The organism is Actinospineispora acaciae DSM 45401 (genome assembly GCF_000620785.1).
GTDB lineage: Bacteria > Actinomycetota > Actinomycetes > Mycobacteriales > Pseudonocardiaceae > Pseudonocardia > Pseudonocardia acaciae.
The window spans coordinates 1-57671 of the sequence record NZ_JIAI01000018.1 but is presented as its reverse complement, the minus strand read 5'-3'; the positions used below and the strand labels follow the sequence as shown (position 1 = coordinate 57671).

General features: G+C 72.6%; 43 protein-coding genes and 1 riboswitch (1 of these 44 running past the window's edge). Of the genes, 23 read left to right on the top strand and 20 right to left on the bottom strand.

Features of this window, described 5'->3' with window-relative positions:
* Positions 1-1135: the 5' portion of an MFS transporter gene (locus tag N912_RS58205; RefSeq protein WP_051581577.1), read on the bottom strand. 110 nt of this gene lie to the left of the window's left edge; 1135 of the gene's 1245 nt are visible here — the first part of the coding sequence; its start codon is at positions 1133-1135; the stop codon falls past the left edge of the window.
* Between the two features lie 292 nt (positions 1136-1427).
* Here N912_RS58205 and N912_RS58200 point away from each other — a divergent pair, with 292 nt between their 5' ends.
* Positions 1428-2675 (top strand): MFS transporter, encoded by a 1248-nt coding sequence (locus tag N912_RS58200; protein WP_037069538.1) that lies wholly within the window; start codon positions 1428-1430, stop codon positions 2673-2675.
* Between the two features lie 20 nt (positions 2676-2695).
* Here the strand turns inward: N912_RS58200 and N912_RS0142685 are convergent, their stop codons facing one another.
* Genes N912_RS0142685 through N912_RS0142670 form a run of 4 tightly spaced genes read right to left on the bottom strand, consistent with a single transcriptional unit; the run spans position 2696 to position 5904 of the window.
* A complete protein-coding gene (locus N912_RS0142685; RefSeq protein ID WP_028927256.1) occupies positions 2696-3190 on the bottom strand; it encodes a beta-class carbonic anhydrase in 495 nt (164 codons plus the stop codon).
* 41 nt (positions 3191-3231) lie between these two features.
* Positions 3232-4017, bottom strand: coding sequence for an ABC transporter ATP-binding protein (locus tag N912_RS0142680; protein ID WP_028927255.1), 786 nt, complete (start codon positions 4015-4017; stop codon positions 3232-3234).
* Positions 4004-5041: a taurine ABC transporter substrate-binding protein gene (locus tag N912_RS0142675; RefSeq protein WP_028927254.1), complete on the bottom strand. Its 1038-nt coding sequence runs from the start codon at positions 5039-5041 to the stop codon at positions 4004-4006. Before N912_RS0142675 ends, N912_RS0142680 begins: the two co-directional genes overlap by 14 nt.
* A gap of 5 nt (positions 5042-5046) precedes the next feature.
* Positions 5047-5904 (bottom strand): ABC transporter permease, encoded by an 858-nt coding sequence (locus tag N912_RS0142670; RefSeq protein WP_028927253.1) that lies wholly within the window; start codon positions 5902-5904, stop codon positions 5047-5049.
* A 261-nt stretch (positions 5905-6165) separates the two neighbouring features.
* Positions 6166-6260, top strand: a riboswitch (SAM riboswitch).
* Here N912_RS0142670 and N912_RS66855 point away from each other — a divergent pair.
* The 5 genes from N912_RS66855 to N912_RS58190 all read left to right on the top strand — a co-directional run bounded on the left by N912_RS66855 (position 6254) and on the right by N912_RS58190 (position 11522).
* Entirely contained in the window at positions 6254-6352 is a 99-nt protein-coding gene (locus N912_RS66855) for a putative leader peptide (RefSeq protein ID WP_342670901.1), read from the top strand. (Overlaps the previous riboswitch by 7 nt.)
* A 72-nt stretch (positions 6353-6424) precedes the next feature.
* Positions 6425-8056, top strand: coding sequence for an ABC transporter substrate-binding protein (locus N912_RS0142660; RefSeq protein ID WP_051581594.1), 1632 nt, complete (start codon positions 6425-6427; stop codon positions 8054-8056).
* Positions 8057-9001, top strand: a complete 945-nt coding sequence (locus N912_RS0142655; RefSeq protein ID WP_028927251.1) for an ABC transporter permease — start codon at positions 8057-8059, stop codon at positions 8999-9001. It abuts the gene before it with no gap.
* Positions 9002-9066: 65 nt separating this feature from the next.
* Positions 9067-9897 carry an ABC transporter permease gene (locus N912_RS58195; protein ID WP_245645863.1) on the top strand — a complete coding sequence of 277 codons (831 nt, stop codon included), beginning with the start codon at positions 9067-9069 and terminating at the stop codon, positions 9895-9897.
* Positions 9894-11522, top strand: a complete 1629-nt coding sequence (locus tag N912_RS58190; protein WP_037069614.1) for a dipeptide ABC transporter ATP-binding protein — start codon at positions 9894-9896, stop codon at positions 11520-11522. Before N912_RS58195 ends, N912_RS58190 begins: the two co-directional genes overlap by 4 nt.
* A gap of 24 nt (positions 11523-11546) precedes the next feature.
* Here the strand turns inward: N912_RS58190 and N912_RS0142640 are convergent, their stop codons facing one another.
* The 4 genes from N912_RS0142640 to N912_RS65375 form a co-directional block, all read right to left on the bottom strand.
* On the bottom strand, positions 11547-12749 hold the full coding sequence (locus N912_RS0142640) for an acyl-CoA dehydrogenase family protein (RefSeq protein WP_084211810.1): 1203 nt from the start codon (positions 12747-12749) through the stop codon (positions 11547-11549).
* A gap of 24 nt (positions 12750-12773) precedes the next feature.
* Positions 12774-13949, bottom strand: a complete 1176-nt coding sequence (locus tag N912_RS0142635) for an acyl-CoA dehydrogenase family protein (RefSeq protein WP_028927249.1) — start codon at positions 13947-13949, stop codon at positions 12774-12776.
* Between the two features lie 24 nt (positions 13950-13973).
* On the bottom strand, positions 13974-14798 hold the full coding sequence (locus tag N912_RS0142630; protein WP_028927248.1) for a nitroreductase family protein: 825 nt from the start codon (positions 14796-14798) through the stop codon (positions 13974-13976).
* A 190-nt stretch (positions 14799-14988) separates the two neighbouring features.
* A complete protein-coding gene (locus N912_RS65375) occupies positions 14989-16125 on the bottom strand; it encodes a helix-turn-helix domain-containing protein (protein ID WP_051581576.1) in 1137 nt (378 codons plus the stop codon).
* 54 nt (positions 16126-16179) lie between these two features.
* Here N912_RS65375 and N912_RS0142620 point away from each other — a divergent pair, with 54 nt between their 5' ends.
* Positions 16180-16725, top strand: a complete 546-nt coding sequence (locus N912_RS0142620; protein ID WP_028927247.1) for an OsmC family protein — start codon at positions 16180-16182, stop codon at positions 16723-16725.
* Between the two features lie 6 nt (positions 16726-16731).
* Here N912_RS0142620 and N912_RS58180 read toward each other — a convergent pair whose 3' ends face one another.
* Positions 16732-17925, bottom strand: coding sequence for an MFS transporter (locus N912_RS58180; RefSeq protein WP_051581575.1), 1194 nt, complete (start codon positions 17923-17925; stop codon positions 16732-16734).
* A 228-nt stretch (positions 17926-18153) separates the two neighbouring features.
* Between N912_RS58180 and N912_RS58175 the strand changes: the two genes are divergently transcribed.
* Genes N912_RS58175 through N912_RS64165 form a run of 8 tightly spaced genes read left to right on the top strand, consistent with a single transcriptional unit; the run spans position 18154 to position 29148 of the window.
* Positions 18154-22050: an amino acid adenylation domain-containing protein gene (locus tag N912_RS58175; RefSeq protein WP_245645858.1), complete on the top strand. Its 3897-nt coding sequence runs from the start codon at positions 18154-18156 to the stop codon at positions 22048-22050.
* A gap of 2 nt (positions 22051-22052) precedes the next feature.
* Positions 22053-22991: a pseudouridine-5'-phosphate glycosidase gene (locus N912_RS0142605; protein WP_028927246.1), complete on the top strand. Its 939-nt coding sequence runs from the start codon at positions 22053-22055 to the stop codon at positions 22989-22991.
* On the top strand, positions 22988-24841 hold the full coding sequence (locus N912_RS65370) for an HAD-IA family hydrolase (RefSeq protein ID WP_084211808.1): 1854 nt from the start codon (positions 22988-22990) through the stop codon (positions 24839-24841). The genes N912_RS0142605 and N912_RS65370 overlap by 4 nt, the downstream gene beginning before the upstream one ends.
* 13 nt (positions 24842-24854) lie before the next feature.
* The gene (upp, locus tag N912_RS58165) at positions 24855-25598 is read left to right on the top strand and encodes a uracil phosphoribosyltransferase (RefSeq protein WP_245645861.1); all 744 of its coding nucleotides are present in this window, start codon (positions 24855-24857) and stop codon (positions 25596-25598) included.
* Positions 25595-27220: an ABC transporter substrate-binding protein gene (locus N912_RS0142585; protein ID WP_028927245.1), complete on the top strand. Its 1626-nt coding sequence runs from the start codon at positions 25595-25597 to the stop codon at positions 27218-27220. The genes upp and N912_RS0142585 overlap by 4 nt, the downstream gene beginning before the upstream one ends.
* The gene (locus N912_RS0142580; RefSeq protein ID WP_028927244.1) at positions 27217-28167 is read left to right on the top strand and encodes an ABC transporter permease; all 951 of its coding nucleotides are present in this window, start codon (positions 27217-27219) and stop codon (positions 28165-28167) included. Before N912_RS0142585 ends, N912_RS0142580 begins: the two co-directional genes overlap by 4 nt.
* Positions 28164-28958, top strand: coding sequence for an ABC transporter permease (locus N912_RS58160; RefSeq protein ID WP_211261594.1), 795 nt, complete (start codon positions 28164-28166; stop codon positions 28956-28958). The genes N912_RS0142580 and N912_RS58160 overlap by 4 nt, the downstream gene beginning before the upstream one ends.
* A 52-nt stretch (positions 28959-29010) precedes the next feature.
* Positions 29011-29148, top strand: coding sequence for a hypothetical protein (locus tag N912_RS64165; protein WP_156994360.1), 138 nt, complete (start codon positions 29011-29013; stop codon positions 29146-29148).
* Between the two features lie 172 nt (positions 29149-29320).
* Here N912_RS64165 and N912_RS0142565 read toward each other — a convergent pair whose 3' ends face one another.
* The 4 genes from N912_RS0142565 to N912_RS0142550 all read right to left on the bottom strand — a co-directional run bounded on the left by N912_RS0142565 (position 29321) and on the right by N912_RS0142550 (position 32897).
* Positions 29321-29662, bottom strand: a complete 342-nt coding sequence (locus tag N912_RS0142565) for a hypothetical protein (protein ID WP_028927243.1) — start codon at positions 29660-29662, stop codon at positions 29321-29323.
* 44 nt (positions 29663-29706) lie between these two features.
* Positions 29707-29982, bottom strand: coding sequence for a hypothetical protein (locus N912_RS0142560; protein WP_028927242.1), 276 nt, complete (start codon positions 29980-29982; stop codon positions 29707-29709).
* Positions 29983-30450: 468 nt separating this feature from the next.
* Positions 30451-31746 carry an SLC13 family permease gene (locus N912_RS0142555; RefSeq protein WP_211261593.1) on the bottom strand — a complete coding sequence of 432 codons (1296 nt, stop codon included), beginning with the start codon at positions 31744-31746 and terminating at the stop codon, positions 30451-30453.
* Positions 31747-31784: 38 nt separating this feature from the next.
* Positions 31785-32897, bottom strand: a complete 1113-nt coding sequence (locus N912_RS0142550; protein WP_028927240.1) for a PrpF domain-containing protein — start codon at positions 32895-32897, stop codon at positions 31785-31787.
* A 124-nt stretch (positions 32898-33021) separates the two neighbouring features.
* On the opposite strand from N912_RS0142550, the gene N912_RS0142545 reads away from it, so the two are divergent.
* Positions 33022-33933 carry a LysR substrate-binding domain-containing protein gene (locus tag N912_RS0142545; protein WP_028927239.1) on the top strand — a complete coding sequence of 304 codons (912 nt, stop codon included), beginning with the start codon at positions 33022-33024 and terminating at the stop codon, positions 33931-33933.
* Between the two features lie 347 nt (positions 33934-34280).
* Here N912_RS0142545 and N912_RS0142540 read toward each other — a convergent pair whose 3' ends face one another.
* Positions 34281-35213, bottom strand: a complete 933-nt coding sequence (locus N912_RS0142540; RefSeq protein ID WP_028927238.1) for a GlxA family transcriptional regulator — start codon at positions 35211-35213, stop codon at positions 34281-34283.
* A gap of 72 nt (positions 35214-35285) precedes the next feature.
* On the opposite strand from N912_RS0142540, the gene N912_RS0142535 reads away from it, so the two are divergent.
* The 4 genes from N912_RS0142535 (at position 35286) to N912_RS0142520 (ending at position 39089) form a co-directional block, all read left to right on the top strand.
* Positions 35286-35963, top strand: coding sequence for an HD domain-containing protein (locus N912_RS0142535; protein WP_028927237.1), 678 nt, complete (start codon positions 35286-35288; stop codon positions 35961-35963).
* A gap of 26 nt (positions 35964-35989) precedes the next feature.
* Positions 35990-36415, top strand: coding sequence for a Rid family hydrolase (locus tag N912_RS0142530; protein WP_028927236.1), 426 nt, complete (start codon positions 35990-35992; stop codon positions 36413-36415).
* A 413-nt stretch (positions 36416-36828) separates the two neighbouring features.
* A complete protein-coding gene (locus tag N912_RS58155; protein ID WP_051581574.1) occupies positions 36829-38370 on the top strand; it encodes a beta-propeller fold lactonase family protein in 1542 nt (513 codons plus the stop codon).
* 29 nt (positions 38371-38399) lie between these two features.
* The gene (locus N912_RS0142520) at positions 38400-39089 is read left to right on the top strand and encodes a DUF1775 domain-containing protein (RefSeq protein ID WP_028927235.1); all 690 of its coding nucleotides are present in this window, start codon (positions 38400-38402) and stop codon (positions 39087-39089) included.
* 229 nt (positions 39090-39318) lie between these two features.
* Here the strand turns inward: N912_RS0142520 and N912_RS0142515 are convergent, their stop codons facing one another.
* On the bottom strand, positions 39319-39780 hold the full coding sequence (locus N912_RS0142515) for a MarR family winged helix-turn-helix transcriptional regulator (protein WP_064745540.1): 462 nt from the start codon (positions 39778-39780) through the stop codon (positions 39319-39321).
* A 159-nt stretch (positions 39781-39939) separates the two neighbouring features.
* Here N912_RS0142515 and N912_RS0142510 point away from each other — a divergent pair, with 159 nt between their 5' ends.
* Both N912_RS0142510 and N912_RS0142505 read left to right on the top strand, forming a co-directional pair.
* Complete coding sequence (locus tag N912_RS0142510; protein ID WP_028927233.1) at positions 39940-40593, top strand: FMN-dependent NADH-azoreductase; 654 nt, start codon at positions 39940-39942, stop codon at positions 40591-40593.
* Between the two features lie 31 nt (positions 40594-40624).
* Positions 40625-41413, top strand: a complete 789-nt coding sequence (locus tag N912_RS0142505; RefSeq protein WP_028927232.1) for an SDR family NAD(P)-dependent oxidoreductase — start codon at positions 40625-40627, stop codon at positions 41411-41413.
* Positions 41414-41528: 115 nt separating this feature from the next.
* On the opposite strand, the gene N912_RS0142500 is transcribed toward N912_RS0142505, so the two are convergent.
* Complete coding sequence (locus N912_RS0142500) at positions 41529-42311, bottom strand: SDR family NAD(P)-dependent oxidoreductase (protein WP_028927231.1); 783 nt, start codon at positions 42309-42311, stop codon at positions 41529-41531.
* A 104-nt stretch (positions 42312-42415) separates the two neighbouring features.
* Between N912_RS0142500 and N912_RS0142495 the strand changes: the two genes are divergently transcribed.
* A complete protein-coding gene (locus tag N912_RS0142495; RefSeq protein WP_051581573.1) occupies positions 42416-43030 on the top strand; it encodes a TetR/AcrR family transcriptional regulator in 615 nt (204 codons plus the stop codon).
* A gap of 39 nt (positions 43031-43069) precedes the next feature.
* Here N912_RS0142495 and N912_RS0142490 read toward each other — a convergent pair whose 3' ends face one another.
* The 3 genes from N912_RS0142490 to N912_RS58145 all read right to left on the bottom strand — a co-directional run.
* Positions 43070-44449 (bottom strand): hypothetical protein, encoded by a 1380-nt coding sequence (locus N912_RS0142490; RefSeq protein ID WP_028927229.1) that lies wholly within the window; start codon positions 44447-44449, stop codon positions 43070-43072.
* Between the two features lie 30 nt (positions 44450-44479).
* Positions 44480-51496 (bottom strand): type I polyketide synthase, encoded by a 7017-nt coding sequence (locus N912_RS58150; protein ID WP_084211806.1) that lies wholly within the window; start codon positions 51494-51496, stop codon positions 44480-44482.
* Positions 51489-57671: amino acid adenylation domain-containing protein (locus N912_RS58145; protein WP_051581571.1), on the bottom strand; the 6183-nt coding region annotated here is incomplete at its 5' end. The genes N912_RS58150 and N912_RS58145, both read right to left, overlap by 8 nt.

Sequence of the window (57671 nt, the reverse complement as noted above, 5' to 3'; positions counted from 1 at the left end):
CCCAGGACCGGGTCCGGTCGAGGATCCAGCCGACGATGAACGGCGCGGCGATCCCGGCGCAGTTGGACACGAAGTGCACGAAGCCGACCACGCCGCCGTACCGGACGGCCGGCACCAGGTCGGCGATGATGGCGAAGTACTGGGCGCCGGTGAGGTACATGAAGAACAGCACGCCGGACATCAGCAGCACCGCCGAGGCCAGGTTCGAGGCGGTCATGGACAGGCCCATCAGCAGGGCGGTGACCAGCAGGCTGACCACGATGATCGCCTTGCGGGCCTCCGGCGGCCGCCCGGTGCGGCGGGCCAGCCAGTCGGTGACCATCCCGCCGGCGACCAGGCCGAGGAACCCGACCACCCACGGCACCGCGCCGGCCCAGGCCAGCTCGGACAGGCTCACGTGCTGGGCCTGCAGCAGGTACACCGGGAACCAGGACAGGAACGTGTAGAGCACCCAGGCGTAGCCGAAGAACGCGAACCCGGTGCTCCAGACCAGCGGCTCGCGCAGGTAGCGGCGCACCGGCGGCGCGTCGTGCGCCCGGTCCGGGTCCGGGGCGCCGCCGGCCCGGTGCGGGACGATCTCGTCGCGCTCGGCCCGCGAGACCCACGGGTGCTGTTCCGGCGTGTCGCGCACCACGACGAACCAGCCGACCGCGAACAGCAGCCCGACCCCGCCCAGGATGAGGAAGGCGAGCCGCCAGTTGTTGTGGCTGGCCTCCAGGATCCCCACCACGATCGGGGAGGCGACCGCGGCGCCCAGCGGGGTCGAGGCGTTCGCCACGCCCAGCGCCCGGCCCAGCTCCCGCTGCGGGAACCAGTTCGACATGGTCTTCGCCGTCACCGTCGCCTGCGGTCCCTCGCCGAAGCCGAACAGGAACCGGACGACGAGGAAGCTGACGAACCCGGCACCGGCCGCGGTCAGCGCGGTGAAGGTGGACCACCAGGCCAGCGCGGTGCCCAGCACCAGCCGGGGTCCGAGCTTGTCCGAGAGGTGGCCGCCGATCCAGTTGAACGGCGCATAGCCGAAGAAGAAGACGCTCAGTATCACGCCGAACTCGGCGTTGGAGAACCCGAACTCGGCGATGATGAACGGCGCCGCGACGCTGATCGCGCTCCGGTCGGCGTAGTTGAGCCCCAGGCACGCCGAAGTCGGTGCCCAGCACCACCCAGCGGTAGCGGAAACGGCGGCGGCTGGGCGTCACGGCCATGGTGCCCCTTCCGGACCGACGACGGTGTTGGTCTGTGGACTGGCCAATTCAGTGAACGGCGCCACACCCGCCGCTGTCAAGTGGCCGGCCGCGCCGGGGTGTGTACACCATCGGCGTCTACAACGGCCGCGACCGCACCGCGTGCAGGGAGGACGGCATGACGGCACACATCGGAGTCGTTCCGCGTATCGGAAGGTTCGTGCGTCCGGACTCGTCCGCCCGGTGAGCGGCGCCCCCGACCCGCATCCCATCGAGATCACCCGAGCACAGCGCCGCGTGCTGACCGTCCTGGTCTCCGCGCAGATCCTCAGCGGCGCGGGGCTGGCCGCCGGGGTCACCGTCGGCGCGCTGTTGGCCCAGGACATGCTCGGCTCCACCGGCATGGCCGGGCTGCCCAGTGCCCTGTTCACCAGCGGCTCCGCGCTCGCCGCCGTCGCGGTGGGCCGCCTCTCGCACGCCCGGGGCCGTCGCCTCGGCCTCGCCACCGGATACCTCACCGGCGCGATCGGCAGCCTCGGTGTCATCGTCGCCTCGGCCCTGGACGCCCCGGTCCTGCTGTTCGTCGCCCTGTTCGTGTACGGCGCGGGCACCGCGGCCAACCTGCAGGCCCGCTACGCCGGGGCCGACCTGGCCACCGCCTCCCACCGCGGCCGCGCCGTGTCCACCGTGCTGGTGGCCACCACCGTCGGCGGTGTCGTCGGCCCCAACCTGGCGGCCCCCACCGGCGCGCTGGCCCACGCCGTGGGCCTTCCCCACCTGGCCGGACCGTTTCTGCTCAGCACCGTCGCCTACGCGCTGGCCGCGCTCGTGCTGGCCGTCCACCTGCGCCCGGACCCCCTGCTGTTGGCCCGCGAGCTGGGCACGACCGACCCGGTGGCCGCGCCGGCCTCGACACGGGCCGGCGGCTCCGGCAGGGGAGTCGCCGTCGGCGGGTTCGTCATGGCGCTGACGCAGCTCGTGATGGTGGCGATCATGACCATGGCACCGGTCCACCTGGTCCAGCACGGTCACGGCACGGCCGCCGCCGGGTTCGTGATCGCGGTCCACGTCGCCGCCATGTACCTGCCGTCACCGTTGACCGGCTGGCTGGTCGACCGCGTTGGCCGGCTGCCTGTCGCCGCCGCGTCCGGGGCGACGCTGCTCGGGGCGGGGGTGCTCGCCGCGGTCGCGCCCGGCGACTCCGTGGCGCTGCTGGCGGTGGCGATGGCGTTGCTCGGGCTGGGCTGGAACCTCGGGCTCATCGCGGGCACGGCCGTGATCGCCGACACCGTGCCGCTGGCCACCCGCGCAAAGACACAGGGCGCGGTGGATGTCTCCATCGCCATCTCCGGAGCCACCGGCGGAATGGGATCCGGGCTCATGGTCGCGGCCACCAGCTACCCGGCGCTCGCCCTGGCCGGCGGCGTCCTGGCGCTCGCGGTGATTCCGGCCGCCGCCCTCACCGGTCGGGTCGGGGGCGTGGCCCGGTGATCAGCTCATGGTCGTGCGAACTACGGCCTCCTGACCTCGTCGAGCTTCCCGGTGGCAACGTCGAAGACGAAGCCGCGGATGGATGTCTTCTTCGGGATGAACGGGCTGGCTTCGATGCGCGCGATGGACTGCCGGACATCGGCGTCCAGGTCGGAGAACGACTCGGCCGCCCAAGGGGGCTTGATACCGGTTTCCTGTTGGATCGCGGCCTTGAAGGCGTCGTCGGTGAATGTCAGCATGCCGCAGTCGGTGTGGTGGATGAGGATGATCTCCTCGGTGCCGAGCAGGCGCTGGCTGATCGCCAACGAGCGGATCTCGTCATCGGTGATCACACCGCCGGCGTTGCGGATGACATGGGCCTCCCCTTCCCGCAAGCCGAGGATGCCGTAGACGTTGAGCCGGGCGTCCATGCAGGCCACGACGGCGAGGTGCTTCGCCGGTGGGAGGGGCAGCGGCCCGATGAAGGACGCGGCATATGCGGCGTTGTGTTCGAGCAGTTCGTCGGTGACAGACACGATGATCTCCCTCAGATCGATCGATGCGGTGACTCTCGCGATCAGGTTGCCGTCCGAACCGCGCGGGCGACCTCGTTGCGCAGCTCGGCGAACCGGGCCGACTCGCGGACCTCGGCCGGGTCGACAGCGCCGCGCGGCAGGTCCACCGGCAGGTCCAGCGCGACCCGCCCGGGACGCGGGGTCAGTACGACCACGCGGGAGCCGAGGAACACCGCCTCGTCGGCGCTGTGGGTGACGAACACGGACGTGCGGGCGGAGTCGATGCTCACCCGCCGGACGTCCTCCTGCAGCCGCTCCCTGGTCAGCGCGTCGAGCGCGGCGAACGGCTCGTCCAGCAGGAACAGCGGGTTGTCGGCGGCGAGCACCCTGGCGATGGCCACCCGTTGCTGTTGGCCGCCGGAGATCTCCCAGATCCGCCGGCGGGCGGTGTCGTGCAGGCCGACCCGGTCCAGCAGCGCCTCCCGCCGGGCCGGGCGCTCCCGCTTGGGCACCCCGGCGTAGCGCAGCGCGAGGTCGATGTTCCCGCCGACGGTGCGCCAGGGGAACAGCCGGGGCTGCTGGAACACCACGCCGGCGGACCTGCCTGGCTCCGGCGGGTGCCCGGCGACGAGCACGGTTCCTTCGCCGGCCGGCTCGAAACCGGCGATCAGCCGGAGCAGGGTGGTCTTGCCGCAGCCCGAGGCGCCGGCCAGCACCAGGAACTCCCCGGCCGGGATGTCCAGGCTCAGCGGCCCGACGGCGGTGACGCTGCCGTAGCGGTGCGTCACCCCGGCCAGCGAGACCGCGGCCGCCGTCCGGACCGGGGCCGGCGCGCTACTGGAGCTCACCGGGCAGTCCGGTCAGGTACAGCGAGCCGCGCAGGAGCTCCGGCGTCGGCGCCTTGTCGATCTGCTTCTGGTCGAGCAGGAACCTGGCGGCGCTGCCCAGGTTGTTCGCCAGGTTGCCGGGGTTGCCGTCGGTGCCCAGCCACTCCGGGGAGGCGACCTGCGCGGGCGTGAGGTAGACGCCCTGTTCGAGCTGGGCGAGCGCGGCGTCCGGACCGATGTTGAGCTCCTGGCCGATGTGGGTGGCCGCCGCGCGGCGGTCGCGCGCGATGAGCTCCAGCGCCCGGGACTGCGCCTTGCGCCAGGCCGCCACCACCTCCGGGTGCCGGGCGATCAGCTGGTCCGAGACCACCGCGAGGTCCAGGGTGGGCTTGCCGTCGGTGGCGATCGTCCGGCTGGTGACCAGGGTGGTGCCGGAGCCGCGCAGCTGGTCCAGGGTGGGCAGCCAGGTGTAGGCGGCGTCGATGTCGCCGCGCTCCCAGGCCGCGATGATGGCCTGCGGCTGCAGGTCCACCAGCCTGACGTCGGACGCGGACAGCCTTGCCTTGGCCAGCGCGGCCAGCAGGCTGTAGTGCGCGGTGGAGGCGAACGGGGTGGCGACCCGCCGCCCGCGCAGCTGCTCGACCGAGCTCACGCCGGATGCCCGCCGCGCCACCAGCGCCTCGTTGTCGCCGGCCACGTCCAGCACGAACGCCACCTTGTACGGGATGGGCGAGGCGCCGGACAGGCCGCGCGCGACCGGGCTGGAGCCGATCGCCCCGATGTCCACCGCGTCGCCGAGGAAGGCCTGGTTGACGCTGGCCCCCGACTCGAACTTGGTCCACTTGATCGTGTAGCCGGGCAGCGCCTGCTCCAGCCAGCGCTGGTTCTTCACGATCAGGTCGCCGCTCGGGAACGCCTGGTAGGCCAGCCGCAGCGTCTTGTCGCGGTCGCCTCCACCGCCGCCGCCCGGCCCCGCGCACCCCGCCGCGAGCCCCACCACGACGACGGCGGCGAGCGCGCCCAGCACCCGGTTGAAACGTCTCATTACGATCAGAGCCTTCCTCGCCACGGGACGATCCGGCGTTCGGCCAGTTGCAGCAGCGCGTCGATGAGCAGGCCGGACACCCCGATCACCACGATTCCCACCAGCACCACCGGGGTGTTGTTGTAGTTGGCGGCGTCGCGGACCATGCCACCGATCCCCGGCAGCCCGTTCACCAGCTCCGCCGCGACCAGCGAGGAGTACGCGACGCCCACCGCCAGCCGGATGCCGGTGATCGTCTCCGGCAGCGCCGAGGGCACCACCACGTCCCTGACCACCTCGAACCGCCCGGCGCCCAGCGCCCGCGCCGCCTCGACCAGACCGCGCGGCGCCGCGATCACCGCCGTCGTGGTGGCCACCGCGACCGGCGGGAACGCCGCCACCGCCAGCAAAGTGATCTTGGGTGGCTCGTCGATGCCCAGCCAGATGATCAGCAGCGAGAAGTAGGCCAGCGGCGGCAGCGCGCGCAGGAACGTCACCCACGGCTCGAACACCGCCCGCAGCCACGGCGTCAGCCCCATGACCAGCCCGAGCGCGATCCCCAGCGCGATGCCGGCCCCGGCGCCGTAGAGGATCCGCCCGATGCTGATCAGGAAGTGCTCGTAGAGGAACGTGCCGGAGTAGCCGCGGGTGCCGTCGTGCGTGACCGAGGTCTGCACGAACGCGCGCCACACCGCCCCGGGGCCGGGCACCAGCGTCTCGTTCCACAGCCGCAGCGACACCACCAGCTGCCACAGCGCGACGAACGCCACCAGCGAGAGCAGCGGCAGCCCGAGCCGGGCCAGCCGCGACCCACGCCGTCGGGCGCGGGCACCGGGCGGCGGCGAGGCGCGGCCGGGCGCGGTTCGCGGGCCTGCGAACGTCATGAACACCCCTGTGGATGAAACCGTCGCGCGCGGGTGGGACTGTCGGGCGGTGGGTCAGCGGCTACAGACGCCGCCGCGCAGTCGACACAGATCAACAGCGATGCGCCGGATCAGGGCCGTGGCGGTCACGGTGCACTTTGTACAACACGCGATCCGTCTGGGCAACGCCTCCAGAGTCGGTGGTCGCGGATCACACCGCTTCGACCTGCACGAACGCCGGTTATTCTTGACTACACCAGTAATGTTTGTGCATATTTGGGCGAACCATCCAGAGCGGCCGAGAGACCTGGCTCGTCGACGTCGCAGCAACCCCCCGCGCGAGCGGGAGCGGGTGCTACCGCCGGGACCGATGGAGGTCGTTGTGCGCTCGTTCTACGGAGACGGCGGCTGCTGCTATCGGCGGCATGTCGACCTGCTGCGGGTGGCCAGCGCCGCCTGTACCCGCTGAGTCGCGCCTCCCCCGTCCGTAGCTCGGCACATCGGTCCGCGACCCCGTGTCGCGGGGAATCCCTCGGTGATCATGTCCATAGTGGACCATGGCCGGCCGCCGTCGCGCGGCCCGTTCCGGCTGGTCGGTGTCGCGCTCGTGGTCGCGCTGGCGCTGGCCGGATGCGGCTCCGGCGGCTCGACCGGCGCCGCCCCGACCGGCCCCGCGCGCCCGGGCGGCACGCTGCGTGTCGCGGTGTCCAGCGACCAGGGCTGCGTCGACCCGCAGCAGGTGGGCAGCAACGACAGCATCTACTCGGCGCGCCAGCTGGTCGACTCGCTGACCGACCAGGACCCGGGCACCGGGCGGATCACGCCGTGGCTGGCCACCGCCTGGGAACCGAACCAGGACGCCAGCGCGTACACCTTCACCCTGCGCGAGGGCGTGACGTTCGGCGACGGCACGCCGCTGACCGCCGAGGTGGTCAGACAGAACTTCGACCGGATACCCGAGCTGGGCGCGCGGGCCACCCTGGCCAAGGGCTACCTGGCCGGCTACCGGGGCACCACCGTGGAGGGTCCGACCCGGTTCACCGTGCGGTTCGCCGCGCCCAACGTGCAGTTCCTGCAGGGCACCAGCACGCACAGCCTGGGCATCCTGGCCCCGGCGACGGTGTCCCGCTCGGACGACGAGCGCTGCCAGCGGGTGGTCGGCACCGGCCCGTTCGTGCTCGGCGACTACGTCAAGAACCTGTCGATCACGCTGACCAGGCGCGCCGGCTACCGGTGGGGTTCGCCGCTGTGGGCGCACCAGGGCGAGGCCTACCTGGAGCGGCTGGAGTTCCGGATCGTTCCGGAGTCCGGGGTGCGCACCGGCAGCCTGGTCTCCGGCGAGGTGGACGCCATCGGCAGCATCGGCCAGCAGGACGAGCAGCCGTTGACGACAGCCGGGGTGCAACTGCTCGATCGGGCCAACCCGGGCATCCCGTTCGGGATCAGCTTCAACCTGGCCAGGCCGCTGGTCTCCGAGCCCGCGGTGCGCGCCGCGCTGTCGCTGTCCGTCGACCGGCCCGAGCTGGTGAGCGCGGTGTTCACCTCGAAGACGCGCCCGGCCACCGGCGTGCTGTCCTCGACCACGCCGGCCTACGCCGACGCGGGCGCCGCGCTGAGGTTCGACCCCGACCAGGCGGGCGCCACGCTGGACGCGGCCGGCTGGCGCCCCGGGCCGGACGGGATCCGGGTCAGGGACGGGCGGCGGCTGGGCTTCGCGCTGACGTTCTTCTCCAACGCGGCGACCAACAAGCCGGCGCTGGAGCTGATCCAGCAGCAGGCCCGGCGGGTCGGCATCGAGCTGCGGCTGGTCGAACGGCCCATCGCGGAGAACACCCAGGTGCAGCAGGGCGGTGACTTCGAGGCGATCTGGGGCAACATCACCAGGGCCGACCCGGACATCCTGCGCGGCTGGTACTGGACCGGCGGGGCGAACTACTACCGGTTCCCGCCCGGCGAGCTGGACGGCGTGCTCACCGCGCAGGCGGGGGCCGCCGACCCGGCCCGCCGGGCCGAGCTGGTGGCCGCCGCGCAACGGCGGCTGCTGCGCGAGCACAGCGTGGTCCCGGTGGTGGAGCTGAGCACGGTGCTGGGGGTGGCGCCGGGCGTGCGAGGGGTCAGGTTCGACGCCTCGTCCCGGATCACGCTGTCCGACGCGTCGAAGGCCGAGGACTAGATGGGCAGGTACCTGGCGCGGCGGCTGGGCCTTGCCGTCGGCGTGCTGTGGGCGGCGTTCACCGTGTCGTTCGTGGTGCTCTACCTGCTGCCGGGCGACCCGGTGGCGGCGATGGCCGGCGGCGGGCTGGACGGCGAGCCGCTGACCCCCGCCCAGTTGGACGCGTTGCGCGCCCGGTACGGACTGGACAAGCCGCTGCCGGTGCAGTACGCGACGCGGCTGTGGGCGGCGCTGCACGGCGACTTCGGGCTGTCCGTGCAGAGCGGGCAGGACGTCCGCGCGGAGATCGCGCACGCGCTGCCGCCGACGGTGTCGATCGCGCTGGCCGGGCTGGCCGTCGCGGTGGTCGTCGGCACCGCGCTGGCGCTGGCCGCGACCTACACGCGGGTGGGCTGGCTGCGGCAGGTGCTGATGTCGCTGCCCTCGCTGGCGGTGTCCCTGCCGGTGTTCTGGGTCGGGCTGATGCTGGTGCAGCTGTTCTCCTTTCAGCTGCGGCTGCTGCCCTCGGTCGGCGCCCGGGGGCCGGAGTCGGTGGTGCTGCCGGCGCTCACGCTCGGGCTGCCCACCGGCGCGCTGGTCGCCCAGGTGCTGGCCCAGAGCCTGGCGCAGGCGCTGGACGAGCCCTACATCGTCACCGCCCGCGCCAAGGGCGTCGGCCGGGTGGCCATCCACCTGGGGCACGCGCTGCGCAATGCCGCGCTGCCCGCGCTCACCGTGCTCGGCTACATCGCCGGGCACCTGCTCGCCGGGGCGGTGGTGGTGGAGACGGTGTTCACCCGGCCCGGGTTGGGGCGGCTGACGGTGCAGGCGGTGAGCGTGCGGGACATCCCGCTGGTGCAGGGCGTCGTGGTGTTCGCCGCGCTGGTGTTCGTGCTGGTCAACCTCGCGGTGGACCTGGTCTACCCGGTGCTGGACCCGCGCATCGCGACGGGGGCTCCGGCGTGACCGACCTGGTGACGCTCGTGCCGTCGCGCGACCCCGGCCGGGTCGCCCCGGTGTCCCCGCCGGCGGTGGGGTGGCGGCGGGTGGCCGGGTTCGTCGGCCGCCGGCCGGGGCTGGTGGTGTCGGTCGGCTACCTGGCGCTGGTGCTGTTCGCGGCGTTCGCCCCGGGCGTGCTGGCCGGCGGCGACCCGCTGGCCGGGGTGCCGGCGCTGCGGCTGCGCCCGCCGTCGGCCGCGCACCCGTTCGGCACCGACTACCTGGGCCGCGACCTGTTCACCCGGGTGGTGCACGGCGCGTCGCTGTCGCTGCGGGCCACGGTGATCGCGGTGGCGGTGGCGCTGGTGGTCGGCGGGGTGATCGGGCTGCTCGCCGGGTTCGTGGGCGGCTGGGTGGACGAGTGGCTGATGCGGTTCGTGGACACCCTGCTGGCCATCCCGGCCGTGCTGCTGTCGCTGGCGCTGATCGCCGCGCTGGGCTACGGCACCACCAAGGTGGCGATCGCGGTCGGGGTCGCGAGCGTGGCCAGCTTCGCGCGGGTGATGCGGGCGGAGACGATGCGCATCCGCCGCGCCACCTACGTCGAGGCGGCCCGCGCGGTCGGCACCCGCTGGTACGCCACGCTGGGCCGCCACGTGCTGCCCAACGCCGCCGGCCCGGTGCTGGTGCTGGCCGTGCTGGAGTTCGGGCTGGCGATCCTGCAGGTGTCCGCGCTGAGCTTCCTCGGCTACGGCGCGCCGCCGCCGGCGCCGGAGTGGGGCGCGCTGATCGCGGACGGCCGCAACTACCTGGCCACCTCCTGGTGGCTGTGCGCGCTGCCCGGGTTCGCGATAGCGGCCACCGTGCTGTCGGTGAACCGGGTCTCGCGGGCGTTGGACGGCGAGTGGACGAGGGGAACATGACCGAGAACGCGCTCCTTCAGGTCGAGGACCTGCACGTGTCGTACCGGGTCTCCGGCGGGGTGGTGGAGGCGGTGCGCGGGGCGTCGCTGCGGGTGGCGCCCGGCGAGGTGGTCGCGGTGGTCGGCGAGTCCGGCTCGGGCAAGAGCACCCTGGCGCACGCGCTGATCGGGCTGCTGGCGCCGAACGGGCGCCGCGACGCCGGGCGGGTGCTGCTGGGCGGTCGCGAGCTGACCGGGCTGCCCGAGCGGGCGCTGCGCGAGGTGCGCGGGCGCCGCGTCGGGCTGGTGCCGCAGGACCCGACCGTCTCGCTGAACCCGGTCAGGAAGATCGGCGCGCAGGTGGCCGAGGTGCTGCGCACGCACCGACTGGCCGATCGGCGGCGGGCCCGGCTGGACGCGGTGGAACTGCTGGCCAGGGCCGGGCTGCCGGATCCGGAGGTGCGCGCCGAGCAGTACCCGCACACGCTGTCCGGCGGCATGCGCCAGCGGGTGCTGATCGCCATCGCGATCGCCGCCGGCCCGGAGCTGTTGATCGCCGACGAGCCGACCAGCGCGCTGGACGTCACGGTGCAGCGCCAGATCCTGGACCACCTGGAGCTGCTCGGCCGCGAGTCCGGCATGGCGATGCTGTTGATCACCCACGACCTCGGGGTGGCCACCGACCGGGCGGACCGGCTGGTGGTGATGCGCCAGGGCAGGGTCGTCGAGGAAGGCGCGGTGGCCGACGTGCTGCGCCGCCCGGCCCAGGCCTACACCCGCACGCTGATCGACAGCGCGCCCGGCCTGGGCGCCGCCACCGCGTCCCCGCACCCGCCGCGGCACACCGCCCCGGTGGCCGGGGTGACCAACCTGGTCAGGGAGTTCCCGCTGCCCAGGGTGAACGGGCGGCGCGGGGTGCTGCGGGCGGTGGACCGGGTCAGCTTCGGCATCGGCCGGGGCGAGACGCTGGCGCTGGTCGGCGAGTCCGGGTCGGGCAAGTCCAGCACCGCGCGGCTGCTGCTGCGGCTGGACGAGCCGACCTCCGGGTCGATCCACTTCGACGGCGTCGACGTGACGGCGGTGCGCGGGCGGGCATGGCGCGAGCTGCGCCGGCGCGCGCAACTGGTCTACCAGAACCCGTACGCCTCGCTGGACCCGAGGTTCCGGGTGGACGAGGTGATCACCGAGCCGCTGCGGGCGTTCCGGGTGGGCTCCCCGGCCGAGCGCCGGCGCCGGGCGGCCGAGCTGGTGGAGCGGGTGGCGCTGCCGGCCTCGGTGCTGGCCCGCAAGCCGGCGGAGCTGTCCGGTGGGCAGCGCCAGCGGGTGGCGATCGCGCGGGCGCTGGCGCTGTCCCCGGACCTGGTGGTGTGCGACGAGCCGGTGTCCGCGCTGGACGTCTCGGTGCAGGCGCAGGTCCTGGAGCTGCTCGCCGAGCTGCAGCGCGACGCCGAGCTGAGCTACCTGTTCATCTCCCACGACCTGGCGGTGGTGCGGCGCATCGCGCACCGGGTCGGGGTGATGCGCGCCGGGCGGCTGCTGGAGCTGCGGCCCACCGAGGAGCTGTTCGCCGACCCGGCCGAGGACTACACCCGCGAGCTGCTGGCCGCGATCGCCGGCCACCGGCGGCTGGACCGGGCGGCCGGGTAGGGCATGGCACAGCTCATGGCACGGCTAGGGGAACAGGCCGAGCGCCGTGCGGCCGATGACGTCGAGCACCGCGTCGGAGTTGGGCGGGTGCAGGCTGCCGGTGCGCACGTCGCGGTAGAGCCGTTCCAGCTCGTGGCGCTTGCTCACCGAGGACGCGCCGACCACCTGCACCGCCACGTCCACCACCTGCTTGGCGGTGCTCACCGCGAACTCCTTGGCGGCGAACAGGCGCGGCGTCCACCACCGCCCGTAGTCCGCGCTGTCCTCCAGGTCCGCGACCGCCTTCTCCAGCAGCGACCACGCCGCGTCCAGCGCGATCTCGGCCTGCCCGATCTGGCGCTGCACGGCCGGCTTGTGCGCGTGGGTCCGGCCGGGCAGGGCCAGCGTCCCGCGCCGCACCGACGCCTGGATGGCCAGGTCCAGCGCGCGCCGGGCGATGCCGAAGTACACGTTGGACACCAGCGGCAGGTACCACTGGAAGATGCCGGCGACGAACGGCGGGTAGGGGCCGCCGAGCTCCTGCACGGCCACCACCCGCTCGGCCGGCACCGCCACCGACTCCAGGACCGTGTCGTCGCTCGCGGTCGCGCGCACCCCGAGGGCGTCCCACACCGGCACCGTGGACACGCCGGGGCTGTCCCGGTCCACGAACGCGTGCACGATCTTCGGGCGGTCCGGGTCGGAGTCGTCGCGCCCGTGCAGGCCCAGCTTGTCCCACACCGGGGACAGCGAGGTGAACGTCTTGCGCCCGGTGAAGGTGTACCCGCCCTCCGGCCGGGGCACCGCGGAGGTCAGCGAGTCGTCCAGGCCGAGGTCGTTGCCGGGCTCGCCGTGGCCGGCCGCGAGCACCGCGCCGGAGCCGACCGCGTCGAGCAGCCAGCGCAGCGTCGTCTCGCCGCGCCGGTAGAGCGCGGTGGTGGGGCCCGTCCAGTACAGGTGCATGTTCACCGCCAGCGCGGTGGCCGGCGCCCAGTACGCCAGCCGGCGCTGCTCCCTGGCCAGCGCGCCCAGCGGCAGCCCCCGGCCGCCGAACTCGGGCGGGATGGGCGCCACCAGGTAGCCGGCGGCGCGCAGCTCCTCGAAGTCCTCGGCGAAGAACGCGTTGTCCCGGTCGTAGCCGGCGGCGCGCTCATGGAACCGGGCCAGCTGCGCGTCGGTGAGCAGCACGCCCTTCTCGGCGGCCGGCGAGACCGGGGAGCTCGGGTTCACGATGGGTGCGGCGGTCACGGCGACCCCTTTCTCGGTGCGGGCTCAGGTCACCGGCGAGTTGAGGAAGCCGCCGGGGACGGTGCCGGTCACGGCGTAGCGGCCGACCAGCGCTGCCTTGTAGATGGCCGGGTTGTGCGAGGAGACGGTCCTGGCGTTGCGCCAGTGCCGGTCCAGGCCGAGCGCGGCCCGGGTGGCCGAGGCGCTGCCCGCGTCGAAGGCCAGCCAGGACGCCTCGCCGACCAGCCTGGTGTTGACCACCTGGGTGGCGGCCGACTCCACCAGCGCGCGGCGCAACACCTCCGGCCGGCCGGCGGCGTCCCGCAGCGTGGCGGCCAGCAGCAGCACGTTCGCCCTGGCGCTGAACGCGCGGCTGTGCACCTCGCCGACCACGCCGAGCACCTGCGGGTCCTCGCGCGGCTCCTGCGTCGGCGCCAGCGGGTAGCTGCGCGTGCGGCCCCTGACCACCTCGGCCAGGTCGTCGGCCAGCCGGCGGATGATGCCGGCCTGGGTCGCGGAGTGGACGAACTGGTAGAACGCCTCGGCGAAGTCGTTGACCTCGGGGTTGTCGTGCGGGAAGACGTAACCGGGGTCCACCGGCACCCTGTCGAACACCGCGGTGCCGCTGGCGGTCAGGCGCTGCCCGAAGCCGTCCCAGTCGTCGATGACCTCCAGCCCGGGCGAGCCTCGGCGCACCACGACCGCCTGGAACCGGCCCTCGTGGCGGACCAGGACGTTGAGCCAGTCCGCGAACAGGCTGCCGGTGGTGTAGTACTTGCGGCCCCGCAGGAACAGCCGGCCGTCCTCCTCGACCAGGGTGGTGCCCAGCGACACCAGGTCGGACGAGGTGCGCTCGGCGCCGGCCGGTCCGAAGAACTCCCCCCGCCCGGCCGAGGCGAGCAGCGCGTCCCGCTGGTCACCGGCCGGCCACTGCCGCAGCAGCTCGACCAGCCCGAGGTGGCCGCGCAGGATCTGGCTCAGGTTGGACTCCGCGGCGGCCAGCGAGACCAGCACCTCGGCCAGCTCGGGCAGCGAGGCGCCGTATCCGCCGTAACGGGCGGGCACCCGCAGCGCGCCGATCCCGGCCCGCAGCAGCTCGGCCAGCTCGTCGCGGGGCAGCACCCGGCCCCGGTCGCGCTCGGCGGCGTCCGCGCCGATCTTCTCGATGACCTCCGCGATGTCGCGCAGTGCCGCCGTCTTCCCGGCGCCGTCGGTGACCATGCGATCTCCTTACTCGAAGCCGGCCTAGCGCAGCGGAAAGCCCTGCGTGTGCAGCGACTGGCGCATGGTTCGCCGGCCCGCCAGCCCGTCCTTGGCGGACACCCGCCAGGCCAGCCGGTCCTTCACCCAGTCCGCCGGGAGCTCCTGCTCGGTGTAGTAGCGGTTGATCCGCTGGCTGTACTCCTCGATCAGCTCGTCGGTCACCGGCGTGTACCGCTCCCGGTGCAGCACCACCCGCTGGGACAGCCTGGGCTTGATCCCGGCCGGGTCGTTCGGGTCCGGGATGCCGACCGCGAGCCCGAACAGCGGGAACGCGCGCTGGGGCAGCGCCAGCTCGGCGCACACCGCGTCCACGTTGTTGCGCAGCGCGCCGACGAACGTGACGCCGTAGCCCAGCGACTCGGCGGCGATCGCCGCGTTCTGAGCGGCCAGCGTCGCGTCCACGACGCCGGAGATGGTGCTGTCGATGTAGTCCAGGGCGTCGGTCGGGTGGCCGTGCCGCTCGGCGACCGAGCTCGGCCGGGCCCAGTCGGCGACCCAGATCAGGAACAGCCCGGCGTCCCGGATCAGCTGCTGGTCGGCCGCGAGGGTGGCGATCCGGTCCCGGCGGGCCCGGTCGCGGATGCTCACCACGCTGGTCAGCTGCAGGTTCGCCGAGGTGGACGCGGACTGCGCGGCGGCGACCAGCACCGCCAGGGTGTCCTCGTCGACCTCCCCGGGCAGGAAGTGGCGGACCGTGCGGTGCGCCAGCAGCAGCTCGATCACGTCGTTGGTCGGGATCGAGCCGGTGTTGACGTCGGGCCCGTAGCGCCGCGTGAGGGCCTCGGCGGCGGAGGGTCGATCACCCATGGCAGTCCATTCCCGCTTTCTGGAGCCGAACGTGGGCGGATGCCGCGTCCTCGCGGCGTGGAGATCATCCGGACGCCCGGCTGTCGATCAGCGACGGGCGGAGCGGAGCACTTACGAAGTATCGGCGAGCCCAGCTCTAAACTCAAGCTCCAATTTGAAAGGATCTGACCGGTGAAACTGAAGCAGTGCTTCAGCCGTGTTCCTGCCAGAACACCAGAGCCTCGTCGTCGCCCAGGTTGCGGCAGCTGTGCACCCCGCCGGAGTGCACGGTGAGCGCGTCGCCCTGCCGCAGGATCGGCCGCGCCGACGGCAGGATCACCTGGACCAGCCCGCTGCCGACGAGCAGGGTCTGCGGGTACTCCCGCCGGAAGATCGGTGACGCCGCGCCGCGCGGCGGGATGCGGATGCCCGCGGTGCGCAGCCGCAGCGCGTCGCTGTCCACCAGGTGGTGGGCCTGCCCGGGGCGGCCGACGTCGTCGGCGCGGGACAGCTCGTACGGCGGCGGCAGCCCGCGCAGCAGGTGGTCGACGGACATGCCGAGCTTGGCGGCCAGGTCCACGACCGTCTCCAGGGACAGCGCGTGCTGGCCGCGTTCGGCCTGCGAGATGGCGCTCCCGGAGACGCCGACCATGGCGGCCAGGTGGGCCTGCGTCCAGCCGCGCTGGCGGCGCACGGCGCGCAGCCCTCGGCCCAGCATGGAGGCCGCGGTGGTCGCCTCGGCCACCAGCTCGCCCCCCGGCGTGACCCGGTACGGCAGCATCGCGCCGCGCACCTCGGCGCCCCTGCCGTCGGCGCGCTCGATGCGCAGCTGCCCCGACCTGGCTTCGAGGACGCACTGGGCCAGCGTCTGCAGCCCGGCGCCCTCCTCGGTCAGCGAGTCGAACCAGTGGATCACCGCGCCCCGGCGCAGGGTGAACCGGGCCAGCCTGGCGATGTCACGCTCGAACGAGGCGTCCGGGCTGGCCGCGCGCAGCGGCCGCAGGTCGATGGCCACGGCGACGCCCACCGTCAGGTCGGCCTCGGCGGTGAGCGCGTCGAACAGGTCCTCGGCCCCGCCCGGCCGGAACGGCACCGGGTCGAACCCCTCGGCCGGCGGCCCGTCGCCCGCGAGCGTGACCCGGAGCCGGCGGCGGAACGAGTCGGTCCTGCCCGCCGCGCCGAGCACGCCGGCGACCAGCTCGTCGGCGGCCGGCCCGTCCTCGGCCAGCCCCCAGAAGACGTTCTCGCCCCAGTACAGCCCGTGCAGCAGGTCGTCCAGCGGCGCGATGCCGAACCGCGCGTTCCCGCCCACCGCCGCGCCGTCGAGACGGTCGGCCTCCCGCGTCATCACAGCCCTCGAAGCTCAGGTTGACAGCAGCACGAGCACCGTACAGGCCGGGCCGTGAGCGACACCCCGCCGACGCTCCGGTCGGGGATCAACGGCATCTCCGCCGGCGACCGCGCCATGATCATCGATCAGCTCAGCGACGCGCGGCGGGTGCGGGCGTTCAGCGGCCCGTGGGACGTCACGGCGCGCTGGGTCACCGGGTTCAGGTCGACGGCGGCGGTGCGGGGCCACGAGATCCGCTTCGACCAGCCCGGCGACGTCGGCGCCGACGACTCCGACCCGACCCCGCACGAGTACCTGCTCGCCTCGATCGCCGGCTGCCTGATCGCCGGGGTGGTCATGCACGCGACCGTGCAGGGCGTGCGGCTCAGCTCGCTCACCGTGGAGGTCGCCGGGACCTTCGACAACGTGCTCAAGTGGGCCGGGCTGGACGAGTCCGGCAATCCCGGGTACCGCGGCGCCGAGGTGCGCGCCAGGATCTCCGGCGAGGCCGCGGACGACGTGCTCAGGGACATCTGGGACCGGGCGCTGGCCGGCTCGCCGGTGGCCCAGACGATCAACCGGCGGACGCCGGTGCTGGCGGTCGTGGACGTCGTCTGAGCGGTGCTACACATGGCGGGGCCGGCCGGCGAGCGCACCGGTGACGGTCTGCGCCGCGATCACCACCAGCAGCATCGCCAGCGGGGCGCGCCAGCCGCCGGTCAGGTCGTGGACGATGCCGAACGCGAGCGGCCCGGCGCCCGCGATCAGGTAGCCGACGCCCTGGGCCATGCCGGAGAGCCGCGCGGTGTCCTCCCCGGTGCGCGCCCGCAGCGCGATGACCGTCAGGGCCAGCGAGAACACGCTCATCCCCAACCCCAGCAGCAGCGCCCACAGCAACGGCGCCGCGCCCGGGGCCACCAGGAAGCCGCCGGCGCCGGCGAGCCCGCACGCGCCCAGGCCGACGATCCACCCGCTCGGCCCCGCCCGCCGCCGCGTCGCGAGCGGCGGAACCAGCAGGCTCACCGGCAGCGCGACGATCGTCAACAGCCCCATCAGCACCCCGGCGTCCTCGCGCCCCACACCCGCGTCCAGCAGCACCTGCGCCAGCCATCCGATCACCGCGAACGCCACGAACGCCTGCAGCCCGAAGAACGCCGTCACCGTCCACGCCAGCGGGCTGCGCCACAGCGACCGCCCCGAACCGGCGGCCGGCGGCGACCCAGGCGCGCGGCGCGGCCCCCCGACCAGCCAGACAGCCAACGCGACCGCCGCGAGCACCGCCCACGACCCCAGCGCCGGCCGCCAGCCGCCCAACACCACCGCCAACCGGGGCGACAGGGCGAACGCGACCGCCGCGCCGGCCTGCAACGCCGCCGTGTACAACCCGGTCAGCAACCCGACCCTGGCCGGGAACGACGTCCTGACCACCACCGGGATCAGCACCCCGGCCACCGCGATCCCACCGGCCGCCACCACCGTGGCGACCAGCATCAGCACCGGCCCGCCGACCACCCGCACCACCAGGCCGACGCCCACCAGCGCGAGCGCGACCCCGATCGTGACCCGCAACCCCAGCCGGCGCACCAGGGCGGGCGCCACCAACCCCGCGCCGGCAAAACACAGCACCGGGATCGTGGTCAACGACCCCGCCCACGCCGCCGAGGCACCCAACGCACCCCGCGCCTCGTCGAGCAGCGGCCCCACGCTCGCGATCGCCGGCCGCAGGTTCACCGCGACCAGCAGCACCGCCACCACGAGCAGCGCACCCCCGGCCGCCCTGGACACGTCCGCATCCGCGCGCTCCGCGCAGGGGCTCATCGCGGGCTCCTCTCGACCAGCCTTCGAATCAATGAAGTAGGACTTGAATCTACTCCCGGCAGCTACTGCACAAGATGAGCTTGAGTTTAGCCCGCCTACCATCCATACTTGACTCTCGCGGTCTTCAGCACCACCGCCCACACGTTTCGCACCGGCGCGAGATGTGACCTCGGACCCGTGTCCGCTCACCCCCGGGTCCGCCGCCCGCACCCTCGCCGGAGGTCCTCTGTGACGCCCGTCCCACGCCGGATCGGCATGCCCACGCACCGGATCGGTGACCTGCTCGCCGGGCAGGCCCGGGAACGACCAACGGCCACCGCGGTCGTGCACGACGGCGGCTCGGTCACGTTCGCCGAGCTCGACGCGCGCGCCTCGGCCGTCGCCGGGCTCCTGCGCGGCCTCGGGGTCGAGCCGCAGGAACCGGTCGGGCTGTTCGTCGAGCCCTCGGCCGAGCTGATGGCGGCCACCTGGGGAACCCTGCTCGCCGGCGCCGCCTACCTCCCGCTGGCCCCGGACTACCCGGACGAGCGGCTCCGCTACATGATCGAGAACTCCGGGACGCGGACCGTCCTGGCCCAGCCGGACCTGCACGCCAGGCTGGCCGAGCTGGCGCCCCGGACCACCCGCATCGTCGCCCCCACCCAGCCACCACCGGCCGGAGCCGAGCCCGGCCCCGCCGCCGAGCCCGCACCGCACCACCTGGCGTACGTCATCTACACCTCGGGCAGCACCGGAGCGCCGAAGGGCGTGCAGGTCGAACACCGAGGCGTCCTCAACCAGCTGCGCTGGCTGCACGCGGCACACGGCATCGGCCCCGACCGTCGCGTGCTGCAGAAGACCCCGCTGAGCTTCGACGCCGCGCAGTGGGAGGTGCTGGCCGCCGGCCTCGGCGCCACGGTGGTCATGGCCCCACCCGGCGCCCACCGCGACCCGCATCGGCTGCTGGACACGATCATCGGGCACCGGGTTACCACCCTGCAGTGCGTCCCGACGCTGCTGCGGGCGCTGCTGGACACCGGGCGGCTGGCCGAGTGCGGCTCGCTCACCCAGGTCTTCAGCGGCGGCGAGGTGCTCCCCCGCGACCTGGCGCGACGCGTGCTCGACCAGCTGCCCGGCGCCGAGCTGGTCAACCTCTACGGCCCGACCGAGTGCACGATCAACACCTCGGCCTTCACCGTCGACAGGCGCGCCGCCACCACCGGCCCGGACGCCGTCCCGATCGGCCGGCCGGTCCCGGGCGTGAGCTACCACATCCTCGACGAGCGCGGCCGCCCGGTCGCCGCCGGCGAGGTCGGCGAGCTGCACATCGGCGGGGTGCAGCTCGCCCGCGGCTACCTGGGCCGCCCGGACCTGACCGCGCAGCGGTTCGTCCCCGGCCCGACCGGCACGGGCCGGCTGTTCCGCACCGGCGACCTCGCGCACCACAACGCCGACGGCACCGTCCAGTTCGCCGGGCGCACCGACAACCAGGTCAAGCTGCGCGGCTACCGGGTGGAGCTGGACGAGATCCGGCTGCGGATCGAGGCGCACGAGTGGGTGCGGCACGCCGCGGTGGTGGTCACCGACGACCCGAGGACCGGCTTCGCGCAGCTGGTCGCCCACGTCGAGCTGAACCCGCGCGAGGCGGCGCTGATGGACCAGGGCAGCCACGGCGGGCACCACCTGTCGAAGGAGAGCAGGCTGCAGGTCAGGGCGCAGCTCGCCGGGCTGGGCAGCCGCGACCCGGCCGAGCTGGCGCCGCACCCGGCCGTCGAGCTGCCGCCGGCGCCCGGCGGTCTGCAGCGCAGGCAGGCGTTCACGCGCAAGACGTACCGCTTCTACGAGGGCGGCCCGGCGCGCGCGGAGCACATCCTGCGCGCGCTGGACCGGGCTCCCGCCTCGGCCGGGGCGCGCCATCCCGGCGAGCTGGATCTCGCCGAGCTGGGCGAGATCCTGCGCTACCTCGAACCGCACCACAGCGACCAGCGGCTGCTGCCCAAGTACGGCTACGCCTCGCCAGGCGCGCTGTACGCCACCCAGCTCTACCTCCGCCTCGACGGCATCGCGGGGCTCCCGTCCGGGGTGTACTACCACCACGCGGCGGCGCACCGGCTGGTCCGGCTGCGCGACACCGCCACCGGCCCTCGGGGCCGGCCGTCCGCCGAGCTGCACTTCGTGGGCCGCCGGCGCGCCATCGAACCGGTCTACAAGAACAACATCCGGGAGGTCCTGGAGATCGAGGCCGGCCACATGGTGGGGCTGCTGGAACAGGTCCTGCCCGGCCACGGCCTGGGCATCGAGCCCGCCGACCACCGGCCCGAGGCGATCACCGGGCTGGGCTGCGCCGAGGAGGACCACTTCCTCGGCACCTTCCGCCTGACCCCCGGCACCGGCGCCGGCACCTGCCGGCCGGACGACGACACCGAGATCTACGTGCAGGCCCATCCCGACCGGGTGGTCGACCTGCCGGGCGGGCTCTACCGGTACCGGGCCGGCGGGCTGCACCGGATCGGCGACGACACCGTGCTGCGCCGCCACGTGATCGCCATCAACCAGGAGGTGTACGACCGCGCCGCCTTCGGGATCACCGCGGTCAGCACCGGCGGGCCCGACCGGCTCGCCTACCTGAACCTGGGGCGGACGCTGCAGCGGCTGGCCATGAACGACCAGCGCCTCGGGTTCATGGCCGCCGGCTACAGCTCCCGCACCGGCCACGACCTGCCGGCGGCGCGGCGGATGCGGCGCCTGCTCGGTACCGCCGGCCCGTGCTACTTCGTCCTCGGCGGCCGGGTCAGCGCCGAGCAGTGGCACGCCGAGGACATGAAGGAGGACGCCGTGCACATGCGCGGCCCCTCCGAGATGATCCGCGACGACCTGGCCGCCGCGCTGCCCGACTACATGGTGCCCAACCGGGTGGTCGTGCTGGACCGGCTGCCGCAGAGCCCCAACGGCAAGGTCGACACCCGCGAGCTGCTCGCGCTGGAGGCCGCGAGCGCCGCCCGGGCGCGCCACGAGCCCGTCGCGCCCCGGACCACGACGGAGCGGCGGGTGGCGCGGCTGTGGGGGCGGGCGACGGCGCGGGAGACGGTGTCGGTCCGGGACGACTTCTTCGCCTCGGGCGGCAACTCGCTCATCGCCGTCGGGCTGGTCAACGCGCTGAACGCGGAGCTCGGGACGTCGCTGCCGGTCCAGGTGATCTTCGAGCACCCGACGGTCGAGCGGCTGGCCCGCCTGGTCGACCGGGGCCCGGCCGGCGGCGCCTCACGGCTGGTGCCGCTGGCCAATGCGGGCGCGGGCCGGCCGATCTTCTGCTGGCCCGGGCTCGGCGGCTATCCGATGAACCTGCGGACCCTGGCCGGGCGGCTGCGCCTGGAGCGGCCCTGCTACGGCGTGCAGGCGCGCGGCATCAACGCCGGCGAGACCCCGCACCCGGACATCGAGCGGATGGCCGCCTCGGACGTCGAGCTGATCCGCCGGCAGCAGCCCGCCGGCCCGTACACGCTGTGGGGCTACTCGTTCGGCGCGCGGCCCGCCTTCGAGGCGGCCCACCTGCTCGAACGCGCCGGCGAACGGGTGGACCACCTGTTCCTGATCGCCCCCGGCTCTCCCACCGTGCCGGGAACGTCGGCCGGCGGCTCCGAGCCGGACTTCGCGGACCCGCACTTCGCGACGATCCTGTTCTCGGTGTTCGCCGGGGTCGTCGCCGGTCCCCTGGTCGACGAGCTGCGCCGGGAGGTGCGCGACGAGGACGGCTTCGTCCGGTTCGTCACCGCCCGGTTCGGCGGGCTGGACGGCGGGCTGGTGCGCCGGGTGACGCGCGTGGTCCGCCAGACCTACCGGTTCCGCTACTCGTTCGAGGAGCTGTCCCGGCGGCGGATCGAGGCCCCGATCACCCTCTTCAAGGCCCGGGGCGACGACTACTCGTTCCTGGAGAACGCGCACGGCTACTCCGCGCGCCGGCCCGACGTCGTCGACCTGGACGGCGACCACTACGGAATCCTCCGCGACCCGGGCGTCGACCTGCTCGTCGACGCGATCGAACGCCGGGTCCGGGACGGCGCGCCGACCCGGAGGGACCCCGCGGTGCCGCACGTGAGCATCGGGCACCACCCCGTCGCGCCAGACGCCGAGCTACTGAAGGGGTGAGCATGGGAAACCGCCTACCGCTGCGGGTGTCCGAGGAGGTGGCCGACGCGCTGCGCGACGGCGCGCCGGTGGTCGCCCTGGAGTCGAACGTGATCACCCACGGCCTGCCCTACCCGGAGAACGCGGCCACCGCACGGAAGGTGGCCGACGCCGTGCGGGCCGGCGGCGCGGTGCCGGCCACCATCGCGATCGACCGCGCGCACCTCCTGGTCGGGCTGGACGAGGCGACCGTCGAACGGTTCGCCACCGTGCCCGGCATCGCCAAGGTGAGCAGCCGTGACCTGGCGGCCGCGCTGGCCACCGGAGGCCCCGGCGCGACCACCGTGGCGTCCTCGCTGGTCGCGGCCGAGCTGGCCGGGATCGCGTTCTTCTCCTCGGCCGGGGTCGGCGGGGTGCACCGGGGCGCACAGCGGACCATGGACATCTCGCCGGACCTGGTGCAGTTCACCCGGTCGAAGGTGGCCGTGGTGTCCGCCGGCGCCAAGAGCATCCTCGACCTGCGCCTGACGTGTGAGTTCCTGGAGACGCACTGCGTGCCGGTGATCTCCTACCGGTCGGACGACTTCCCGGCGTTCTACTGCGTGTCCAGCGGGGTGCGCGGCCCGAGGCGGCTGGACGACCCGGACACCGTGGCCCGCACGGTCGAGCTGCACTGGGCGCTGGGCAACCCGGGCGCGGTGCTGATCACCACGCCGATCCGGGCCGAGGACGCTCTCGACCCCGACGAGGTCGACCGGATCATCACCGAGGCGACCGCCCGCGCCGAACGCGACGGCGTCCGGGGCGACGCCGTCACCAGGTACCTGATGCGCGCCGTGGACACCGCGACCGGGGGCCGCGCCGCCGCCGCGAACGCCGCCGTGCTGGTCAGTACCGCCGAGGTCGCCGGGCAACTGGCGTCGGCGCACGCGGCCCTGGCCAACCGGGGAGGGCGGCGATGACGAACCTCGCGATCTTCGACCTGGACGGGACGCTGGTCGACACCCCCACCGGGATCGTCAGGTCCTTCGCCGCCACGCTCACCGAGCTGGGGCTGCCGGTCCCGCCGGACGAGTCGATCCGCGCGACCGTCGGGACGCCGCTGGCCTCGGCGTTCGCCCACCTGCTCGGCCTGGGTCCGGACGACCCGCTGGTGGCGCGGGCCGTCGCCGGCTACCACGTCGCGTTCCGCGAGCTGGTCCTGCCCAAGGCGGCGGACCTGGTGTTTCCCGGCGTCGTGGACGGGCTGGCCGCGCTGGAGCGGGACGGGTTCGCGCTCGCGGTGGCCACCAGCAAGTTCCGCGCCAACGCCGACGCGCTGCTGGGCGCCGCCGGGCTGCGCGACAGGTTCCACCTGGTGGTGGGCGCCGACGAGGTGCACAACCCCAAGCCGGCGCCGGACATCGGGCTGCTGGTGCTGCACCGGCTGCGCGCCCCGGCCTCCACCGCGGTCATGGTCGGCGACACCACCCACGACCTGCGCATGGCCGCGGCGGCGGGCGTCCGGTCGATCGCCGTCGGGTACGGCGTGCACCCGCGTGCGGAGCTGGAGTCGGCGGCCCCGACCTGGCTGGCGGACACGTTCGACGAGGTGGTCGAGCTGCTGCTGGCCGGGCGGCACACGCCGGCGCCGGACGGGGTGGTGGCCCGGCTGCTGGACGACCGGAGCTACCACATCGAGTTCAACGGGCACCTCACCAACCACGCCAAGCACGCGGTGGTCGCGCTGGCCGGGCTGGGCCGGCCGGCGCACCGGATCGAGGACTTCTACCGGGGCTACGCGCAGCTGACCCCGTACGGCTTCGGGCTGGAGCCGCCGAAGCCGGACCGCCACGAGATCACCGAGTCGAACTGGACGCGTTTCCTCGGCGGGCGCACCGCGTACGGCGCCTACTGCGAGTTCTTCGACCGGCGGATCCACGAGCTGGGGTTGGCCGAGGTGCTGCGCCGCTACGTCCCGACGCTGCTGGCGGGCTGGGTCGGCGCGTTCACCCACGCCACCATCCACCTCGGCTGGGGGCTGGACGCCGGCAGCCGCTGGATGACCGTCGAGGGCCTGGCCTACCTCGCGTTCTCCTACGACTCCTGCCACCCGGAGCGGGTCACCACCGACGACACCGCCGACGCGACCGCCGTCGACTCGCTGCTGCGCATCGCCGGCGAGTGGGACCAGCGGCGCGAGGAGCTGCGCGCCTGGGCGCTGCGGGTCACCGGCGACACCTCCGCCGGCGCGCTGGCCGGGGTCCATCCCGAGCTGCTGCGCTCCGGGCTGCAGTTCCGGATCGCCCGGATGCAGGCCGAGGGGCATCCGCTGATCTACCGGGCGCCGGCCTGGCTGGACCGCCACCCGGCCGAGAGCTGGCCCGAGCTGCACCACGCCGCGACCCTGCTCTACCTCGCCGCGCCCGGCGACTTCGTGCTGCTGCACCTGATCACCTCGCTCTACGCCATGGAGCGGATCGCCGACCACCTGCCGCTGGACGCCCAGCGCGAGGCGGTGCGCGACTACTGGGTCGGCATGCTGTGCATCGTCTTCTCCGGCGCCGACCTCCCCGCCCGCCGCAAGCTCGCCGCGCTGCACACCGCGTTCGACGGCGCCGTCGACGACCCCGGCGAGCACACCGACCGGGACTGGCGGCACATCGTCGCGCGCGCCGCCGAGGAGGACGAGGAGCACAACCCGAAGCTCGTCTACGTGCTGCGCCGGGTCTGGGAGCGCACCGGCCGGCGCTCGATCTTCCGCGCCGCCGCCGCGCAGTTCACCGCCACCCCGGAACTACCGCCCAGCTTCGAGCAACCCCCGAACGAGTAGATCGGTGACGACCATGCCGTCCGCAACGACAGCGCCCACCGACCAGACGGTGGACGCCAACCTGCACCTGCTCCCCCAGACCCGGGAGCTGCACGCCCTGCACACCATCGTGCGCGACCGCTCGGTGCGCCGGGAGGACTTCGTGCTGCACGCCGGCCGGATCATCCGGCTGCTCATCGAGGCCGCCCTGGGCCTGCTCCCTTACCGGGAGCGCGCGGTCAGCACCCCGGTCGGCCAGACGTACCACGGGCTCGCGCGCGCCGGCGAGCTGTGCGGGGTGTCCATCGCGCGGGCCGGCGAGAGCATGGAGCCCGAGCTGCGCGCGGTGAGCCCCGGCGTGCCGATCGGGAAGATCCTCATCCAGCGCGACAAGGTCACCAAGCTGCCCCGCGTCTACCACTCGCTGCTGCCGCCCGACATCGGCAGGCGCAGGGTCCTGCTGCTCGACCCGATGCTGGCCACCGGCGGCACCGCGCTCGCCGCGATCCGGCTGCTGCTCGAGCACGGCGTGGACGAGCGCGACATCGTGTTCGTCAACTTCCTGGCGGTGCCGAGCGGCATAGCGGCCGTCCGCGCCCGCCACCCCGAGCTGCCGATCGTCACCTCGGCCATCGACCAGCGGCTCAACGAGGACGCCTACATGGTCCCGGGCATCGGCGACTTCGGCGACCGCTACTTCGGCACCGAGGTCACCGCGGTCACTGAGGTCACTGAGGTCACTGAGGTCACCGACGTCACCTCGGCGGGTCGCTCGTGACGCGGGGCGGGCGGGCGCTGCTCGCGGCCTCGGTGGCCGCCGCGCTGCTGGTGGCGGCCGGTTGCGCGGGCGGCGGCCCCGGGAATGGCGGCGCGGGCACCGGGCAACCGCGCCAGGGCGGCACCTTCACCGTCGGCATCCCGCAGTTCACCATCTGCTACGACGCCTCGCAGACCCCGTTCGTGCCGTACGTACACAACGCCGTGGTCGACACCCTGCTCGAACAGGACCCGAAGACCAAGCAGATCCTGCCCTGGCTGGCCGAGCGCCACGAGATCGAGAACAACGGCGCCCGCTACGTCCTGCACCTGAAGAAGGGCGTGACGTTCTCCAACGGCGAGCCGTTCGACGCGGCGGCGGTGAAGGCCAGCTTCGAAGACGCCGTCGCGCTGGGCAAGCTCGGCAAGTCCCCGCAGGCCAGCGCCTACCTGACGGGTTATGCCGGCTCGGACGTCCTGGACCCGCACACCATCGCGATCAACTTCCGCACCCCCAAGGCCGGCTTCGAGCAGGCGCTCACCGAGCGGGCGCTGGGCATCATCGCGCCGGCCACGATCAAGACCCGCACCCCGGAGCAACGCTGCGCCGAGGGCGTGGTCGGCACCGGCCCGTACGTGATCGACAAGATCGTCCCTGACCAGGAGGTGACGCTGCGCGCCCGCGCGGACTACGCCTGGCAGTCGCCGAACCAGCGCCACCCCGGCCGGCCCTACGTCGACAAGCTGGTGTTCCGGCGGGTCCCGGAGAGCGCCGTGCGGGTGGGCAGCGTGCTCAGCGGCCAGCTCGACGCGATCACCAGCATCCCCGCGCTGGACCTCGACCAGCTCACATCCGCCGGCAACGAGATCCTCTGGACCTCCGCCGCCGGCTCGGTGTACAGCTTCTTCTTCAACTACACCAAGCCGGTCACCGCCGACCCCTCGGTGCGCGCGGCGTTCCTGCACGGCATCAACCGCCAGGAGCTGGTGGACACCGCGTACACCAGCTACGACCGGCCGGCCACCGGCGTGCTCTCGCCCGGCGTGCCGCAGTACCTCGACCAGTCGGCGAAGCTGCGCTACGACCCGGACGCCTCCCGGCGGATCCTGGACGTCGCCGGCTGGGTGCCCGGCCCTGACGGCATCCGGGTCAAGGACGACCGCCGGCTGTCCGTCCGGTTCAAGTACTCCGACGAGGAGGACAAGACCCCGGCGGAGCTGTTCCAGCAGCAGCTCAGGAAGATCGGCATCGAGTTCCTGGTCGAGCAGGTGACCCGCGCCCAGCTCACCGAGTGGGAGGCGCCGAACACGGGCTGGGACATCATCGCCGCGCCGCTCACCCGGCCGGACGCGGACATCCTGCTCTCCCGCTACCACCCGGAGTTCAGCTGGTGGCTGGGCGGCCAGAACCTGGACCCCTACCCGGAGGTCACCGCGCTGCTGGAGCAGGAGGCCGCACAGCTCGACCCGGCCCGGCGCGCCCAGCTCGCGGCCACCGCGCAGGAGCTGATCGTGGACAACGCCTACGCCGTCCCGGTCCGCCAGGTCACCACGATCTGGGCGCTGGCCAGGCGCGCGCACGGGCTGTGGCTGACCCTGCCGTACCCGCCCAGCTTCACCGACGTCTGGGTCGACGGCGGATGACCCGGTACGTGGCCCTGCGCGTGCGCAACGCGGCGATCGTGGTGTGGGCGTCGTTCACCGTGACGTTCCTGCTGCTGCGCCTGCTGCCCAGCGACCCGATCTCGCTGAAGCTCTCCCAGGTCAGCTCCGGCGGGGCCAGCGCCGCCCGGGACCCGGCGGTGGTCGCCGCGCTCAACGCCCGCTACGGGTTCGACAAACCGATCCCGGAGCAGTACGCCGTCACCGCATGGCGGTTCCTCACCGGCGACCTCGGGGTGTCCATCGACACCGGCGTCCCGGTCGCCGACAGCCTGGCCGAGGCGGTGCCGCAGACCGCCCTGTTGGCGGCCGCCGCGCTGGCGATCTCCGTGCTGGCCGGCGGCGCCATCGCGGTGCTCGCCACCTACACCGGCGCGCGCCCGCTGCGCTGGCTGCTGCTGGCGTTGCCGCCGGTGGGCATCTCGCTGCCGGTGTTCTGGGTCGGGCTGGTGCTGCTGCAGCTGTTCTCCTTCGACCTCGGCTGGTTCCCCGCCACCGGCAACGACGGCGCCGCCGCGCTAGCCCTGCCGGCCGTCACGCTCGCCGTGCCCTGCACCGCCGCGCTCGCCCAGGTCCTCACCAAGGGCCTCACCGACGCCCTCGGCCAGCCCTACATCCAGATCGCCAGGGCCAAGGGCCTGTCCCGCGCCCGGGTCCACCTCGGCTACGCCCTGCGCAACGGGGTCATCCCGACGCTCACCCTGGCCGGGATCATCGTCGGCAACCTGCTCGCCGGCGCGGTCATCACCGAGACGGTGTTCTCCCGCGTCGGGGTCGGCCGGCTGACCCAGGCGGCGGTCACCACCCAGGACTCCCCGGTGGTGCTGGCCGTGGTGGTGCTCTGCGCCGTCGCGTTCGCGGCCACCACGCTGCTCGTGGACCTGGTCTACCCGCTGGTCGACCCGCGCATCCGGCAGGCCCGGCCGTGATCCGCCGGCTCGGCCTGGTCGTCTCCGGGCTGGTCGTCTCGCTGGCCGTGCTGTGCGCGCTGGCCCCGGCCGCCCTCACCCCCTACAGCCCCATCGACGGCGTCCCGACCGACAAGTTCCAGTCCCCCGGGCCTCGGCACCCGTTCGGCACCGACGCGCTCGGCCGCGACCTGCTGGCCAGGGTCATCCACGGCACCGGCACCTCCCTGGGCGCCGTGCTCGTCGCCGTGCTGGTCGCGTTCCTGGCCGGCACCGCGCTCGGCCTGCTCGCCGGATTCGCCGGCGGCCCGGTGGACGAGGTGCTGATGCGCGTGGTGGACGTGCTGCTGTCCATCCCGTCGCTGCTGGTCTCGCTCATCGTGATCACCGCGCTCGGCTTCGGCATGGCCAACGTGGCGATCGCCGTGGGCGTCGGGTCCGTGGCCGCCTTCGCCAGGGTGATGCGCTCGCAGGTCATCAAGGTCCGCACCGCGACCTTCGTCGAGGCCGCCAGGGCATGCGGGGTGCGCCGGCCGGCGCTGCTGTGCCGGCACGTGCTGCCCAACTCGGTAGGCCCGGTGACCGTCCTGGCCACCCTCGAACTGGGCGTTGCCGTGCTGTCCATCTCCGCGCTGAGCTTCCTCGGCTTCGGCGCCACCCCGCCCAGCCCGGAGTGGGGCGCCCTGGTCGCCGACGGCCGACGGTTCATCGCCACCGCCTGGTGGCTGAGCACCCTGCCCGGCGCCGTCATCGTGGCCGTCGTCCTCGCCGCCAACCACCTCGGCCACGCACTCGACACCCGCACCCGATAGCCCCCGCATTGTCCGAACCAATCCTGTCGGGGTCTCCGGGCACGATGCCGACATGACGGCGAACATGGGCTGGCGCACGCACTTCTGGCAGGCCGGGCGGACCGACGCCGTGGCGCATGGGCTCGCTCAGGGGTTGCGCCGTGAATGGCTGGACTTTCCCACCGATGAGTCGACCGGCGAGCTGGCCTGAACCCGAAACACACAGACCCGCGGCGGCGCCGATTACCGGATCGAAGGCGACTTCTACCTCGCCTCCAGGCACAGTGAACCAGGATTGGTCAGGGGCGTGCCCCGGTGATCGCTCCCCCTTGATCACCGGGGCACGGGCGACGCAGGAGAGTATTAACGCCGCGTCATCGACCTCAGTGGCCGAAGATTTTGTTGTTGTTCCCGATGCTCGGGCACACGGCGGGCTTTTCGAGGGAACCGGCGATGGCACCGTTGATGTGCTTGGCCACGATGTTCCCGAGGAGCTGGAAGCCCTTGTTGATCTGCGTGGTCTCCTCGTGGCTCGAGCAGTCCGGCGAGTTCTTGTCCCGGTCCCCGTGGCCATGGCCGTGACCGTGGCGATGGTGACTGCCGTGATCCGAACCGTGGTCGGAGTGGGAGCCGTCCGAGTCGTAATCACCCGCGTACGCCACGCCGGTGATACCGACGGTGGCCGCGACGACGGTCGCGGCCGTGACGATGGCCTTCTTCAGCATGTTGACACTCTCTTTCGTTCGACACGCACCGGCGCGCTACGGCCTCAGCGACTGAAGACCTTGTTGTTGTTCAGGACGCTCGGGCACAGCCCTGGCTTTTCGATGGAACCGGCGATGCCGCCATTGAGGTGCTTGGCGATGATGTTCCCGATCACCTGGGTTCCCTTGTTGACCTGCTTGGTCTTCTCGTGGCTCGAACAGTCGGGGTTGTTCTCGCCGTGGGCGTAGGCCACGCCGGTGGTACTGACAGTGCTCACGACCGCCGCCGTGGCAACTACCCCGATAGCGGCGGCGGCCCTGGTGATGACCTTCTTCAGCATGCTGACATTCCCCTTCGGTCGACATACTCCGATACTCCGGCCAGCCCCCACTCATTTGCCGGAGTCCCCTCACCCGGACGCAACGGAATGGGTTGCGTTGACGTAACGGTGCGACACGCCGATTAGGCCACCCGAGTGAGCGCTATTCACCATTCGGTTCCGGCCGTGGTTTTACACTTCATTCCGTAACCGGACCCAATTAAGTAAGCACAACAACCACGACAACCACGCCCACACGGCTCAGGGGCACCCGTCGGATCCGATAGAGTGCTATCAAATCGCGTTCGGCCCCGCGCCGGCGCCGCCGATCGGGGCCGGATGGCAGGCGAGTCGGGGCGGCCGCCCTGGGCACGTCCAGGCGCACCGGCCCGGAACCGTTACCCCCAGTGATCAAAAACTACGCTCCGCGTCCGCCCCTGGGCACGGCCGCGGCCCCGGCAACACGAGCGGCTGGTGCTGCTCCCTCGGTCAGGTGCCCGGCAGGACCAGGATCACCCACGCCGCCACCGGACCCAGCGCGACGATCGCGCAGGTGTAGGCGATCACCTGGCGGTAGAAGCGAGCGCGGTCGACGCCTCGGGCGTTGGCGAGGACCAGCACGCCGTTGGTGGAGAACGGCGAGACATCGACGATGGTGGTGGAGATCGCCATCGCGGCGACGACACCGGCGGCCGGGAGCGAGCCGGTGAGCAGCAGCGGGATCGCCATCGGGATGACGGCGGTCAGGATGGCGGTGGACGAGGCGAACGCCGAGGTGATCGCCACGACCAGGCAGAGCACGAGCGCGACGACGATCGGAGCCCCGAGACCCACGGCCGCCTTCGAGACCATCTCGATGGTTCCGGTGTGCTCCAGGATGCCGACGTAGGTCACCATCCCGGTGACCAGCAGGATCGTCGGCCAGCTGATCCCGTCCAGCGCCCGGTGCAGGTTCGGTCGGTCCAGCAGCCCGAGGACCGCACCCGCCGCGAGGGCGAGGAACCCGATCTGCAGGTGAAAGGCCAGCGCCCCGATCACCAGCCCGCCGAGCGCGAGCAGGGTGACCCGCTGCTGCCAGCCCACCAGCGCCCGCCGCCGCACCAGCGTCGACACCCCACCGCCGGCGGGCGAGTCGACGTCGTCGGTCGGCTCCTCGGGTCCGGCCGCCTCGTCCGTGAAGCTGTCCTCACCCCGCCGCCTGAGCAGCGCGAACGTGACCAGGGCGAGGAGCAGGTTGAACCCGAGGCTGGCGAGGAAGACGGTCGCGGGCGGCACCGTGAGCGCGGTCTTGCCGACGATCCCGAGCACCAGCGCCCCGGACACGGCCATCGGGGAGAACGCCCCGGCGTGCGCCCCGCAGATCACCATCATGCCGATCATCAGCGGGCTGATGCGATGCCGGAACGCGAAGTTCATGCCCACCGGCGCGAGCAGCGCCACCGCCGCCGGGGTGAACGTCCCGAGCGCGGTGAGCACGGCCGCGACGGCGAACAGCACCCACGGAACCAGCGCCACCCGGCCCCGCACCAGCCGCACGCCGCCGTCGACGAGCAGGTCGATGGTCCCGTTCAGCTTCGCCACCGAGAACAGGTACGTGACGCCGACGACGGTGATGAACAGCGACACCGGGAACCCGTCGAAGACCGCCTCGTCGTCCAGCCCGAGGACCAGGGTGCCGACCACGAACGACCCGACGAACGCCAGGATGCCGATGTTGATCGGCAGCACCGTCGCGACGACGAACATCGCGCCCAACACGAGTATCGACAGCAGCTGCGCTGACATCATTGTCCTCATCACCTCGGCTCGGAGTGTTGTCCTGGCTAGCCTGCGAGTCGCGCGAACGCCTCGCCCGCGTGGACGGCGGCAGGCCGGCCGGGCAGGGTGAGCGTGGCGTCCGCGATGCGTCGAGCGGTGCGCAGCACGCCCACGGCGGGCCGGCCGTCGACGAGCCGGGTGCGGGTCTCGATGACGCCGGCCGGTGACAGCAGCCGCAGGCAACGCCCGGGCCCGTCGCCGACCAGGGCGTGCACCACGGTGCCCGGAGACCGGGCGGCCTCGGTGAGCGCGATGCTCCCGGTCATCGCCAACGCGGGGTGCGCCCGGCCCATCGAGAGCATCCGCACCGTCAGGTCGGCGCCCCGGCCGGCGGGCGGCGGCGCGACCAGGGCGAGCTTCGGCACGGCTCGCTGCGCGGACTCGGGCGCCTCGGCCAGCCCCATCCGCACCGCCGCCTCCCGGCGCAGCTCGTCGAGCCCGCGCAGCAGGTCCGGGCGGGCGTCCAGCTCGGCCGCCGTCTCCCCGCCGCTCAGCCCGACCTCGGCCGCCGGCACGATCACCACCGGCGCCGCCGCGTCGATCAACGTCGCGCTCACCCCGCCGGACAGGGCCTGCGCCGGTCGGCCGGTCGGGAACAGCGCCCCGGTGGTCCGGCCCGCCGGCTCGACGAACCACAGCCGCACGGCGCTGCCCGGGAACACGACCCCGGGAATGACGGCATCGCCGTTCTCCTGCAGCACGCCGCCCGGGGTGGGCACCTCCAGCAGGATCGACTGGCCGGTGTTGGTGTTGTGCACCCGCACCGCCGTGGTGCCCTCGGCCGCCGCGACCCAGCCCCGGCGCACCGACCACGGCCCGACCACGGCGGCGCAGTTGCCGCAGTTGCTGCCCCAGTCGACCCGCCGCTCATCCACCGCCACCTGCGCAAAGGTGTAGTCGACATCGGCGTCGGCGCGCGCCGAGCGGGACAGGATCACCGCCTTGCTCGTGGTCGAGCTCGCCCCGCCCACCCCGTCGAGCTGGCGCGGGTCCGGGCTGCCGTAGAGGCGCAGCAACACCTCGTCGGTGCCCCGGCCCGGGATGTCCAGATCGTCACGGTCGAACACCCAGCACTTGCTCGTGCCGCCGCGCATCCAGGTCGACGGGATCTCCCGCACCGGTCACCTCCCGGAGGGCTTCGTGCCCTCGTCGAACAAGACTGTGCGGCCTGGCGACCGTGCAGCACAATCACGACTTGGTGCAGACCCCTGAAGCACTGCTTCACGCTCGAGGAGGTTCGAGGTGCTCGACGTCCACCGCCTGACCCTGCTCGCCGCTGTGATCGACTCCGGGTCGATGACCGCCGCGGCGCAGCGGCTGCGCTACTCCCCCTCCGCGGTCTCCCAGCAGCTCCGCAAGCTCGAGGCCGAGGTCGGCCAGCCGCTGCTGCACCGAAGGGCCAGGGGCATCACGGCGACCGAGGCCGGCGTCGTGCTGGCCGCGCACGCCCGCCGGATCGACCGGGCGCTCGCCGCGGCCCAGGCCGACCTCGCCGAGCTCGCGGGCCTGCGCCGGGGCACGCTCGACATCGGCACCTTCCCCACCATCGCCAGCTCGCTGCTCCCCCTCGCCGTCAGCCGGTTCCGCGCCCAGCACCCCGACGTCGCGCTCACCGTCCGCAGCGCCCGGCTCGACCACCTGCGCGCCATGCTCGAGGACGGCACCGTCGGGATCTCCCTGCTCTGGGACTACGCCTGGAGCCGCATCGATCCCGCCGACTTCGCCCTCACCCTGCTCCTCGACGACCCCACCGCCCTGGTCGTCGGCGCCGGGCACTGGGCCGCCGGCCACCGCGAGATCACCATGGGCGAGCTGGCCGGCGAGGACTGGATCATCCGCGCCCACGACCACCCGGTCGCCAAGGTCCTGGAGCGCGCCTGCCGCGCCGCCGGCTTCACGCCCCGGATCGCCTTCCACGCCAACGACTACCAGGAGGCCCAGGCCATGGTCAGCATCGGCCTCGGCATCGCCCTCGCACCGCGAACCGCCGTGATCAACAAGCACCCCCGGGTGCGGGTCGTCTCCCTCGGCCGCACCGCACCGGCCCGCCGGATCCTGCTCGCCCACCGCCACGAACGCGTCAGGGCACCCGCCGAGCTCGCCATGCACGAGATCCTGGTGGGGACAACACGCGAGTACCGCCCCACCGAGTAGGCCGTGTTTGAGAAGTCCAGGTCGATGGGCTTCGTGATCCAGGTGGTTCCTAATGAGTCGTCGCGGGTCAGCTGTGCGGCAGACTCGCTGCCTGGTAGCCGCCAGCAGGTGAGCACTCGTGGTTCCTGGATGTTGAGCCCTGTTGCCAGATCGTGCCCCTGCTGGTCGGTCGGGGGGACGGATCGCTGATGGGATGTCGTGCCCGTCTGGCAAGGCGGAGGTGAGCCCGGGTACCGGGTTTGTACCCGGGCTTGCCGACAACGCCGCCAGGGCCGCCTGGGCGCGAAGACCGCGATCAGGGGCTTCTCAAACATGGCCTAGCGGCGCGGGCGCACGCCAGCACCGCGTCAGCGCGTGAAGGTGCGCCGGTAGGCGGTGGGGGTGGTGCCCAGCGCGCTCCGGAAGTGCAGCCGCAGGTTGGCGGCCGTGCCCAGCCCGCAGTCCCGCGCCACCCGATCCACCGGGTGGTCGGTGGTCTCCAGCAGTTCGCGTGCCCTGCCGAGGCGGGCGTCGCGCAGCCACCGCAACGGGGTGGTGCCCGTCTCCTCGGCGAACCGGCGCATGAAGGTGCGCTGTGCGACGCCCGCGTGCCGGGCGAGCAGGCGCAGCGTGACCGGCTGGTCGAGCCGGTGCAGCGCCCATTCCCGGGTGCCGGACAGCGACGCGTCACCGGCCACCGCGACCGGGGCCGGCACGTACTGGGCCTGCCCGCCGTCGCGGTGCGGGGCGGCCACCAGGCCGCGAGCGATCCGGTTGGCCACCACCGCCCCGAGGTCGCGGCGCACGATGTGCAGGCACAGGTCGATGCCGCAGCACACCCCGGCCGAGGTGAGCACGTCCCCCTCGTCGACGTAGAGCACGTCGCGGTCGACACTGACGGCCGGGAAGTCCCGCGCGAGGTGCTCGATGTGCTTCCAGTGGGTGGTGGCGTGCAGCCCGTCCAGCACGCCCGCCTCGGCGAGCGCGAAGGCGCCGGTACAGATCGACACCACCCGCCGGCCCCGGGCGCGGGCCTCGGCCAGCACGCCGAGCGTGGCTTCCGGCGGCCGCGCCAGCGGCTCGAACCCCGGGACGACCACCGTGTCGGCGGCCCGCACCTGCTCCAGGCCCGCGCCGGCCACCAGGGCGTAGCCCGCCGTGGTGGCCACCGTCGAGTCGAGCGCACACACGGTCATCTCGTAGGGGGTCTCCTGCCGGGCGTTGAAGATCTGCGTCGGGATCGCCAGGTCGAGCGGGGTGACCCCGTCCAGCGCCAGCACCGCGACTCGATGCACCACCATGGCAAGAATCTATCGAAATAGGGCGAACTTGCCACTCACCAGGTCAGGGCGGTGGCGGCCACCCTGGAGGGCATGACCGGACCTACCGCTACCGACCGGGCAGCCCTGCTGCCCGGCACGCCGCTGGCCGACGCCGTCGTGCGCCTGATCCGACCGGTGGAGAGCCCGTCCGTGTTCAACCACAGCATCCGCAGCTACCTGTTCGCCCGGATGGCGGCCGCTCGCCTCGCCCTGGTCGCCGGCCGCGACTACGACGACGATCTGCTGTTCGCCGCGTGCGCGATGCACGACCTCGGCGTGGCTCCCCGGTCTTCGGACGGGCCGCGCGGTCAGCGGTTCGAGGTCGAGGGCGCCGATCGGGCCGCCGAGTTCCTCATCGGGCGCGGCGTGCCCCCGGCCGACGCCGACCAGGTCTGGCTGGCCATCGCCCTGCACACCTCTCCGGGCATCGCGGAACGCCGGGGTGCGCTGTGCGTGCTCGTCCGGGAAGGCGTCGCCCTCGACTTCGGCGGCCCGCTCGGCACCGACCACGTCGACGCCGTCGACGACGAGCAGGCGGACGTCATCCACACCGCCTATCCACGGCTGGACATGGTCCGCTCGCTCGTCGACGCGATCGTCGCGCACGCCGCGAGGAACCCGGGGTGCGCACCCCGCTACGCGGTTCCCGGTGAGCTCCTCCGCGAACGCGAGGCCTTCGGCCGGACCCGGCTGGAGCACGCCTGCCGCACGTCCCGCTGGGGCAACTGACCCGTCAACAGAAAGGACCCCGCACGATGACCACCCACACCGTCGAGATCCCCGAGGATTCCGAGGTCTTCGGGCAGACCACCGGCGCGTTCGCGCGCTTCGGCTACTCCGCCGCGGTCCGCGCGCACGGCCTCCTGTTCATCGCCGGAACGATCGGCCGCCGCGCCGACGGAACCATCCCGGACACCGTCGAGGAGCAGACCGAGATCGCCGTCCGGCGCATCGAGGAGATACTCCGGCTGGAGAACCTCGACCTCACCGCCCTCGTCGACGTCACCAGCTACCACGTCGACATCCACCGGCACCTGCCGGGATTCGTCGAGGCCAAGCAGCGTCTCATCAAGGCCCCCTACCCGACCTGGTCGATCATCGGGGTGAGCGGCCTTGCCAGCCCGGGCCTGCTGGTCGAGATCCGCGCGACCGCCGCCTACCCCGACGACACATCCCGGTAGGTCCCGATTCCGTGGCTGCCTGCGCGGCCCCTGTTCGCGGTGGCGTCGCGACGCTCATCGCTCCCGCCCGCCGGCCGACCAGGGTGTCATTCGTTCGAAGACGCCGTCGCGCGGGACCAGCGCGTGCAGGGGTGCGCCGCCGAGATGCGTGAGGAGGGCGGCGTAGAGGCCGGGGTCGGGCGGTGCGATCGGGAGTAGTCGCAGCGATCCGGCGAGGACGACCGGGACGCCGGCCGACGATTTCTCCGGTCCGCAATAGTTTCGTCAGATCCGCGGCAGGGTCCATACAACTCGGAAGTTCGAAACAATGTCTTACGAGCCGCCACGCGCGCTGTTATGCCTGGACGATCCGGGGCACGATCGGAATCGAAAGCCTACGTAAGTCCGAATACCCGGAACGACCAGGAGAAAGAATGATTTCCACACGTCGTGTCGCGTGGCTGTCGATAGCCACGCTGGGGCTGGGGGCCGCCGGGCTGGCCGTTTTCTCCCTCGTCAAGGCCGGCCCCGAACCGGCCGCCGTGTCCGCTCGGCAGCCGGTTCCGGTCTCGGCCCAGGATCGCGTCTACACCGCCGACCAGACGTCCAACACGGTCACGGTGATCGACCCGTCCACCAACACCACGCTGGGCACCATCGCGCTGGGCAGCCAGCGGGTGAACAACACGCTGAGCCCGCAGTACCTCGGCGACGTCGGCGTGCACGGCCTGACGTACTCGCCGGTCGGCAAGCGGCTGGCCGTCACCAGCGTCACCAGCAACACCGTCCACATCGTGGACACCGAGACCAACAAGGTCCTCAACACCACCGATGTCGGCCGCGCCAGCCACGAGGGCAGCTTCACGGCCGACGGCAAGGAGTTCTGGATCGCCAACCGCGGCCGCAACACCATCTCGGTCGTCGACACCGAGCACGGCGGGGTCATCACCAACGTCGACGCCGGCGACAACCCGTCCAAGGTGCTGATGAGCCCGGACGGGACGCTGGCGTACGTCAACCACATCACCATGCCCGAGATCACCGTGATCGATGTGAGGTCCCGCCAGGTCAAGGACCACATCACCGGTCTGGCCTCCCCGTTCTCCTCCGACCTGGCGATCTCGCCGGACGGCACGCAGCTGTGGGCGCCGCACAAGCTCGCGGGCAAGACCACCGTCGTCGACCTGGTGCACAACAAGGTCCGGACCGTCCTGGACACCGGCCCGGACACCAACCACCCGAACTTCGCCTACACCCCCACCGGGGAGAGGTACGCCTACATCACCGAGGGCGGGCTGGACGACACGGCCGTCTACCGCCTCAACGGCGAGCAGCCCCCCACGCTCGTCACCAGGATCAAGAACAGTGGGCACGCCCCGCACGGCGCGTGGCCCAGCGGTGACGGCTCCCGCGTGTACGTCGGCCTGGAGAAGTCCGACCTGCTCGACGTGATCGACACCGCCACCAACAAGGTGACCAGCACCGTCAAGATCGGGCAGGAGCCGCAGGCGGTCGTCTACGCCACCCGGGCCGCGGCCCCCGGCAGCGCGGCCAACCTCGGCCGTCAGGGGCTGGGCCAGCAGGCCCGCGACGTCCCCACCACGCTGCCCGACGGCACCGACGGCGACACCCTCGACCCGGTCGCGGGCCGCAACCTGGAAGCCACCATCCGCCCGGTCGGCGGGCTGGACATGATCCAGATCCAGGCGCGCCGGCTCGCCGCGAACACCATGTACCAGGCGTACTCCGTGGACGACACCGGCAAGAGGTCCATGATCTTCACGTTCCCCACCGACTCGACGGGCAACACCCCGATGGCGCTGTCCTTCGGCGTCTTCGGCGGCACGCGCATCGCCATCGAGGCCAAGGGCGCGGTGACCCCCGTCCAGAAGGCCGCCTTCCTCGCCAACGCCGAAGCCGGCGGCCACGCCCACGCGGCGACGACCGGTGAGCTCACGTTCTGCGACTGCTGCTGATCCCCCGGCCCGAACGGAGAGGACATCCCATGTTCAGCCGCGCTCGACGGCACGCCGCCCGCCTGTTGACCATCGCCGTGATCGCCGCCGGAGGTGTCCTGCTCGCGCAGGGGTCCGCCTGGGCGCACGTCCGGGTGATCGGCAACGTCATTCCCGGACAACCCGCCACCCTCCAGTTCCGCGTCCCCAGCGAGCTGACCGACGCCACCACCGTGCGGCTCAACCTCGTCGTTCCCCCGGAGCTGCGGGTCACCGCGGTGCCGCCGGTGGACGGGTGGACCGAGCAGACCGTCGCCGGGGCCAACGGCCAGCCCACCCGCCTGACCTGGACCGCACGGTCCGGACACGAGATCCAACCCGCCGCGAGCGCCATCTTCCCGGTACAGGTCGGCCCCATCCCGGATGTGTACGCCGTGACCTTCGACGCCGAACAGGTCTACTCCAACGGCACCATCGCGACCTGGAACCAGAAGCAGACCGGCCCCAAGGAACCCGATTTCCCCTCGCCGGTGCTCGTCGTGAACCCGTCCGCCAAACCGGCCGCGGCCTCGGGCGCCGGGTCCACCGCGCCGTCGGTCACCGCCACGAGCGCGGACTCGGCCGGCGCCGGACAGGCCGGCCCGTCCGCCGGGCCACTGGCGGCCATCGGCGGCGGCGTGCTGGTCGTCGGCGGTCTGGTCACGACGGTCCTGCTCCGGCGGCGCCGCGGTGCGACGTAGCTCCCGGCCCCACGAAGCCGATGGCGCCGGAGACCGACACCAGCACGCTGCACGACCTGAACGCGGCCGCGTCGGCGTGCGACCGGCCGCACGTGCCGCACGACGGTGCCGTCGTCGCGTCCGGCACACCGGCGGAGGTCCTCACGCCCGACCTGCTGGCCGGCGTGTTCGGGATACGCGCGGCCGTCATCGAGCACCCGCTCACCGGTGACCCGCTGATCTCACATCGTCACGACGCCGGCTGCTCCGCGCGCAGGTTGTCCAGGATCTTGGTTGCGATCTCGGCGAACCGGTCGAGCTCCTCGGGGGTGAGGCGGTCGACGAACAGGCGCCGGACCTCCTGGGCGTGGCCGGGCGCGGCCTCCTCGAGCGCGGTGAGGCCTTTCGCCGTGAGCACCACGTCGATGCCTCGGGAGCCGCACCGTTCCCTGGCGATCAGTCCCCGGTTCGACATCCGGGTGAGCTGGTGGTGCAGGCGGCTCTTCTCCCAGTCGGCCGCCCGGCTGAGCTCGTAGGCGCGCGCCCGCCCATCGGGTGCCTCGGACAGCAGCGCGAGCACCGTGTAGTCGGCGTTGGACAGGGAGCTGCTGGCCTGCAGCTGCTGCTCGATGCGGGCGCGCAGGAGCTCCACCATCTGGATGGACGTCCGCCATGCGCGCAGCTCGTGCTCGGTCAACCCCTGCCGCTCCATGGAGCCATCGTAGCCACGAGTTGACGAATCAACTCTTAGGGCGCGGTGGCGTGACCGCCCGGTCGGAGACCCGCGCCACAGTCAGTTGATGCATCAACTCGATGCGGCATAGCTTCGAGGTGACACATCAACTCCCTGGTTGTGAAAGGTCGATCCACCGTGCAGCTTCTCCGAGTTGACTCCAGCCTGCGGACCACCGGGTCGGTCAGCCGCGCCCTCGCCGACACCGTCGAACAGGAATGGCGCCTGCGACACCCGGCCGGCACGGTGACCCGCCGCGACCTCGGGCGCGAACCGCTCCCCCTTCTCTGGCCGGCCGCCGTGGCGGCCTCGACGACCCCGGACCACGGGCGGACGCCGGAGCAGCACGAGGCCGCCGGCCTCACCGCCGACCTGGCGGACGAACTGGTCGCCGCGGACGCCCTGCTCGTGGCCGTGCCGATGTACAACTACGGCATCCCGCAGCAGATCAAGAACTGGATCGACCTGATCATCACCGATCCGAGGTTCGCCGCCGGCGCCCGGCCCCTGCTCGCCGACCGGCCGGCCGTTCTGGCCGTTGCTCGCGGTGGCGGCTACGCCCCGGGAACACCGCGCGAAGGCTGGGACCACGCGACCCCCTACCTGCACCGCATCCTCGCCGACCTGTGGCGGCTCGACCTGCGAACCGCCGAGGCCGAACTCACCCTCGCCGACGCGAACCCCGCCATGCACCACCTGCGTGACATCGCGCACACCAGCCTCACCGAGGCCCACCGGGCCGCCCGTCGTCACGGCGCGGAGCTCGCTCGCCGATCCCGCGTCAGCGTCTGACGGAAGACACCGAGAAGAAAGGGAACCCGCCATGACCTACCCGGACCTGGAAGACAAAGTTGTGCTGATCACGGGCGGTGCCGCCGGCATCGGCGCCGGGGCGGCGAGGGCGTTCCTGGGCGAAGGCGCCAGGGTCGCCATCGTGGACATCTCCGAAGAGGCGCTGGGCAAGGCCGAGGCCGAGCTGGCCGCCCCGGACGGACACTTGATCACCATCGTTGCCGATGTCAGCAACGAGGACGACGTGAAACGGTACGTCGACACGACGTTGGGCGCCTTTGGCACGATCGACGTCTTCTTCAACAACGCGGGCATCCCGGGCAGAGTCGCCCCGGTCGTCGACCTGGACACCGCGGTGTTCGACCGCGTGCTCGCCATCAACGTGCGCGGTGCGTTCCTCGGCCTCAAGCACGTCCTGCCGGTCATGTACGCGAAGCGGTCCGGGTCGGTCATCAACACCTCGTCGATCGCCGGCCTGGCGTCCGGCATCGGCCTGGGTGCCACCGCCTACGTCAGCTCGAAGTTCGCCATCACCGGCATGACCCGCCTGGTCGCCATGGAATCGGCCGCGCACCACGTACGGGTCAACTCCGTGCACCCGGGCATGACCAACACCGCGCTGTTCCACTCCACCGCGGTGATGATGACCGACGAGGGTGGCGACGTCGATGCCACGCGGCGGGCCATGGAGTCCAGCATCCCGCTCGGCCGCTTCGGCGAGACCGCCGATGTCGCGAACATGGTGCTGTTCCTCGCCTCGGACGCGTCGTCATTCGTCACCGGCTCGCAGTTCCGCGTCGACGGCGGCCAGCTCACCTGAGGCCCGGGAGGTCGGCGCGGCGCGGGCTCACTCACTCCGCCGAGGGTGGACCGGTTGGACCTCGCCGCCGGCGACGAGGTGGGGGTCGAGGTGCGAACTCGGCGCGCGCCTGCTGTCATGCCGTCTTGATCGACCCGCCGTCGATGATGTGGTCGGCTCCGGTGGTGCTCGCCGCGAGCGGTGACGCGAGGTAGGCGATCAGCGCGGCGACCTCGGTCGGCTCCACCAGACGTCCCGTGGTCATGCCCATCGTCGCGGGCAGCCCGGCCACCAGCTGCTCGCGCCCCAGCCCGAGTGAGGCGGCGAGTTGGGCGCCGTAGCCGTCGGGCGACTCCCACATGGCCGTGCGCACCGGCCCGGGCGACACCGTGTTGACGCGAACGCCCCGGGGTCCGAACTCCTCCGCGAGGGCCTTCCCGAACGCCGTAAGGGCCGCCTTCGCCGTCGTGTACGGAACCGGGCCGGCATGCGGGATCCGCGCACCGTTCGAGGAGACGTTGACGACCGCGCCGCCGCGCCGCAGCAGGCTGGGCAAGGCGGCCCGGGTCACCCGGACCGTCGCGAACAGATTCAGCCCGTAGACCTCGTCCCACTGCTCGTCGTCGAAGGACAGGAACCCGCCCGTCGCCGCGCCGTCGCCCCCGCCCACATTGTTGACGAGCACGTCCAACTCGCCCAGCTCCGCCAGCGCCGCCTCGACCAGCCGCGCCGGTCCGCCGGCCACCCCCAGGTCCACCGGGATCGCGATCGCCCCCAGGTCCTCGAGCTCCGGCGTCACCGTCCGCGCGGCCGCGACCACGCGCATGCCCTCGCCCCTCAGCGCCGCGACGGTGGCGAGCCCGATTCCCCTGCTGGCCCCGGTCACCACGGCGGTTCGCCCGCTCAGCCGCAGATCCATCCCACGCCTCCTCGATGCATCATCAACGATGCAGTAAGACTACGACTTGCAACAGAGATGTTGCAAGTCATGGCGCCACGGCTACCGTGGTGTAGTTTTTCTGGGTGTCAACGCAGCACGAACACCTCCCTATCGGCGGCAAGCCGCTCCGCCCCGACGCGGAGCGGACGGTGCACGCGATCCTGGAGGCCGCCGAACGCGTGCTCCTGGGCGATCCCTCGGCCACCATGGAACAGATCGCCGAGGCCGCCGGCGTCGCCCGTACCACCGTTCACCGGCGCTTCGCCACCCGCGAGGCGCTCGTCGACGCCCTGACCCTGTGGGCGACCGAGCAGTTCGCCGCCGCCGTCGACGGCGCGGTGTCCGACACCGCGCCACCCCTGGTCGTTCTCTACCGGGTCACCGCGGACGTGCTCCGCGTCAAGATCGGCTGGGGCTTCGCCATGACGCGGGCCGCCGGTTCCGCGCAGCCGCGGATCGCCCGGGTGCACGCCGACGTGCTGGAGCAGTGCGACCGGCTTCTCCGCCGCGCACAGGCCACCGGACTCCTGCGGCCCGACGTCGACGTCGAGTGGGCGCGACGCTGCTACTACGCGCTCATCCACGAGGTGGCCCAGGGCGGAACCCCCGAGGCGGACGTCGACGCCCTGACCACCTTGATCGTGGACACGCTGCTGCGGGGTTTCGGCGAGCCCGGGCGCGCCTCGGCCGGTCTCTGAGGGCCGGTGGTCGGCCCGGTCATCCCGGGCGGAACACGTTCAGATCGTGCGGCGTTCGGGACGGGCGAACCGGGTCGGGGTGGAGAAGTAGCCGAGCCGGTCCTGGACGTGGGCGAACCGTTGCTGGGTGATGTCGCCGGTCAGTGCGAGGACGTGGGCGTCCAGGGAGTCCTCGGAGGTGAGGTATCGGCGCAGCGTTCCCTCGCCGTGGGAGGGGCTGCTCAGCGTGAGGCCGCGCTTCTCGGCCAGCGCGGACATGGGGTCCTTGGCTCGGGCGCTGTCGCCCATGCGCTGCACCGCGGTGACCGCGTCCGGCGATCCGGTGAGCGACTTCGTCCCGGACCCGCCCAGGTTGTTGCGCGGTAGGTGCAGGTGCTGGTCGCGCCACTGGAACACGTGCGAGCGCAGCCTCAGGCTGTGCGTCACGAGCAGGTCCATCAGGTCTGGGGCGAGGTCGTTGACGGCCGGTTGGCAGCCGGCCACCTCCTGCGCGAGCTGCTCGTAGAGGTCGGTGAACAGCTGGTAGCGGAGGATCTCCGAGTGGCTTCCGCTGGTCTGGCCGAGGTTCTCCCGGATGGCGTGGTAGTCGGACGTGGCGAGGCTGTCGACCATCGGGGGCAGGGCGGAGAGCAGGCCTTCCATCAGCACGCAGGCGCAGTCGAGATGCTCCAGGGTGTCCAGGTAGTCGCCGCCGCGCAGGCCGCGGATCGCCATCTCGATGCGGTCGGTCACCTCCACGGCCAGCAGCTCCGGTATCTGGTGCAGACCGCGGAACTGCGTGAAGTAGGTGTCGCCGGACAGCACCCGCTCGTAGACCGCTTCCTTCATGCGGTCGCACAGGATCCATTCCCGGTACCCGGGCACGGCGACCGGGAGCCCGATCTCGCTCAGGTTGGACTCCCAGGTCTTCGACTCCTGGTTCGCGATCCGGGCCAGGTGGATGAGGTTGTACTCCGGGCAGTCCACCGACGTGTCCTTGATCAGATCGGACAGCGGCAGCTTGCGTGCCCTGGACAGCGCGAGGATGGTGCGGTCGAACTCCTTGAGGCGGCCGAGGTACTCGTCAAGGCCCGGCGAGTCCGCCAGCCGCAGCACGCCCACCCTGGCCCCGTCCCGAATACCGCCCAGCTGTTGCGGGATCAGGCTGAGCCGGGCGAGCACGCGGTGAAACCCGCGCGCCCAGAGGATCTTGACCGCCGCGGCGCGGTACTCGTCGGCCTCGAGGTCGCGGGTCGCCCTGCCCAGCAGGTCGGAGAGGTTGAGCACGGCGATCTCCACGGCTTGCAGGACCGTCCGCAGGGTGCTTTCCAGGCTGCCCCTCGGCAATGGCGCCGAGTCCCGGGCGGCGTCGAGCACGCCGAGGCCCTGCAGGTCGTAGTAGTTCTCCGCGATGACGCCTCGCTCGTTGTAGGTCGGCATGATCAGCCTTTCTCTGCGGGAGTAGCCGGCTCAGGTCGTCGCGACCGACAGGTCGGACAACCAGTCGCGCACGATCTCGACGGTGGTGTGGGCGTGTTCGACGCTCATGGCGAAATGGTCACCGGGCGCCTGGGTCTCGACGTGCTCCAACGGCCAGTGGGTGCGCCAGTCCCGCCCGGTGACGGGATCGTCCGGCGCGCCTCGGATCCCCTCGGTGGGCCGCACCACGAGCGTGGGCGCGGCCAGCGGGCTCGGCCGCCATTCCCGGAACATCCGCAGGTAGGTCATCATCGCGGTGATCCCGGTGTGGTCGGACTCGCCGGCGAACCCGGCCCGGCGGGTGAAGATCTCGTAGAACAGGGCCCTGTTGAGCGGGGCGGACACGGTGGCCGGGAGGAACGGGTCGAGCAGCACGACCGACAGCGGCGGCACGCCGCTGGCCTCCAGGTGGGTCGCGACCGCGTGCGCGAGCAGCCCGCCGGCGGAGTGGCCGAGCAGCACGAACGGTTCGCCCTCGGCACAGCCCAGCGCCGCCCTGGCGAGCAGGTCGGTGAGGGCCTCGATCGAGGGCGCGAGCGGCTCGTCGGGCTGGTACCCGGGCAGGAGCACCACCGACAGGTCGCTGAGCTCCCCGAAGGCGGTCGAGAGCCGGTCGTACTGCATCTGTCCCGGCAGCGCGACGAACGACGGGAAGCAGATCAGGTGGGGTGCCTGGTCCCCGCGCGCGAGCCGCAGGACCCGCGCGTCGCTGTCGGCGCGGTCCCTCAGGGCGGCGACGCCGGCCGCGACCAGCTCCATCTCCTCGATGTGCCCCCGCATGGCGAGCCGGGTGTAGATCTCGCCGAGGGTCTCGGTCCGTTCGGGCCGTTGTGGCCCGGCGCCGAGGTCCATCGCGGACAACAGGTGATGGGCGAGCGCCGTGGGGGTCTCGTTGTCGTAGACCAGGGTGGCCGCGAGCCGCAGACCGGTCGCGGTGGCCAGCCTGTTCCGCAGCTCGACCGAGGTCAGCGAGTCGAACCCGGCGTCCCGGAAGGCCCCCGCCGCGGGGACCTGCTCGCTGGAGGAGTGGCCGAGCACGACCGCCGCCTCGGCGCGCACCAGGTCGGTCAGCACCGCCGGCCGTTCGGTCGGGTCCAGCGCGGCCAGCTTCTCGGCCAGCTTCTCGGCCAGCGTGGACCTCGAGGCTTCCGGCGCGACGGAGCCCTCGGAGTCGGCCTCCGGTTTCGCCTCGGGCAGCTCGTCGAGCAACGGGCTGGGCCGGGCCCAGGTGAACGAAGGGACGAACCGAGGCCAGTCGATGTGCGCGACGGTCATCGTGGGTTCGTCGTGATCCAGCACCTGGCCCAACGCGGTGAGCGCCAGCTCCGGGGGCATGGCGAGAAGCCCACGTCGGGCCAGTCGCTCGCCGACCTCGCCATCGCCCATGCCACCGCCGGCCCACAGGCCCCAGGCCACCGAGGTGCCCACCTTGCCGTCGGCGCGGCGCCGTTGCACCAGGGCGTCCAGGTACGCGTTGGCAGCCGCATAGCCGCCCTGCCCGCCGCCGCCCCAGGTCGACGCGCCGGAGGAGAACACGACGAACGCGTCGAGGGGCCGGTCCAGCAGCTCGTCCAGGTGTGCCGCGCCGGCGGCCTTGGCGTTGATGACCTCGGCGAGGTCGCCCACCTCGGTGTCCGCGATGTCGGAGAACCGTCCGACGCCCGCGGTGTGCACCACCGCCGTGACCGGTGGTTGCGCCGACGCCAGCAGCTCCGCCACGGCGGCCCGGTCGGCGACGTCGCAGGCCGCCACCCGCACCGCCACGCCCAGGCCGGTGAGCTCCGCGCGCAGCCGCCGCGCGCCGGGGGCGTCGGGCCCTCGGCGGGAGGCCAGCAGCAGGTGCTCGGCGCCCCGGCCGGCCAGCCAGCGGGCGACGTGTGCCCCGAGCGCGCCGGTACCGCCGGTGACCAGCACGGTTCCCCGGGGGCGCCACGTCCGCGCCGGTTCCCGGTCCGCGCCGGGCGCCCGCACCAGGCGTCGGACGAACACGCCCTCGGCACGCACCGCGACCTGGTCCTCGCCCCGGTGGCCGGCGAGCACGCGACACAACCGGGACGTCGCCCGGTCGTCGAGGGCGGCCGGCAGGTCGACCATGCCGCCCCAGCGGCCGGGGTGTTCCAGCGCCGCCGCCCGGCCCATCCCCCACACCAGCGCCTGGTCGGGGTCGTTCAGCCGGTCCGAGCGGCTGGTCGACACCGCGCCCCGGGTCAGCGCCCACACCGGGGCCTCGATGCCGGCGTGTCCCAGCGCGCGCACCAGCTCCAGCGTGCCGGCCACGCCGGTCGGCACCACCGGATGCTCCGGGTGCGGCCGCCGGTCCAGCGCCAGCAACGACAGCACGCCCGCCGGCGCGCCCTCGGCGGCCACGGCGCGAAGCCGCTCGCCGAGGGCATCGGGGCCGTGAGCGGCGACGTCCACGGCGACCGGCACCACCTGTGCACCGTGATCCGCCATGGCCCGGCCGACCGTCCGCGCGGCGTCGTCGGCCGGCCCGGTCGTGGGCGTGACGAGCAGCCACCGGCCGGGAAGCGTCCCCTTCTCACCCGCCGCGAGCCCGGTGGCCGGTCGCCACACGACCCGGTAGCGCCAGGAGTCGACCTCGGCCCGCTCGCGCCGCGCCCGGCGCCAGCGCGACAACGCCGGCACCACCGAGCACCACGGCTGGTCCTGGTCGACTCCCAGCTCCAAGGCCAGTGCCGTGGCGTCGCCGAGCTCGACCACCTCCCAGAACCGGGCGTCGCCGGCGTCCGGGGCGACCGGGGCCTTGCCCGGCTCCTTGTCCGGCTCCTCGGCCGAGCCGGCCAGCCAGAAACGTTGACGCTGGAACGGGTACGTCGGCAGGGCCACCGGCGCGCCGGTGGCCGGCACCAGCGGCGTCCAGTCCACCTCGACGCCGCGCACGAACGCTTCGGCCAGCGACTGCACGAACCGCGACAGGCCTCCCTGATCCCGGCGCAAGGTCCCGCACACGACCCCGTCGACCTCGGCGTCGTCCAGGGCGTCCTGGACGCTGGAGGTCAGCACCGGGTGCGGGCTCGCCTCCACGAAGACCCGGAACCCCTGCTGGGCCAGCGCCCGGGTGGCGGGCTCGAAACCGACGGCCCGGCGCAGGTTGCGGTACCAGTACTCGGCGTCGACCGGGCCGCTCACCCAGTCACCGTCCGCGGTCGAGTACCAGGGCACGGCGGGGTTGCGGGGCCGGGTGCCCGCCCCCAGCTCGATCAGCTGGTCGCGAAGGATCTCCACCTCGGCGGTGTGCGAGGCGTAGTCCACCGGGACCGGCCGGGCGCGCACGCCATGGGCCTCGTACTCGGCCTCGAGCACCGCCAGCTCGTCCGGGTCGCCGGCGACGACCACCGATGCCGGTCCGTTCACGGCGGCCACCTCGACCCGGCCCTCGCAGGCCCGGATCCGTTCGCGCACCTGTGCCTCGGGCCGCGCCACCGACAGCATCCGCCCGCGCCCGGCCAACCTGGCCGCGATCGCCCGGGACCGCAGCGCGACCACCCGGGCGGCATCGTCGAGTGACAGCGCGCCCGCCACGCAGGCCGCCGCGATCTCCCCCTGCGAGTGCCCCAGCACCGCGTCCGGCCGCACCCCGAGGGACCGCCACAACGCGGCCAGCGACACCATCACCGCGAACGACGCCGGCTGGACCACGTCCACCCGCTGCCACGCCGCCGCGTCCTCCGTCCCGCCGATCACCTCGGACAACGACCAGCTCACGTGCGGTTGCAGCGCCCGTTCGCAGTCCCGCATGCGCGCGGCGAACACCGGCGCGGTGTCCCACAGTTCCCGTCCCATCCCGGGCCACTGCGCCCCCTGACCGGGAAACACCATCACCGTCTTTCCCGGCGTGCCGGCCCTCGGCGCCACGCCGGTGACCACACCGGGCACCGGGCGCCCCTCGGCCAACCCGCGCAACGCGTCCACCGCATGGTCGCGGTCGCGCGCCACCACCACCGCGCGGTGTTCCCAGACCGCCCGGCCGGTCAGCAACGACCGGGCCGCGTCGCCAAGGCCCACCGCCGGGTCCAGGTGCGCCGCCACCCGCTCCGCCTGCGCCGACAGCGCCGACGCCGTCCGCGCGGACACCACCACCGGCACCACCACCGGCACCGCGGCCGGGGCCTGTTCCGGTGTCTGTACCGGGTCGTCCGGGGCCTGTTCGAGGATCAGGTGGGCGTTGGTTCCGCTGACCCCGAACGCGGACACCCCAGCCCGGCGCGGACGACCGCTGTCCGGCCACTCGCGCCGCTGGACCAGCAGCTCCGCCGCGCCGGCCGACCAGTCGACCTTCGGTGACGGCCGGTCCACGTGCAGGGTCGGGGGCAGCACCCCGTGGCGCAGGGCCAGCACCATCTTGATCACGCCCGTGACACCGGCCGCCGCCTGGGTGTGGCCGATGTTCGACTTCACCGAGCCCAGAAGCACCGGCCGGACCCGGTCCTGGCCGTAGGTCGCCAGCAGCGCCTGGGCCTCGATCGGGTCGCCCAGGACGGTGCCGGTGCCGTGCGTCTCCACCGCGTCCACGTCCGCCGGCGAGAGCCCGGCGTCGGCCAGCGCCCGGCGGATCACCCGTTGCTGGGACAGGCCGTTGGGCGCCGCCAAACCGTTGGAGGCGCCGTCCTGGTTGATCGCCGACCCGCGCACCACGGCCAGCACCCGCCGGCCGTGACGCCGGGCGTCGGACAGCCGTTCCATCACCAGCATGCCCACGCCCTCGGAGAACCCGGTGCCGTCGGCGGCGGCGGCGAACGCCCTGCACCGCCCGTCCGGGGACAGCCCGCCGAGCTTGGTGAACTCCATGAGGATGCCCGGGCTCGCCATCACCGTGGCCCCTCCGGCCAGCACCAGCTCGCACTCGCCCGAGCGCAGCGCCTGGACCCCCAGGTGCACCGCCACCAGCGACGACGAGCACGCCGTGTCCACGGTGACCGCCGGCCCCTGCAGCCCCAGCACGTACGACACCCGACCGGACAACACGCTGGGCGACGTCCCGGTGAACGTGTACCCCTCGCCGTCGCTGGACGTCTCGTGCAGGCGCGGCCCGTAGTCCTGGGCCATCGCCCCGAGGAAGACCCCGGCCTGGCTGCCGTGCAGCGAGCTCGGGTCGATCCCGGCGCGTTCCAACGCCTCCCAGGCCACCTCCAGCGACAGCCGCTGCTGGGGGTCCATCGCCAGCGCCTCTCTCGGCGAGATCCCGAAGAACGCCGCGTCGAACTCACCGGCCTCGTACAGGAAGCCGCCACCGGGCGCGGTGGACAGGAACTCCTCGCTCCAGCCGCGGTCGGTGGGCGTCGCAGAGATCGCATCGACGCCGTCGCGGACGAGGTTCCACAGCAGCTCCGGCGAGTCGGCCCCGCCCGGGTACCGGCACGCCATTCCGGTGATGGCGATCGGCTCGTCCGCTCGCCCGCCGGCCGGCGCCGCGGCGGGCCTGGCGGCCGCGGCGCGGTCGTCGGTGAGCGAGCCCAGGTGGTCGGCGAGCTTGGCCGGGGTGGGGTGGTCGAACACCATGTTGCTGGTCACGGCCAGCCCGGTCGCGGTACCGAGCCTGGCGACCAGCTCCATCAGCGTCGCCGAGTCGAGACCGAGTTCTGTGAAGGGGCGGTCCACGGCGATCCGGCCCGGGTCGCGGTAGCCGAGGACCGCGGCGCATTCGTCACGGACCAGGTCATGAAGGTCACCGGAACGGCCGGAGGGCTCGGGGTGCAGCTCCACGAGGGAGGCATCCGCGCCGATCACGGACGCCCAGTCGACGTGGACCCCCCGCACGTGCAGCTCGGCCATCGAGGTCAGCAGGCGGGACATCCCCGCGTCGCCGCGTCGCAGGGTGCCGACGGCCGCCGGCGTGCCCCCCGCCGCCAGCGCGCTGTCCCGCACGCTCTCGACGAGCACCGGATGCGGACTAACCTCGACGAACGCGGTGAACCCGTCCTCGACCAACCGGTTGGTCGCGGCGTGGAAGTCGACGGTCCGTCGCAGGTTGCGGTACCAGTAGTCGCCGTCGAGCGCCGCGGTGTCCAGCGGCCCGCCGGTGACGGCGGAGTAGAACGGGATCCGGGAGCTTCTCGGCCGCACGGGCGCCAGCAGCGGTGCGAGCCGGTGCTCGATCCGCTCCACCAGCGGCGAGTGCGACGCGTAGTCGACGTCGATCCGGCCCAGCCGGGCCCGGCCCGACCAGTGCGCCGTCATCTCCGCCAGGGCGTCGTCGGGCCCGGACACCACGACCGAGGCCGGGCCGTTGACCGCCGCGATCCGCAGCCGGTTCGCCGAGCCGGCCAGCCACTCGCGTACGACGTCCGGCGCCAGGCCCACCAGCACCATGCCGCCCTCGCCGCTGAGCGCCTCGGCGACCAGGTTCCCCGCCAGCGCGACGACCCGCGCGCCGTCCTCCAGCGAGAGCCCGCCGGCGACGCACGCCGCGGCGACCTCCCCGTAGGAGTGCCCCACCACCGCGGCCGGCTCCACGCCGAGGGACCGCCACACCGCCGCCAGCGACACCATGACCGCCCACAGCACCGGCTGGACCACGTCGGCGCGCCCCGGGTCCGGCCCGTCCGGTTCGCCCCGCGCGACCTCGAGCAACGACCAGTCCACGTACGGCGCCAACGCCGCCTCACAGCTCGCCATCGACTCGGCGAACACCGCGGAGCCCGCCAGCAGCTCGGCCGCCATGCCGGTCCACTGCGAACCCTGGCCGGGGAACACGAACACCGTCCCGGCCGTGGGCGCCAGGTCCGCGGTCCCCCTGACCAGCCCCGGCGCGGGACGCCCTTGCGACAGCGCGCGCAGGGCGTCGGTCAACGGCTCGCGCGCGTCGCCCACCGCCACGGCGCGATGCGGCGAGGCGTCCCTGCTGGTCGCGAGCGTGAGCGCCACGTCTCGGAGCGGCACCTCGGGCCGCGCCTGGACCTGGTGGGCCAGCGAACGCGCCCGCGCCCGCAGCTCGTCCTCGGTCTCACCGGAAAGTACCCATGGAATGCGGGGCATGCGATCAGCCATCGGAAGCCTCCCGGAGTCTGGCGGCCAGGATCGGCCCGATCTCGGCGAGCGGACCCGGCTGCGTCATGTGGGCGTGACTGCAGTCGATGTGGTGCTTTTCGATGTCGCCGTCGACATAGGGTGTCCACGCGTCGAAGTCGACGAACGGCACCCAGCCGTCCGATTCCGACGTCATCGTCGAGGTGAACAGCAGGACGTCGCCGTGGAAGACGTCGGGCGTGGTGTGGCGCATCACCAGGTCGATGTTGTTGATTCCCACCTCGGTGATGGCCACGAAATGACGTTTCTCGATGCTCGCCAACGCGTGGCCCTGGGCGCGGAGCAGCTCCATGGCCCTGGCGAAGGTCAACGGCTCTCCCCCCAGGTCGGGGACGGCGCACCCCAGCACATCGAGGAAGCGCACGAGCAGGGACTCTTCGGACGTGGACATGTCTTCGGGCGGAGGTTGGTAACCCGGATAGGCGTCGAGCACCGCGAGGAACGCGACACGTTCGCCCCGGCGTTGGAGCTCGGTGGCGACCGCGTGGACGGCGACACCGCCGAAGGACCAACCGAGCAGGTGGTACGGCCCTGTCGGCTGGACCAGACGAATCTGGTCGACGTAGTCGGCCGCCATCCGCGGGATGGAGGTCGGCCGCGGCTCCGGCCGTCCCAGGCCGCGCGCCTGCACCCCGTAGATCGGGTAGTCGGGCCCGAGGTATCGCATCAGCCCGCTGTAGCACCAGCTGACCCCGGAGGCGGGGTGGATGCAGAACAGCGGTGCGCGGCGGCCCCTCGGCCGCAGCGGCAGCATCACATCGAACGCGTCCCTGGGGTCGTCCACGTCGAGTCGGGTGGCCAGGCCGGCCGGGGTGGGGTTCTCGAACAGGGTCCGTAGCCCCAGCTCGACGCCGAGGGTGGCGCGGATGCGGGCGATCAGGCGGGTGGCCAGCAGCGAGTGGCCGCCCAGGGCGAAGAAGTCGTCCTCCACACCCGCCCTGGCCAGGCCCAGCACCTCGGCGAACAGCTCGGCCAGCAGTTGCTCCTGGGGTGTTCGCGGCGCCCTCGGCGCCCCGGCCGGGCCGACCTCGGGGGCGGGCAGGGCGCGCCGGTCCAGCTTGCCGTTGGGCGTCAACGGCAGTTCGTCGAGGGCCACCACGGCCGAGGGCACCATGTACTCCGGCAGCCGCGCCCGCAGGTGCTCCCGCAGCACGCCCGGTTCCACCGTGGCCGTCACGTAGGCGACCAGGCGCTTGTCCCCCGGCCGGTCCTCGCGGGCGACGACCGCGGCCCGCGCCACCGCCGGGTGCCCGCGCAGGGCGGCCTCGACCTCGCCGGGCTCGATCCGGAACCCCCGGATCTTGACCTGTTCGTCGGCTCGGCCCAGGAACTCCAGCTCGCCCTCGGCGCTCCACCGCGCGAGGTCCCCGGTTCGGTACATCCGCTCGCCGGGGCCGCCGAACGGGCATGCCACGAACCGCTGCGCCGTCAACCCGGGTCGGCCCAGGTAGCCCCGGGCCAACCCCGCCCCGGCGACATACAGCTCACCGGGCACACCCACCGGAACCAACCGCAACGCAGAGTCCAGTACGAACACCCGGGTGTTGTGGATGGGCCGGCCGATGGGCGAGGACGGCGGCCAGTCCTCGACATCCGAGGGCAACGTGTACGCGGTGGCGACGTGGGTCTCGGTCGGCCCGTAGTGGTTGTGCAGCCGTCGAGCGGGGGTTCGGCGACAGAGCTCACGGAGCCGGTCGCCGAGTACCAGGGACTCGCCGGCCTGGGCGATCTCAGTCAACCGGGCGAGGTCGCGCCCGTGCTCGACCGCGGACTCGGCCAACGCCCCGACCACCAGGTTCGGCGCGAAGAGCTGGGCCACGTGGTTCCGGTCGAGCCAGGCCGCGAGCTTCTCGGCGTCGCGGCGAACCTCGTCGGGGGGGACCACGAGCGTTTGGCCCGAGGTCAGGGTGGACAGGATCTCCTGCGCGGACACGTCGAAGCTGACCGCGGTGAACTGCGCGACCTTTCCGCCCGGGCCACCGCCCACGCCGCGGTGATGCCACGACAACAGGTTCACCAACCCGCCCGAGGGCATCACCACCGCTTTCGGGGTGCCGGTGGAGCCGGAGGTGTAGATCACGTAGGCCGGGTGGAGGGGGTGTGCGCGGCCGGTGGGGTTGGTGTCCGGGTGGTTGGTGAGGCGGCCGATGGTGTCGGGGTGGTCGATGACCAGGTGCGGGGTCGATTCCGTGGTGGGCAGGTCGTCGTGGGTGTCTTGGTTGGTGATCAGGAGGGTGGGGTGGGCGTCGCGGAGCATGAGCTCGATGCGGGTGGGTGGGTAGTCGGGGTCGATGGGCAGGTAGGCGGCGCCGGTCTTGAGGACGGCCAGGATCGCGGTGGCCAGCCGTGGCGAGCGGGGCAGGGCGAGGGCGACGATGTGTTCCGGGCCCGTGCCGTGGGCGATGAGCTCGTGGGCGAGCCGGTTGGCGGCCGCGTTGAGCTCGGCGTAGGTCCAGGTGGTGTCGTCGGCCTCGACGGCGCCGGCTTCGGGGGTGGTGCGGGCTTGGTGTTCGAACAGGGCGGGCACGGTGGCCGCGGGGATCGGGGCGGCTGTGTCGTTGTGCTCGACCAGCAGCCGGTGGCGTTCCTCGGCGGTGAGGATGTCGAGCTGGCTGATCGGCGTGTCCGGGTCGCCGGCCGCCGCCTCCAACAGGCGCACCCACCGCGCGAACAACGTCTCGACGGTTTCAGCGTCGAACAGGTCGGTGGCGAACTCGATCATTCCTCGCAGGCCGTCGCGGTGCTCCGACAGGTTGACGAACAGGTCGAACTTGGCGGCTCCGATGGAGACCGGCATGGCCTCGACGTCCAGGCGCGGCAGGTCGAAGTCCCCGCGCGGGGTGTTCTGGACCGCGAGCATGACCTGGAACAGCGGGTGGTGCGCCAGCGAGCGCGTCGGGTTGAGGACCTCGACGAGGTACTCGAACGGGACGTCCTGGTGGGCGTAGGCGTCCAGCGCGGTCTCCCGCACCCGCGCCAGCAGCTCGGTGAACGTGGGGTCGCCCGAGGTGTCGGTGCGCAGCACCAGGGTGTTGACGAAGAACCCCACCAGATCGTCGAGGGCCTGGTCGGTCCGCCCGGCGATCGGCGATCCGACCGCGATGTCCTCGCCGGCGCCCAGCTTGCTCATCAACGCGGCCAGGCCGGCCTGCAGCACCATGAACAGGCTGGTTCCGTCGCGGCGGGAGAGCCGGCGCAGCGCCTCGTGCAGGTCGGCGTCCAGCTCGACGGTGAGGAAGTCGCCTCGGTGGCTGGCGACGGGTGGTCGGGGCCGGTCGGTGGGTAGCTGGAGCTGTTCGGGCAGCCCGGCCAGTTGTCCGGTCCAGTAGGCCAGTTGGGTGGCGAACAGGCTGTCCGGATCGGACTGGTCCCCGAGCAGCCGGTGCTGCCAGAGCGTGTAGTCGGCGTACTGCACCGGCAGGGGCGCCCAGTCCGGCGCGGTGTCGTGGCATCGCGCCGCGTAGGCGGTGGTCAGGTCGGCCCACAGTGGCCCCAGGGACCAGCCGTCGCCGGCGATGTGGTGCACCAGGATCAGCAGGATGTGCTCGTCGTCCCCGATGGTGAACAGCTCGGCCCGCATCGGAACCTCGGCGGCGAGGTCGAACTCGTATCGCGTGGCGGTGGCCAACGCTCGGGGCAGCTCGGCGGCGGTGGTCTCGGTGACCCGCCAGGCCGGCCGGGCCTCGGTGGGGTCCAGAATCCGCTGGTAGGGCACCCCATCGATCTCGGAGAAGACCGTGCGCAGGCTCTCATGCCGGGCCACCACATCGTCGACCGCGGCCCGCAACGCCTCCCGGTTCAACCGGCCCGACAGCCGCAGCGCCAACGGAATGTTGTAGGTGGCGCTCGGTCCCTCCATCTGATGCAGGAACCACAACCGCCGCTGCGCGAACGACAACGGCACCCGCCCGGGCCGCTCACCGGCCCTCAACGCCAGCCGGGGCCGGCCGCTGTCCACCAACCGGGCCGCCAACCCGGCCACCGTGGGAGCGTCGAACAACGCCCGCACACCAACCTCAACCCCCAAAGTGGCCCGGATACGCGCGACCAGACGAGTCGCCAACAACGAATGACCACCCAGGGCGAAGAAATCGTCCTCCACCGCCACCGAAGCCACACCCAACACCTCGGCGAACAACTCCGCCAACAACTGCTCCTGAGGCGACCGCGCCGCCCGCCCAGCCACACCCGAACCAAAGTCAGGGGCCGGCAGCGCACGACGATCCAACTTCCCATTCGGCGTCAACGGCAACCCATCAAGCACCACCACCGCCGCCGGCACCATGTACTCCGGCAACCGCCCCCGCACAAACTCACGCACCAGGCTCGGATCCACCGCCCCCTCGGGAGCAATCACATAACCAACCAACCGGACATCCCCCGGCCGGTCCTCCCGAGCAACCACCACCGCCCGCTCCACACCGGGATGGACACACAACACCGACTCGATCTCACCAGGCTCGATCCGAAAACCCCGAACCTTCACCTGCTCATCGGCCCGACCCAGAAACTCCAGCTCCCCCTCGGAGTTCCACCGCACCAAATCCCCCGTCCGATACATCCGCTCACCAGACCCACCAAACGGACACGCCACAAAACGCCCCGCCGACAACCCTGGACGACCCAAATACCCCCGAGCCAATCCCGGTCCGGCGATGTACAACTCGCCCACAACACCCGGCGCCACCAATCCCAACCCCGCATCCAACACAAAAACTCGTGTATTACGGTTAGGCCGGCCAATCGGCACGGGCGCGCGCGTGGTTTCCGAGAGCGAGCTCATCGTGGCGCACGCGGTGATCTCGGTGGGGCCGTAGGCGTTGACCATCCGACGGCCCTTCGACCAACTGGTGACCAGGTCCGCCGAGCATGCCTCACCCGCCGTGACGAGCGTGGTCACCAGCGGCAGGCTGTCCGGGGACGGCAGTGCCGCGAGCACCGAGGGCGGCACGGTCATATGTGTCACGCGCTCTCGGTTCACCAACGCGACCAGCGGCGCACCCGGCAGTGACCGTTCCGCCGGCGCAATCACCAGGGCGGCGCCCGACAACAGGCCCATGCACATTTCCCAGAACGAGACGTCGAAGCTCGGTGAGGCGAGCTGCAACACCCTGCTGTGCGCGTCGACCCGCGATCGCTCGATTTCCGTCGCGGCCAGGCTGGCGATACCGGTGTGACAGATCACGACCGCCTTGGGCCGGCCGGTGGACCCGGACGTGTAGATGAGGTAGGCGGGGTGTTCGGGGAGAAGCGGAATGGTGCGCTGGTGGTCGGTCGGATCGGTGTCCGAGCACGTTTCCAGAACGGACGTGATGTCCGCGTCGTCGATGACCAGGAATGAGTCCGACTCGGCGGCGGGTAGGTCATTCTGGGTGTGCGCATTGGTGATCAGGAGCGTTGGTTGGGCGTCGCGGAGCATGAACTCGATCCGCGTGTCCGGGTAGTCGGGGTCGAGGGGCAGGTAGGCGGCGCCGGCCTTGAGCACGGCCAGGGTCGCGATCAGCAGGTCCGTCGAGCGGGGCAGGGCGAGGGCGACGATGTGCTCGGGTCCGACGCCGCGCGCGATGAGCAGGTGGGCCAGGCGGTTCGCGGCCGCGTTGAGCTCGGCGTAGCTCATCACGGTGTCCTCGAACACCACCGCGGTGGCCTGTGGCGCGGCGTGTACCTGGGACTCGAACAGCTCCGGCAGGCACGCCGACCGGATCGGGGTCGCCGTGTCGTTGTGGTCGACGAGAAGCCGGTGGCGTTCCTCGGCCGTGAGGATGTCGAGCTGGCTGATCGGCGTGTCCGGGTCGCCGGCCGCCGCCTCCAACAGGCGCACCCACCGCGCGAACAACGTCTCGACGGTGGCGGCGTCGAACAGGTCGGTGGCGAACTCGATAGTTCCCCGCAGGCCATCGGCCTGTTCCCACAGGTTGATCGCCAGGTCGAACTTGGCGGTCCCGGTCGGGGCCGGCTCGACGGTGGTCTCCAGCCCCGGGAAACCGAAGTCGGGGCGCGGTGTGTTCTGCACGGCGAGCATGACCTGGAACAGCGGATGATGCGCCAGCGAGCGCGTCGGGTTGAGAACCTCGACCAGATACTCGAACGGCACATCCTGATGGGCATAGGCGTCCAGCGCGGTCTCCCGCACCCG

Bases quoted from the DNA above. Each gene is read 5' to 3' on its own strand.
- N912_RS0142675 (WP_028927254.1), bottom strand. From the start codon at position 5,041: ATGAGACGTTTCAACCGGGTGCTGGGCGCGCTCGCCGCCGTCGTCGTG.
- N912_RS0142670 (WP_028927253.1), bottom strand. From the start codon at position 5,904: ATGACGTTCGCAGGCCCGCGAACCGCGCCCGGCCGCGCCTCGCCGCCG.
- N912_RS66855 (WP_342670901.1), top strand. From the start codon at position 6,254: ATGGAGGTCGTTGTGCGCTCGTTCTACGGAGACGGCGGCTGCTGCTAT.
- N912_RS0142660 (WP_051581594.1), top strand. From the start codon at position 6,425: ATGTCCATAGTGGACCATGGCCGGCCGCCGTCGCGCGGCCCGTTCCGG.
- N912_RS0142655 (WP_028927251.1), top strand. From the start codon at position 8,057: ATGGGCAGGTACCTGGCGCGGCGGCTGGGCCTTGCCGTCGGCGTGCTG.
- N912_RS58190 (WP_037069614.1), top strand. From the start codon at position 9,894: ATGACCGAGAACGCGCTCCTTCAGGTCGAGGACCTGCACGTGTCGTAC.
- N912_RS0142635 (WP_028927249.1), bottom strand. From the start codon at position 13,949: ATGGTCACCGACGGCGCCGGGAAGACGGCGGCACTGCGCGACATCGCG.
- N912_RS0142630 (WP_028927248.1), bottom strand. From the start codon at position 14,798: ATGGGTGATCGACCCTCCGCCGCCGAGGCCCTCACGCGGCGCTACGGG.
- N912_RS65375 (WP_051581576.1), bottom strand. From the start codon at position 16,125: ATGACGCGGGAGGCCGACCGTCTCGACGGCGCGGCGGTGGGCGGGAAC.
- N912_RS58180 (WP_051581575.1), bottom strand. From the start codon at position 17,925: ATGAGCCCCTGCGCGGAGCGCGCGGATGCGGACGTGTCCAGGGCGGCC.
- N912_RS0142605 (WP_028927246.1), top strand. From the start codon at position 22,053: ATGGGAAACCGCCTACCGCTGCGGGTGTCCGAGGAGGTGGCCGACGCG.
- N912_RS65370 (WP_084211808.1), top strand. From the start codon at position 22,988: ATGACGAACCTCGCGATCTTCGACCTGGACGGGACGCTGGTCGACACC.
- upp (WP_245645861.1), top strand. From the start codon at position 24,855: ATGCCGTCCGCAACGACAGCGCCCACCGACCAGACGGTGGACGCCAAC.
- N912_RS0142580 (WP_028927244.1), top strand. From the start codon at position 27,217: ATGACCCGGTACGTGGCCCTGCGCGTGCGCAACGCGGCGATCGTGGTG.
- N912_RS64165 (WP_156994360.1), top strand. From the start codon at position 29,011: ATGACGGCGAACATGGGCTGGCGCACGCACTTCTGGCAGGCCGGGCGG.
- N912_RS0142565 (WP_028927243.1), bottom strand. From the start codon at position 29,662: ATGCTGAAGAAGGCCATCGTCACGGCCGCGACCGTCGTCGCGGCCACC.
- N912_RS0142560 (WP_028927242.1), bottom strand. From the start codon at position 29,982: ATGCTGAAGAAGGTCATCACCAGGGCCGCCGCCGCTATCGGGGTAGTT.
- N912_RS0142555 (WP_211261593.1), bottom strand. From the start codon at position 31,746: ATGTCAGCGCAGCTGCTGTCGATACTCGTGTTGGGCGCGATGTTCGTC.
- N912_RS0142540 (WP_028927238.1), bottom strand. From the start codon at position 35,213: ATGGTGGTGCATCGAGTCGCGGTGCTGGCGCTGGACGGGGTCACCCCG.
- N912_RS0142535 (WP_028927237.1), top strand. From the start codon at position 35,286: ATGACCGGACCTACCGCTACCGACCGGGCAGCCCTGCTGCCCGGCACG.
- N912_RS0142530 (WP_028927236.1), top strand. From the start codon at position 35,990: ATGACCACCCACACCGTCGAGATCCCCGAGGATTCCGAGGTCTTCGGG.
- N912_RS58155 (WP_051581574.1), top strand. From the start codon at position 36,829: ATGATTTCCACACGTCGTGTCGCGTGGCTGTCGATAGCCACGCTGGGG.
- N912_RS0142520 (WP_028927235.1), top strand. From the start codon at position 38,400: ATGTTCAGCCGCGCTCGACGGCACGCCGCCCGCCTGTTGACCATCGCC.
- N912_RS0142515 (WP_064745540.1), bottom strand. From the start codon at position 39,780: ATGGAGCGGCAGGGGTTGACCGAGCACGAGCTGCGCGCATGGCGGACG.
- N912_RS0142505 (WP_028927232.1), top strand. From the start codon at position 40,625: ATGACCTACCCGGACCTGGAAGACAAAGTTGTGCTGATCACGGGCGGT.
- N912_RS0142500 (WP_028927231.1), bottom strand. From the start codon at position 42,311: ATGGATCTGCGGCTGAGCGGGCGAACCGCCGTGGTGACCGGGGCCAGC.
- N912_RS0142490 (WP_028927229.1), bottom strand. From the start codon at position 44,449: ATGCCGACCTACAACGAGCGAGGCGTCATCGCGGAGAACTACTACGAC.
- N912_RS58150 (WP_084211806.1), bottom strand. From the start codon at position 51,496: ATGGCTGATCGCATGCCCCGCATTCCATGGGTACTTTCCGGTGAGACC.